General features: G+C 49.0%; 48 protein-coding genes and 3 pseudogenes (2 of these 51 running past the window's edge). 32 read left to right on the top strand and 19 right to left on the bottom strand.

The genetic code is table 11. The annotated features are described in order from the left end of the window. The 3 genes from GGC63_RS15770 to GGC63_RS15760 form a co-directional block, all read left to right on the top strand. A protein-coding gene (locus GGC63_RS15770) for a glycosyltransferase family 4 protein (RefSeq protein WP_192703117.1) crosses the window boundary here: on the top strand, positions 1 to 506 show its 3' portion. 610 nt of this gene lie to the left of the window's left edge; only the last 506 of its 1,116 coding nucleotides appear in the window; its start codon lies off the left edge, out of view; it ends in the stop codon at positions 504 to 506. Between the two features lie 17 nt (positions 507 to 523). Further along, a complete protein-coding gene (locus GGC63_RS15765) occupies positions 524 to 1,813 on the top strand; it encodes a protoporphyrinogen/coproporphyrinogen oxidase (protein ID WP_192703116.1) in 1,290 nt (429 codons plus the stop codon). Positions 1,814 to 2,070: 257 nt separating this feature from the next. Then, positions 2,071 to 3,492, top strand: coding sequence for a PQQ-dependent sugar dehydrogenase (locus GGC63_RS15760; RefSeq protein ID WP_192703115.1), 1,422 nt, complete (start codon positions 2,071 to 2,073; stop codon positions 3,490 to 3,492). A 65-nt stretch (positions 3,493 to 3,557) separates the two neighbouring features. On the opposite strand, the gene GGC63_RS15755 is transcribed toward GGC63_RS15760, so the two are convergent. Further along, positions 3,558 to 4,154 carry an NAD(P)H oxidoreductase gene (locus GGC63_RS15755; protein WP_192703114.1) on the bottom strand — a complete coding sequence of 199 codons (597 nt, stop codon included), beginning with the start codon at positions 4,152 to 4,154 and terminating at the stop codon, positions 3,558 to 3,560. A gap of 170 nt (positions 4,155 to 4,324) precedes the next feature. Here GGC63_RS15755 and GGC63_RS15750 point away from each other — a divergent pair, with 170 nt between their 5' ends. Continuing rightward, positions 4,325 to 4,681 carry a winged helix-turn-helix transcriptional regulator gene (locus GGC63_RS15750; RefSeq protein WP_079911309.1) on the top strand — a complete coding sequence of 119 codons (357 nt, stop codon included), beginning with the start codon at positions 4,325 to 4,327 and terminating at the stop codon, positions 4,679 to 4,681. 68 nt (positions 4,682 to 4,749) lie between these two features. On the opposite strand, the gene GGC63_RS15745 is transcribed toward GGC63_RS15750, so the two are convergent. Beyond that, a complete protein-coding gene (locus tag GGC63_RS15745) occupies positions 4,750 to 5,631 on the bottom strand; it encodes a LysR family transcriptional regulator (protein ID WP_192703113.1) in 882 nt (293 codons plus the stop codon). A gap of 169 nt (positions 5,632 to 5,800) precedes the next feature. Here GGC63_RS15745 and GGC63_RS15740 point away from each other — a divergent pair. The 3 genes and pseudogenes from GGC63_RS15740 to GGC63_RS15730 all read left to right on the top strand — a co-directional run bounded on the left by GGC63_RS15740 (position 5,801) and on the right by GGC63_RS15730 (position 8,034). Continuing rightward, positions 5,801 to 6,714: pseudogene (locus tag GGC63_RS15740) on the top strand (NADP-dependent oxidoreductase). Between the two features lie 176 nt (positions 6,715 to 6,890). Further along, entirely contained in the window at positions 6,891 to 7,586 is a 696-nt protein-coding gene (locus tag GGC63_RS15735; protein WP_192703112.1) for an MIP/aquaporin family protein, read from the top strand. 109 nt (positions 7,587 to 7,695) lie between these two features. Beyond that, on the top strand, positions 7,696 to 8,034 hold the full coding sequence (locus GGC63_RS15730; RefSeq protein WP_192703111.1) for a hypothetical protein: 339 nt from the start codon (positions 7,696 to 7,698) through the stop codon (positions 8,032 to 8,034). Positions 8,035 to 8,088: 54 nt separating this feature from the next. On the opposite strand, the gene GGC63_RS15725 is transcribed toward GGC63_RS15730, so the two are convergent. From GGC63_RS15725 to GGC63_RS15715, 3 genes are all read right to left on the bottom strand, one after another. Continuing rightward, positions 8,089 to 9,165, bottom strand: a complete 1,077-nt coding sequence (locus GGC63_RS15725) for a hypothetical protein (protein WP_192703110.1) — start codon at positions 9,163 to 9,165, stop codon at positions 8,089 to 8,091. 139 nt (positions 9,166 to 9,304) lie between these two features. Beyond that, the gene (locus GGC63_RS15720) at positions 9,305 to 11,596 is read right to left on the bottom strand and encodes a M56 family metallopeptidase (protein ID WP_192703109.1); all 2,292 of its coding nucleotides are present in this window, start codon (positions 11,594 to 11,596) and stop codon (positions 9,305 to 9,307) included. 51 nt (positions 11,597 to 11,647) lie between these two features. Continuing rightward, the gene (locus GGC63_RS15715) at positions 11,648 to 12,040 is read right to left on the bottom strand and encodes a BlaI/MecI/CopY family transcriptional regulator (RefSeq protein ID WP_318781060.1); all 393 of its coding nucleotides are present in this window, start codon (positions 12,038 to 12,040) and stop codon (positions 11,648 to 11,650) included. A 248-nt stretch (positions 12,041 to 12,288) separates the two neighbouring features. Here GGC63_RS15715 and GGC63_RS15710 point away from each other — a divergent pair, with 248 nt between their 5' ends. Then, positions 12,289 to 12,717 carry a hypothetical protein gene (locus GGC63_RS15710; protein ID WP_192703107.1) on the top strand — a complete coding sequence of 143 codons (429 nt, stop codon included), beginning with the start codon at positions 12,289 to 12,291 and terminating at the stop codon, positions 12,715 to 12,717. 55 nt (positions 12,718 to 12,772) lie between these two features. Here GGC63_RS15710 and GGC63_RS15705 read toward each other — a convergent pair whose 3' ends face one another. Further along, a complete protein-coding gene (locus GGC63_RS15705) occupies positions 12,773 to 13,219 on the bottom strand; it encodes an OsmC family protein (RefSeq protein WP_192703106.1) in 447 nt (148 codons plus the stop codon). Positions 13,220 to 13,663: 444 nt separating this feature from the next. On the opposite strand from GGC63_RS15705, the gene GGC63_RS15700 reads away from it, so the two are divergent. After that, positions 13,664 to 15,160, top strand: coding sequence for a malate:quinone oxidoreductase (locus GGC63_RS15700; protein ID WP_192703105.1), 1,497 nt, complete (start codon positions 13,664 to 13,666; stop codon positions 15,158 to 15,160). Positions 15,161 to 15,310: 150 nt separating this feature from the next. Here GGC63_RS15700 and GGC63_RS15695 read toward each other — a convergent pair whose 3' ends face one another. After that, positions 15,311 to 16,780, bottom strand: coding sequence for a stalk domain-containing protein (locus tag GGC63_RS15695; protein ID WP_192703104.1), 1,470 nt, complete (start codon positions 16,778 to 16,780; stop codon positions 15,311 to 15,313). A gap of 421 nt (positions 16,781 to 17,201) precedes the next feature. Here GGC63_RS15695 and GGC63_RS15690 point away from each other — a divergent pair, with 421 nt between their 5' ends. From GGC63_RS15690 to GGC63_RS15655, 8 genes are all read left to right on the top strand, one after another. Then, on the top strand, positions 17,202 to 17,708 hold the full coding sequence (locus GGC63_RS15690; protein WP_079911295.1) for a MerR family transcriptional regulator: 507 nt from the start codon (positions 17,202 to 17,204) through the stop codon (positions 17,706 to 17,708). Beyond that, positions 17,705 to 18,145, top strand: coding sequence for an SRPBCC family protein (locus GGC63_RS15685; RefSeq protein ID WP_192703103.1), 441 nt, complete (start codon positions 17,705 to 17,707; stop codon positions 18,143 to 18,145). The genes GGC63_RS15690 and GGC63_RS15685 overlap by 4 nt, the downstream gene beginning before the upstream one ends. A gap of 2 nt (positions 18,146 to 18,147) precedes the next feature. After that, on the top strand, positions 18,148 to 18,585 hold the full coding sequence (locus tag GGC63_RS15680) for an SRPBCC family protein (RefSeq protein ID WP_192703102.1): 438 nt from the start codon (positions 18,148 to 18,150) through the stop codon (positions 18,583 to 18,585). 156 nt (positions 18,586 to 18,741) lie between these two features. Beyond that, positions 18,742 to 19,122, top strand: a complete 381-nt coding sequence (gene blaI, locus GGC63_RS15675; RefSeq protein WP_079911292.1) for a penicillinase repressor BlaI — start codon at positions 18,742 to 18,744, stop codon at positions 19,120 to 19,122. A gap of 66 nt (positions 19,123 to 19,188) precedes the next feature. After that, the gene (locus GGC63_RS15670) at positions 19,189 to 20,628 is read left to right on the top strand and encodes a M56 family metallopeptidase (RefSeq protein ID WP_192703101.1); all 1,440 of its coding nucleotides are present in this window, start codon (positions 19,189 to 19,191) and stop codon (positions 20,626 to 20,628) included. Positions 20,629 to 20,879: 251 nt separating this feature from the next. Then, a complete protein-coding gene (locus tag GGC63_RS15665; RefSeq protein WP_192703100.1) occupies positions 20,880 to 21,461 on the top strand; it encodes a Crp/Fnr family transcriptional regulator in 582 nt (193 codons plus the stop codon). A 77-nt stretch (positions 21,462 to 21,538) separates the two neighbouring features. Beyond that, entirely contained in the window at positions 21,539 to 21,877 is a 339-nt protein-coding gene (locus tag GGC63_RS15660; protein WP_079911290.1) for a darcynin family protein, read from the top strand. A 122-nt stretch (positions 21,878 to 21,999) separates the two neighbouring features. Next, positions 22,000 to 22,737, top strand: a complete 738-nt coding sequence (locus tag GGC63_RS15655; RefSeq protein ID WP_192703099.1) for a hypothetical protein — start codon at positions 22,000 to 22,002, stop codon at positions 22,735 to 22,737. A gap of 20 nt (positions 22,738 to 22,757) precedes the next feature. Here the strand turns inward: GGC63_RS15655 and GGC63_RS15650 are convergent, their stop codons facing one another. Then, positions 22,758 to 23,459, bottom strand: a complete 702-nt coding sequence (locus GGC63_RS15650; protein WP_192703098.1) for a FlxA-like family protein — start codon at positions 23,457 to 23,459, stop codon at positions 22,758 to 22,760. 278 nt (positions 23,460 to 23,737) lie between these two features. Here GGC63_RS15650 and GGC63_RS15645 point away from each other — a divergent pair, with 278 nt between their 5' ends. The 8 genes and pseudogenes from GGC63_RS15645 to GGC63_RS15620 all read left to right on the top strand — a co-directional run bounded on the left by GGC63_RS15645 (position 23,738) and on the right by GGC63_RS15620 (position 40,859). Beyond that, on the top strand, positions 23,738 to 26,110 hold the full coding sequence (locus GGC63_RS15645; RefSeq protein WP_192703097.1) for a helix-turn-helix domain-containing protein: 2,373 nt from the start codon (positions 23,738 to 23,740) through the stop codon (positions 26,108 to 26,110). A 2-nt stretch (positions 26,111 to 26,112) separates the two neighbouring features. Then, a complete protein-coding gene (locus GGC63_RS15640) occupies positions 26,113 to 27,657 on the top strand; it encodes an extracellular solute-binding protein (RefSeq protein WP_192703096.1) in 1,545 nt (514 codons plus the stop codon). Between the two features lie 455 nt (positions 27,658 to 28,112). Then, positions 28,113 to 32,369 (top strand): annotated as a pseudogene (locus GGC63_RS35125) (pectinesterase family protein); the annotation flags it as partial. A gap of 15 nt (positions 32,370 to 32,384) precedes the next feature. Continuing rightward, a pseudogene (locus tag GGC63_RS34470) lies at positions 32,385 to 33,638 on the top strand (pectate lyase family protein); the annotation flags it as partial. Positions 33,639 to 34,592: 954 nt separating this feature from the next. Continuing rightward, positions 34,593 to 35,822 (top strand): S-layer homology domain-containing protein, encoded by a 1,230-nt coding sequence (locus GGC63_RS34465; RefSeq protein ID WP_225948259.1) that lies wholly within the window; start codon positions 34,593 to 34,595, stop codon positions 35,820 to 35,822. A gap of 193 nt (positions 35,823 to 36,015) precedes the next feature. Beyond that, a complete protein-coding gene (locus GGC63_RS15630) occupies positions 36,016 to 37,233 on the top strand; it encodes a chromate transporter (protein WP_192703094.1) in 1,218 nt (405 codons plus the stop codon). Positions 37,234 to 37,347: 114 nt separating this feature from the next. After that, complete coding sequence (locus tag GGC63_RS15625; protein WP_225948239.1) at positions 37,348 to 37,986, top strand: histidine phosphatase family protein; 639 nt, start codon at positions 37,348 to 37,350, stop codon at positions 37,984 to 37,986. A gap of 191 nt (positions 37,987 to 38,177) precedes the next feature. Further along, positions 38,178 to 40,859 carry a UvrD-helicase domain-containing protein gene (locus GGC63_RS15620; protein ID WP_192703093.1) on the top strand — a complete coding sequence of 894 codons (2,682 nt, stop codon included), beginning with the start codon at positions 38,178 to 38,180 and terminating at the stop codon, positions 40,857 to 40,859. A gap of 93 nt (positions 40,860 to 40,952) precedes the next feature. Here GGC63_RS15620 and GGC63_RS15615 read toward each other — a convergent pair whose 3' ends face one another. Genes GGC63_RS15615 through GGC63_RS15600 form a run of 4 tightly spaced genes read right to left on the bottom strand, consistent with a single transcriptional unit; the run spans position 40,953 to position 44,692 of the window. Beyond that, positions 40,953 to 41,960 (bottom strand): FecCD family ABC transporter permease, encoded by a 1,008-nt coding sequence (locus GGC63_RS15615; protein ID WP_192703092.1) that lies wholly within the window; start codon positions 41,958 to 41,960, stop codon positions 40,953 to 40,955. Beyond that, positions 41,957 to 42,967: a FecCD family ABC transporter permease gene (locus GGC63_RS15610; RefSeq protein WP_192703091.1), complete on the bottom strand. Its 1,011-nt coding sequence runs from the start codon at positions 42,965 to 42,967 to the stop codon at positions 41,957 to 41,959. Before GGC63_RS15610 ends, GGC63_RS15615 begins: the two co-directional genes overlap by 4 nt. A 6-nt stretch (positions 42,968 to 42,973) precedes the next feature. Next, on the bottom strand, positions 42,974 to 43,894 hold the full coding sequence (locus GGC63_RS15605; protein ID WP_192703090.1) for an iron-hydroxamate ABC transporter substrate-binding protein: 921 nt from the start codon (positions 43,892 to 43,894) through the stop codon (positions 42,974 to 42,976). A 6-nt stretch (positions 43,895 to 43,900) separates the two neighbouring features. Continuing rightward, a complete protein-coding gene (locus GGC63_RS15600) occupies positions 43,901 to 44,692 on the bottom strand; it encodes an ABC transporter ATP-binding protein (protein ID WP_192703089.1) in 792 nt (263 codons plus the stop codon). Between the two features lie 180 nt (positions 44,693 to 44,872). Between GGC63_RS15600 and GGC63_RS15595 the strand changes: the two genes are divergently transcribed. From GGC63_RS15595 to GGC63_RS15585, 3 genes are all read left to right on the top strand, one after another. Continuing rightward, entirely contained in the window at positions 44,873 to 45,922 is a 1,050-nt protein-coding gene (locus GGC63_RS15595; RefSeq protein WP_192703088.1) for an NAD(P)/FAD-dependent oxidoreductase, read from the top strand. Between the two features lie 554 nt (positions 45,923 to 46,476). Continuing rightward, positions 46,477 to 47,901: a D-alanyl-lipoteichoic acid biosynthesis protein DltD gene (locus GGC63_RS15590; protein ID WP_192703087.1), complete on the top strand. Its 1,425-nt coding sequence runs from the start codon at positions 46,477 to 46,479 to the stop codon at positions 47,899 to 47,901. Between the two features lie 95 nt (positions 47,902 to 47,996). After that, entirely contained in the window at positions 47,997 to 48,365 is a 369-nt protein-coding gene (locus GGC63_RS15585; RefSeq protein ID WP_192703086.1) for a DUF4180 domain-containing protein, read from the top strand. A gap of 115 nt (positions 48,366 to 48,480) precedes the next feature. Here GGC63_RS15585 and GGC63_RS15580 read toward each other — a convergent pair whose 3' ends face one another. The 7 genes from GGC63_RS15580 to GGC63_RS15550 form a co-directional block, all read right to left on the bottom strand. Beyond that, complete coding sequence (locus GGC63_RS15580) at positions 48,481 to 49,458, bottom strand: FecCD family ABC transporter permease (protein WP_192703085.1); 978 nt, start codon at positions 49,456 to 49,458, stop codon at positions 48,481 to 48,483. Further along, a complete protein-coding gene (locus tag GGC63_RS15575; RefSeq protein ID WP_192703084.1) occupies positions 49,455 to 50,477 on the bottom strand; it encodes a FecCD family ABC transporter permease in 1,023 nt (340 codons plus the stop codon). Before GGC63_RS15575 ends, GGC63_RS15580 begins: the two co-directional genes overlap by 4 nt. Before the next feature lie 5 nt (positions 50,478 to 50,482). Continuing rightward, on the bottom strand, positions 50,483 to 51,454 hold the full coding sequence (locus tag GGC63_RS15570; protein WP_192703083.1) for an ABC transporter substrate-binding protein: 972 nt from the start codon (positions 51,452 to 51,454) through the stop codon (positions 50,483 to 50,485). Between the two features lie 98 nt (positions 51,455 to 51,552). Further along, positions 51,553 to 52,356, bottom strand: a complete 804-nt coding sequence (locus GGC63_RS15565; protein WP_192703082.1) for a helix-turn-helix domain-containing protein — start codon at positions 52,354 to 52,356, stop codon at positions 51,553 to 51,555. Between the two features lie 133 nt (positions 52,357 to 52,489). Continuing rightward, entirely contained in the window at positions 52,490 to 53,140 is a 651-nt protein-coding gene (locus GGC63_RS15560) for an ABC-2 transporter permease (RefSeq protein ID WP_192703081.1), read from the bottom strand. A gap of 5 nt (positions 53,141 to 53,145) precedes the next feature. Continuing rightward, a complete protein-coding gene (locus tag GGC63_RS15555; RefSeq protein ID WP_192703080.1) occupies positions 53,146 to 53,997 on the bottom strand; it encodes an ABC transporter ATP-binding protein in 852 nt (283 codons plus the stop codon). Beyond that, positions 53,994 to 54,383, bottom strand: coding sequence for a GntR family transcriptional regulator (locus GGC63_RS15550; protein ID WP_192703217.1), 390 nt, complete (start codon positions 54,381 to 54,383; stop codon positions 53,994 to 53,996). The genes GGC63_RS15555 and GGC63_RS15550 overlap by 4 nt, the downstream gene beginning before the upstream one ends. 234 nt (positions 54,384 to 54,617) lie before the next feature. Between GGC63_RS15550 and GGC63_RS15545 the strand changes: the two genes are divergently transcribed. The 4 genes from GGC63_RS15545 to rlmN all read left to right on the top strand — a co-directional run. Next, positions 54,618 to 55,751 (top strand): SPFH domain-containing protein, encoded by a 1,134-nt coding sequence (locus GGC63_RS15545; RefSeq protein ID WP_192703079.1) that lies wholly within the window; start codon positions 54,618 to 54,620, stop codon positions 55,749 to 55,751. A 2-nt stretch (positions 55,752 to 55,753) separates the two neighbouring features. Continuing rightward, a complete protein-coding gene (locus GGC63_RS15540; protein ID WP_192703078.1) occupies positions 55,754 to 56,497 on the top strand; it encodes a hypothetical protein in 744 nt (247 codons plus the stop codon). A gap of 21 nt (positions 56,498 to 56,518) precedes the next feature. Continuing rightward, a complete protein-coding gene (locus GGC63_RS35350) occupies positions 56,519 to 56,938 on the top strand; it encodes an NINE protein (RefSeq protein WP_192703077.1) in 420 nt (139 codons plus the stop codon). A gap of 660 nt (positions 56,939 to 57,598) precedes the next feature. Beyond that, on the top strand, positions 57,599 to 57,671 hold the 5' portion of the coding sequence (rlmN, locus tag GGC63_RS15530; protein WP_079911269.1) for a 23S rRNA (adenine(2503)-C(2))-methyltransferase RlmN. 992 nt of this gene lie beyond the right edge of the window; only the first 73 of its 1,065 coding nucleotides appear in the window; it begins with the start codon at positions 57,599 to 57,601; its stop codon lies beyond the right edge, outside the window.

The following is a 57,671-nucleotide window of genomic DNA, read 5'->3' as shown; positions in this document are numbered from 1 at the left end:
TTAAGGCCAAGGGAATTTACGAATACATCGAAGCTGCGAGGATTTTAAAAAAGAAGTATCCGGATATAGGCATCAAGCTGTTAGGTCCCTTTGATGTTAACCCGACGGCGATCCGTGAGGACCAAATGACCGAATGGATAAATGAGCAGGTGGTTGATTATCTTGGAGAAACCAGGGATGTTCGACCGCATCTAAACAGCTCGGATGTTTTCGTCCTGCCCTCCTATTATCGTGAAGGAACTCCTAAATCTATATTGGAAGCGATGTCAATGGGGATGCCTGTTATTACTACGAATACACCTGGATGCAAGGAAACGGTTATTCCAGAATACAATGGTTTCCTGGTACCGGTTAAGAACGCCGCCGCGCTAGCTGAGGCGATGGAACGATTCATACTAGACCCTGGCTTGATAGAAAGAATGGGAGCATGCAGCCGCGAGATAGCAGAGCAAAAATATGACGTACATAAGGTCAATTCACGAATTAGAAGCGTCATGCAGATCTAGAAGAAAAAAGGGGGAGCATGGTGTCCATATATGTTATCGGAGCGGGCGTAACCGGCTTATCTTTTGCAGCAAGCTTAGGCCATGCGAAGGTCCTGGAAGGAAGTTCCATAATTGGAGGGAAAGCCGCATCGTATGGAATCGATACTCCCGTTGGCAAGTTTACCTTCGATGTAGGTGGCCATTGGTTTCATTATCAAAATGTCCCGGAGGTTTTGCAGCTTTTGGAAGGACTTCCTCTGCAAAGGCACACACGGCAAGCCTTCGTATACCTGGAAGGAAAATGGTTCGACTTTCCGTTACAGCAGAGCTATAAAAAGCATGAAGACAGTCGATTTGTCAATCAGATTAATCGGGAGTTAATCGCCATAAAGGAAAAGGAAGCAGACAGAGGGGGCCTCTTCCATAACTATTTGGACATGCTGCTCCGATCGTACGGACCTACTTTGTTTGAATATTTTTTCAGAGATTATAACAGGAAGATGTTCGGGGTATCGGATCTGGCACAAATCCAAGTAAGCCAATACGAGCAAATCAGAAATGTTCGAACGGACAAGAATACTGCGGGATATAACAGTTATTTTTATTATCCGCAAAGCCCGTTAGGAGCCCAAGCGATTCCGGGACACCTGGCGAACCATGCATGCATTCAGTTCAATTCTCAAGTCCAATCGATTCATCTTCATAACCGAACTATCACCATCAATGAGCAAACGGTTCCTTGGGACATGGTTGTTTCCACGATGCCGCTACCCAAATTGATAAGTATGCTGAACGGTGCAGATAGTCAGATCACAAGCTTGTCCCGGCATTTGCAAGCAAGCAGGGGGTTCATCCTCAATTTAGGAGTAAAGAAGAATCCGCTGCATGCCAACAAAAGCTGGATTTATGTATCGGAGATGAAGTACTGCTGCTACCGCATCGGTTTCTATAGCAATGTTCAACCTAGTATGGCCCCGGAAGGATATAGCTCCATTTATGTAGAGTGCTCCCCTTTGTATTTTAAGGATGAAGAGGAAGCATTAAGCTTATGGCCACGGGTCATTAAGGACCTTATAAGCATTGGGATCATTGAGGATGAACGGGATATTGTGACTATGAAACCAATCTATCTGGAGCACAACTATTGCTTGCCGGACGATCGAATCACATCTAGGCTCCGAGGCTACTTGCAGCAGCATAACATCTACAGCATTGGCAGGTACGGGAGCTGGCATTGGTCCAGCCAACATGAGGATATGAAGCAGGCTATTGATCTAGCTAAGGAATTGAAATTAACGAAGCGCTCCTTTAAAGCTGTCTCTAATTAAAATATTCTGAACGGATTAGCTGCAATCTTGGCCTAAGGCACCGCAGGAGGATTTTTTTACAATTCGTGGGAGCCGATGGTCAAATAAAGGATATGGAATATCCCGCGGCATTCATCCGACCGGAGCAGCGCTTATATGGCGTTTGCTCCGTTTTTTTTCGTGAAGAAATAAGGCTCTGTAGAAAACCTCCTGGTACTAAAGGAACCGCTCTAATCATATTTCTAAAAAAGGAAACAAGAGGAGGGGGGCTACAATAGTTGATAAAAGTTAAGGTTCGTTTGCGGCCCATTGTAAGCAGAATCAATATGCCCACTGTTTTGAAAACCGCTATGCTTCCGGGTGATTCATCCGAAACCTTATTTATTGCGACCCAGGTAGGAGAGGTCTTTTACATACGAGGCGGTGTTATAAGGACGTTGTTAAATATTAGCCCCCGCATCCTAAAACTAGGCGGCTCTGGAGGATATGATGAACGGGGGTTGCTCGGGCTTGCGTTTCATCCCGAATTTTATTATAACGGTCTTTTCTATCTTCATTTTTCAGCAGCGGGAACACAAGGTCCCGGCGCGCTTTCAGGTGAATTTGAATCCTTTAAGCCTAACCCGTGTGATCCCAAAACGTTAAACCTGCAGTGGATACATAGAGAAACGCAATATGATCATATCGATACAGTGGAAGAATGGATATTACAACCGAATGGCCAGCCTCAAAAGCGGCGAACATTACTGAATATAAGAAGACCATTTTTAAACCATAATGGTGTTAATAGCTTGAATTTTTCGCCTGAAACAGGAAGGCTTGTTTTGACAACCGGAGATGGCGGATCCGGCTACGACCCGTTTAATTTAAGCCAGAACGATATGGAAATCGCAGGGAAAATTATTGAAATTGACGTTGCCAAGAATACATTTATGTACAACCCGCCTGTAGTCACACGTTTTGATGAGCTTCCCGTACCTATCCAGGAAACGCTTACGGTAATAGCCAAAGGGGTCCGTAATATTCCGGGCATTTCATTTCAAAGAGTCTATAATCAGTATATCAAATATGTGGGAATCGTCGGGCAGGATCTGGTAGAGTCGATTTTTACATTCGTTCATTATAAACCAATACCGGTTACCCAGCTTGTTCAAGCTTCTGTAATGAATTCTGAACTTGACCAGCAAGGGTTTATTAACTTTGGATGGAGAGGGTGGGAAGGCGCTTTTCCTACTTCGATCATTAGGCGCTGCTCTGGGAATCCGACTGGGGATGAGAAAACCATTGCCTATTACAATGAAACTGTAATGACCTCAGCGAAACGTCTTCAGCCTTTGGTGAGTTATTTTCATCAAGACCCCCGGCCCGACAAATTCGGAGGAACCGCACTAACAGGAGTCCAGCCCTATAGAGGGAACGGAATCCCCGCTTTAACGGGAAGTGTTGTATTTATCGATCTTGCCCGCAGTGAAGGCTCTCGCCCTCCGGTTAGAGGGGTTTTAGCTTATTCCAGGGCACAAACGGACTGTAGACCTAGTGATTTTAGTGTTATTGAAACGGATGATCCGTTCGGTTCTCAGTCAGCTTATTACGTTAGTTTGGGAACGAATCTGGATCAAACCCGACTTTATTTAGGGGTCTATGGGTCTATGAAAGTAGCGGATTTTAACCAGGGCTCCGTTTTTGAAATAGTTCCATAATTCATTCCGTACAAACAAGAAGGCCCCTCTCGAACGAAAGGGGTCTTTGGTATGTCAATGTTTTATCAAGCTTCCTTAGCGGCTTTTATATCGCTGTCGTATTCCAATCCCAGATGGTAGGCGCGTGACAGGAGATTCTCGAAGGTTTCCGGCCTTGAATCCAAGGTGTCGTATAATATCTCGACCTTGCTATTAGAGATTCCGCAGTAATCGGCTATTCCGATGTTGAGATGTCGGGAGAGCATCTTATCGTATTCTCTCTTCTCGAAATGTTCTTTCGGAGCTGCTGCCAGACCAAGCCACAGTACTTTTTTATGATGCAATGTAGTAGAGCCGTACGCAAAACCATTATTCCATACCCGATCGATATATCCTTTGAGCATAGCGGGCAGGTTGAACCACCATATCGGGAAAATAAAGGCGAGCGCGTCATGATGTTTCATTCGTTCCATTTCGGCCTCCACCTCAGGTGAATAGATCTTGTGATCAGATGACCAATCCGGTTCATCCGCTTCCCACATTACGGGATTAAAGCCGCTGCGATGCAAGTCCAGCACCTCCGTCTCATGTCCTGCATCAGTGAGTCCTTGGACGAATCTGCCTGTTACGGAAAAGGTTAAAGAGTTCTCCCGCGGGTGTGATACAACGGTTAAAATTTTCATAAATGGCAACCTCCCTATTTCTCTTTTGACTTCGAATGAAGTACGATAAAATTATCATGTATTCTGAGAAATATAGGAAGTACTTACTTTCTTGTGCCATAAACACTTCAAAGTGACATAGGCACTAAAAAGTAACCGTACATTCTAAGGAACGAGAGGATGGTGATCCCATGGAAGAACAGATAACTCGGTCTTTTAACATCCCTGCAGAAGCGACATTGGAAGTGATCGGGGGGAAGTGGAAATTATTGATTTTATGCCATTTGAACTGCGGACCCGGGCCCAAAAGAACGAGCGAATTAAAAAAAGCTATTCCCGATATAACGCAGAAAATGCTGATTCAACAGCTTCGGGAATTGGAGGAAGACGGTATCATCACGAGAACGGTATATAATCAGGTGCCGCCGAAGGTTGTCTATGAAATGAGTGAGCTTGGAAATTCATTGCAATTCATATTAGACCAACTGGGTGAATGGGGCGAGCAATATATCCGTCGCCGCGAATGGAAGTCTTCCTGTTCCGAATAAGGGAAGCAATATCTCATCTTCAGGACACTCTTGTAGTTTATATTGGATGCAGCCAGCCTCATTCCCATTCAACCTGCTTCCTCTGATTCGGCAAAATACCCGATGAGAAAGTCGCGAAACTTGCGCGCAGCGAGGGATAGGTACCGCTTCTCATACCATACGATTTGGAAATTACGCTGGCAAACGGGGAACTCAATACGGAGCAGGTTCAGAGGGGAGTTCGGGCCGCCGCAATTTCCTACAAGTGCAACGCCTAATCCGGCTCGGACAAGACTAGCGATGGCGGCAGGCTCGTCGACCCGGCAGACGAAGTTAGGTGTAATCCCAGCTTCCTGAAAGAACAAATCGTTCATCCGCTGAAAAGGAAGCCCCTCCTTATACCCGATAAACGAGTCCTCCGCCAGCTCACTCAAACGGATGCTCTTTCTCCCGGCAAAGCGGTGTCCCTGGGGAACAGCCAAATAAACATCTTCCTTCAAAACGGACACGGCGCTTATATCGGGCCGATCGATCGGCAGGGCCGTAAAACACATGTCGACCTCACCTGCTTCCACCAAATGCGTCATTTCTTCCATCGAAGCCTGTGTAATCCGAAAGTTGACTTCCGGATGAAGCGTGAGAAACTCGCCGAGCGCCTCCGATAATCGGTCCAGCGTTGATGTGGCGAGATGAATACTCCCTTGTTCGAGTCCCGCCAGCTCAGACACTTCTTTCCTCCCTTCGTCCAGCAGGGTGAGTGCCTTCTCTACTTTGTCCAGAAATGCCTTGCCGAAGGTATTAAGGCGAATCCTTCCCCCATGTCTATCGAACAAAGGGACCCCAACGCTTTCCTCCAGTCTGGAGATCGTCTTGCTCAGCGCAGGCTGCGCGATGCACAGCTCCTGTGCCGCCTTCGTCATGTGCTCCAATCGAGCCACCGTTCGAAAATACTGCAGCTGCAGCAGCTCCATCCACTTTTCCCTCCCATATACTTGAGTATATAATCCCTATGGTTTGAGATATATTTTTGTTTATTTACAAGTGATTGTAAAATAAAGCATGCAAGGAAAGCAATGTGCCTTTATATAAAAAAAACCATTTTTGGGGAAGCGGACATTATGGACAGGGGAGGATTGTTCTATGAAAGCAGCAGCATTTCGTTCGGTTGGTGGACCAGAGGTTATGGAGGTGATGTCGTTTCCCGATCCGCAGGCTGGCCCGGGGCAGGTCAGGGTTCGGGTGAAGACGGCGGGGGTGCAGCATTATGATTGCGGCGTGCGGAGCGGCTGGACTCCGCAGGGCGTAGCCATTCAACTTCCGCAAATTCCGGGCAATGAGTTTGCAGGCATCATCGATCAAGTAGGGGAGGGTGTAACCGGCTTTCACATCGGCAGCGAGGTGCTGGGCTTTGCGTTATTGAATTGTTATGCTGAATACGTGGTCGTTGTGCAGACCAAATTGTAAGCAAGCCCAGCAGCATGACCTGGGAAGAGGCAGGCGGACTGACTGGCAATGGTCAGGGCGCGTATATCGCTTTGAAAGCCATCGGCGTTGGACCGGGCGATACGGTATTGATCAATGGTGCGGCCGGCTCACTTGGCGCTTTTGCCGTACAGCTTGCGAGAGAGTGGGGGGCGAAGACCATCATCGGCACCGCCAGCGAGCGTAACCATGACTATCTTCGTTCGTTGGGCGCGATTCCAGTGACGTATGAGGAAGAGCTGGTCGAGCGGTTACGGGCGATTGCGCCGGAAGGCGTCGACGCCGCATTCGATACGGCAGGAGGGGAGGGGCTTCGGGCTGCGGTGAACTTAGTGAAGGATAAGAATCGTATATGCACGTTCTTCGCCTATGACCTCGTTGAGGAGCTCGGCCTTCGTGTCGTCCGCGCTGAACGCTCGGCAGCCCGCCTTGCAGAACTGGTAGAGCTGCATTCAAAAGGCAAGCTGCACATCCATATCCGGCAGACGTTCCCGCTCGAACTCGCTGCGGATGCCCACCGGCTGATAGAAACCAGGCACGGCCGCGGTAAGATTATTCTTACCATCGATTAATTTTCGTGGTCACTTATGATGCTCTCCTGCATATCATCTAAAGGGCAAACGCTCTTGTACAAAAATTCACTAATAGGATTTTACATCTATTTCACTACATCCCACCCTTTGTACAGTTTTTGTCTATTTGCATCATTTATGATGGATAAGGTTGATTATTCATTAGGAGGGATGTTATGAACTCGTCTTTCAAAAAGTATGCTGCCGAATTCATTGGAACTATGGTGCTTGTTCTATTCGGTTGCGGCAGCGCTGCTACGGCGGGTGGTGAGCTCGGGTATTTGGGAATCGCATTGGCATTCGGGCTTTCTATTGTGGCGATGGCCTACGTTATCGGTCCGATTTCGGGGTGTCATATCAATCCGGCGGTTTCACTGGCTATGCTTCTTAGCCGTAAACTGACGAGCACCGACTTTATCGGGTATGTTCTTTCACAAATTGCCGGCGCTATTGCGGGCTCCGCCATTCTGTACGCCATTATCGTCTCTGCGGGCATGCCCACGACGGGACTCGGGCAGAACGGTTTCGGCCCCGGCTATGGAATCGGGATTTCGGCGCTGATGGCGGTCGTTGTCGAAATCATTTTAACCTTCGTTTTTATTTATACGATCCTGGGCGTGACCTCCTCGGTGAACAATGGAAACGTAACCGGCCTGGTCATCGGGCTGACGCTCGCTTTCGTCCATATTCTGGGTATTGCCTTAACAGGGACGTCCGTCAACCCTGCAAGAAGCCTGGGTCCGGCACTTCTGCTTGGCGGGCAAGCCTTGTCTCAATTATGGGTGTTCCTTATCGCCCCGCTTGTCGGCTCGGTATTAGCCGTTGCTATTTTCCAGTGGCTGAACAGCGGAACTAAAGGGAAGCAAGCATAAGATTGTCAGTGGGTTAAAGAAGCTATGAAAAAGTGATGGGTATCCCGTTGGGGTACCCCCTTTCGTTTTATGGTGATTTTCAGATAATCTAAGAGGGGAGGCGAAAAAAATGGCTGGAAATGCAGATGAATACCGTCTCATTGCGAGTGAAGAGCTGACGGAGGCCGATGTACCGGAAAAGATGGCGGGCTGGATGGGTATCACTAAGTTCGCGATGACATTCGACGAGTTCGATTCTTTCGAAGAATGCTTCGACGCTGCGGACCGGGTGGAACAAGCGTACGAACGCGCCCCCCAATTCGCCGGTTGTTCGCTATGGGATTTGCGGGCGTTTCTGCTCATGGAAGAAAGGGGCTGCCAGCATCGCGGCGATTGGCCGTCACCGGAGCGGATGGAGCTCATTTACGATGCTATCGAAGCGATACGTGATAAAGTCAGATTATCTTAAATCTGACCGCTCGCCGAAAAGGCCGCCCCAGCAAGGATTAACAATACATTTGGATCATAGATAGATCCTGCGAGCTTCTTCGTCGAAGATTTCGATTATATTCTCATACTCGGCGATATCGATACGGTTTTGCCTCATTATCTTTTGAATAAAGATAGCATCCGTAAAGATTTTATTGATAGCCGATTTGCACCCTGGCGGAGTGTCTTTAAAGTAATCGACCAAGTCATGAATGTCTTCGAATTGAAAATAAAGGATATAAGTGACGTAATTCTGAAGCAGTGTACGGAAGCAGTGATCGTGATAGGGGGTAGAGCGGTTGCTAGAAAGAAAGTCTCTCATGATACCGAACAGCTTTGTTTTATCCTCGGAATGCATCTGCAGGAAAGCATTGACGTCATTGATCAGCTGCAGCACATCCTCTAATCCTTCCTCCGGGGGCATGGTCAGCTTGGGGGATTTGCCTTCTATCGAATGTAACAGCTCCAGAGTAAGCTTCTTGCAAGCATTGATTTCTTGCGGGGCTATGAATAAGCTATCCTTATACTTATCGAAATGATCGCGGTAATAATCGTGATAGGCAGTAAAATAATGCTCCATCCAGATATTGGTTTTCGTATGAACCAGATCATGCCCGAGGAATGAAAAGGAGTAAAGGGTCTCTTCATTAACCGGGTGAGCGTAAAGGTAGAAAAAGAAGAAAAAGTCTCTTAACGAATCCTTCTGCTCCTTATTCAATCTGGTTATGTGCGTCAACTGAGATAGCTGAAAAAAGCAATAGTTCTTCATAAAATCATTCATGGCATTGTACGGATTGATCTTGATAATGGACATCGTCCGGTTAATAGTAAACAGCAGATAATATAAAATCTGTTCATCATATACATCCAGCTGCTTATAAAAAGCCGAGAGCACGGGCTCCCAGTCCGGGTTCGCTGTGTAATTAGGATCCCTCGACTGTAATTCACCCGCCCACTCGCTAAACGACTCCTCCTCATGACCGACAAAGAACAACTCCGCGCTACCGTCTTCGCACAGACTATATTCGAATCCATCTGTCGGAGCAGCAGATGGTAATCCCCGGTTGAATTTGATATTCAGATACTCATTATACAGTGATTGCAGCTTCATCCGTCGGTTCCCCCGTTTCCTTAAGGATGCATTTGTGTTAAATATTTCGTACAGCAAGGCCGTAACGACATTATAGCCCGAGCTTCCGGCAAAAGGAAAGGAGGGGAACATCACGTACCCCTCCTGGATCAGCTCGCTCTCAGCCTCTCTGAGGGGCGAGAAGGAAAGCTTTGATAAGCTTTTCGTGGTCTTCTTCCTTCATATCGCGATCGTCTAGGTTGGCAGCATAATAAATGCCGTTCTGCTCCCATAAGTAATAGCTTTCGGTTATGATTTCCGTCTTGTCGGCATCGCGGTAATATGGTCCGCCGTAAACGTGACGGTCGTCTTTATAGACAGAAACGCTCAGCCCGTTCGCATCCATAGTGCGAACCTGTGTCAACTGCGAACCGTTGATTAGCGGGGATTTGCTTTGATAGACCGTGAGGCTTCCTTTTTTGGGATCGTCTAGTGAAAGATATGAATTTCTAACCGCATTCACGGTGTGACGGAAGGAGTACCCGGTGTTCTGATCTCCTGCCTGAAGCATTACCAAATCCACAAGCTTGAGTTCGTTATTCAAAATAGCGAACGGATATTTCACTTTAAAGCCCAGCAGCTGTTCCGCTTGCTGCAAATCTTGTTCACCATAGATCGGAAATGAATTTCCCTTCCCGTCGTAGCGGACATGCTGGATCTGCTGCGGGTACTGAAACGATTGTAAAATGGTTTCCAGTTCGGTTTGCGAAATCGTTCTCCGATTCCGGGGCAGTCCTTCCTCTAAGGTATGATCTTCGCTGTAAAATCGTATGGCATAGTATATTGTGTCATCTCGCCAGAAAAAGGCCTTTTCGATCTCCGGCTCATGATTCTCGTATTTTTGCACGGTGGTTACCAAAATCCCGCGGATATTGGCATACGTAACCTCATCCTGGATATAGGTTTGCGGTTGTGCCGCCCCCCATGTAGGGCCCGGGATTTTCCTTGTTTCGCTCCCCTGCAGTAATTGAGAGAGGGCCCCGTTCAGTAAGTTTCCCGTAGAGGCGATCACTTCGAATTGCTTCTCGTCCTCTTGACCGTGATTGGATACAAAGTTGATGGTGACTTGATTATCCGTACGATTCACATAGTTCTCATCAACGTAGATACTTGACAATTGATACCCGTCCGGAAGGAAATCGGGAACTTTGAACGAGAAGCCGGCAAATTCATTCGCCCTCTCCAGATTGTTGAACCATTTAGCCCAGTCATTCAATCTCTGAAACTGAAAGGTAGAAGGGCTCCCTTGCTTGGAAGCTATGCCTGAAGCTGCTTCCGCTTCCGCACTTTTGGCGTTCTCCGAAGCATTCGTGAGCATAACGGCGCTTAGGGCTAGAACGAGAATGATAGCGGCCGCGGACAGCTTGTACGTGCCCTTTTTGAATTTGGTGATCATCGTAATTCTCCGTTTCATTTCTTTATGGTTTTCAAAAAAAGGCGAAAGATTGACCTGGGGCGAAGCGCTTCGGGCAAATAACCGCGACAGCATAAGAAGCGTCCTGCCGTAGGATGAGGCTTCCTGCTCGCCCAGCACCTCGAGTACGCCCGCGTCGCATGCGACTTCCCGGTCGGCCTTCATTTTTTTTATGGAGAGCCAGACAAAGGGATTGTACCAGTGAAGCACAGCGGTCCATGTCCATACGAAATGGAACCATAGGTCCCTGCGTTTATAATGGGTCAGCTCATGCAAAAGAATGTGAGTCAGCTGACGGGAATCGGCGATCGTTACGATATCCGCGGGCAAGTAAATTCTCGGCTTCGTCAAGCCGTAGATGCATGGGCTATGGAGGCGATCGGTTTCGTAGATGGGAATCGCTGCAGTGATGCCGAGCTTCTCCTTGCACGCCTCCAGAATGGAGAGAACCTCGTGATTATCGAGCATGCGGGATGCTCTAACTTGTCTATTGAATCTTAGGGTAACGAACAGGTAGTACATATTCAAAGACAAAAGCCCCGCAACCCATACGAGTGAGCCGATCGTAAGCGCCTTATACGGCTCGTATCGCTTGTCTGCATAGGTATCCGTTTGAGGCGACGGCTTTGCTGGGACACTCGGCTGTTCCGTCAGCTTCGGCGCAGGAGCGGGAGTGAAATTGTCTGCTGCAGTGCTCATTAATGCCGGGCTGGCTTCATAGCCAGTTTGTGAAGAAAGGGGATGCTCCTCCGCATTCCCTTTAGGCCCAATCGATAACTCCTGCAAGTCGTGCGGGACCAGATTGAAGACGCTGACAGGACTTTGTGGGGCTATGGGAACAAGCAGCTTGATCAATACAAGAAACCACAGGACATGAAAAATGCGTGGGCTGAGCCGCTTGTACAGCAGCTTCCGAATGACGAGCAGCAGCAATATGATGACAGTGGATGCCAGAGATGCAGTCAACATGAGATAAAATAGGGTTTCGATCATTTTCATGAATATACGTTCTCCTTCCGGCAGCCTCACGGCAGAAGCAGCCAGCGGCTCTTAGCTGCCGTCTCTTTTCTTTTTCTCCAATAGCTGCTGGAGCTGCTCAATTTCACTGTCGGAGAGCTTCTCCTCTTCCAGGAACTTGGCGAACAGTATCCCGACGGCCCCGTTATACATCCGGTCCAGGAAGGAGCGGTTCGCTGCTTTAACATATTCGTCGTATGTAACCATCGGATAATAGAGGTAGTTTCTGCCGGACTTTTCAAACCGGATGGCCTTTTTTTTGTGGAGCCTGTTGAGGAAGGTTTTGATAGTTTGGTCCGACCAATCCATCGAATCCTTCAGCTGGGAGATGATCTCGATAGCCGTCAGAGGCTCCTTCTGCCATAGAAGCTTCATCACTTCACTCTCGGCCTCGGTAATGTGAGGGGGATTGTTCAATAGCTTCACCTTTTTCTGAGGTTATTGTTTACGCGTGTAAACGATGATTAAAGTTTACGTCTGTAAACGTAAAAAGTCAAGGGGCGATTAAAGAGGGATAATTCTACTTTTAGTTGAGGGGGTTCAGCTTCGTCCTCGAGCGGTTGTCCAACATAAGACTGCAAAGTATAAGGATGATATAATTAAAAGATGAAATGAGCGTGAGAGAAGCAAAGGAAATCTTTTTTATTCATCCCGCGAAGAAAGGAAACTATTCTATGTCTGAGCAATCAAATTATCGGCTTGGGCCGGCTTATCTCGAAGAGGTAACCATCGCTGATAAACCGGAGACTTGGGTTGAAGAGGAATGGACAGGCAAGTTGCAGACGAAGGAAGGTCGCACACAGTTTCGCCTTTATTATTACGGAGAACGGATGGACGGGTTGATCGCAACGACTGACTTTGCCCCTCAGCTGATCTTGGCCGAGGACCCGATCACCGAAGAACGGTTCATTCTGTTTGACGGCTGCAAGCATGGCTATAACGCAATGCTATGCGATACTTATTCGAAGGAGCAGCATACCGACCGGTTGCCGCTGCAGCCTTACGTGGATCAGGACGGCGAAGATACTTTCGAGATGTATATTACGGCCTATTACAATGTCGATTGGGATGAAGAATTTTCCGACGATGTTGATATATGTTGAACCTTCATTACATCTCACTTTCTGGTTCAGCAACGCCTAGAGGCTAAAAGCTTAACTAATCGTTCTCGATGACGATACCGCTTAACTTCAGGTTTACTTTGTTCGCGATCGTATCTCCAACGGGGCAAGTTTCTTCCAAGAAAGCTATAAATTGCTCCACCCGTTCTTTGGGAGCATCAGTCTTGATATGGAACGTGTACCGAATATCCGAATAGCCTGGGCGGACATCCGATCGCTTGAAGAATCCGTCTAAATCAAGATCGCCTTCCACTTCTACCCGGAAGTCTTTTAGATTGACATCAAATTTAGGAGCATACACTCTAGCGACGATAGACTGGCAAGCACCCAGTGCGCCGAGTACAACTTCAACGGGATTGGGACCTGTATCCGTACCGCCCAAACTTTTTGGTTCATCGATCGTGAACTCGAACTGTCTTGATTGAACTTTGACTGCAACGCCTTGCTGCAAGTGCGCGGATGCTTTAAATGTCGTAATCGCCATAGTATCTCTCCCCAGCTAATGAATTTAATTCATATAATAACATATAATTCCTATCAGTTAAATAGGGTATTGAGGAAAATCTCATCTTTTTATGTCCAATGCCTCACTCTAAGCAGCCGCCCCAAGCCACAACCCTTGCAGGTAGCAGGGGCAAAGCCTTGGTTTTTTGTGTATTTCTAGGGTTTTGTGGACGGTTTCCCATTTCTTACTGCATTAGGTTGCGATCCATGAAATTTACCGGATTTTAAAGGCTTTTAAATAGTATATAACTATCATATAATAGTAGATATATTAATCTATTATGAAGTGATAAGTAATACAGCAGGATCAGATGATATTTGATCCAGAACTAGGGTGTGACCAGGGTCCCACCCTGACTTGCTGTGCAGGCTGAGGAGCGCCTGCATCTTTTCTTCCAATATTAGCATGTAAGGGACGGTAAAAATGAGCAGCAGACAAACGACAACAGACGTTATCTTAATTGGTGCCGGAATCATGAGTGCGACTTTAGGGTCATTGTTGAAAGAATTAGTACCGGATTGGAAAATTACCGTGTTTGAGAGACTCGCAAGCGCGGGAGAGGAAAGCTCGAACGAATGGAATAACGCAGGAACAGGGCATTCTTCGTTGTGCGAGCTTAACTACACGGTGGAGAAACCGGATGGTTCCGTCGATATCAGCAAAGCGATTAAAGTCAATGAAGAGTTCCAGGTTTCCAAGCAATTTTGGTCTTATCTGGTAAAAAGCAATCTGATTCGGAATCCGCGGGATTTTATCGTGCCCGTACCTCATATGAGCTTTGTCCAAGGGGAAAAAGACGTAACCTTTTTGAAAAAACGGTTTGAAGCCTTGTCCAAAAACCCTCTGTTTGACGGAATGGAATTTTCTGATGATCCGTCCAAGCTGGCCGAATGGATTCCGCTAATGATGAAAGACCGGCAGTTGAACACCCCTATTGCGGCAACAAGAAGTGAAGCCGGAACGGATGTCAACTTTGGTGCTTTAACGCGGTTATTGTTTGATCACCTAAAGAAGAAAAATGTAGACATAAAATACAAGCAACAAGTAGATGATATTAAACGTACGAGCGATGGCTCGTGGGAATTGAAGGTACGGAATCTGGATAGCGGTAATGTCGAACGCCATACGGCCAAATTCGTCTTTATCGGCGGCGGCGGCGGAAGCCTTCATTTGCTGCAAAAATCCGGTATCCCTGAAGGAAAAGGTATAGGGGGCTTCCCGGTAAGCGGACTCTTTATGGTATGCCAGAAGCCGGAAATCGTGGCGCAGCATCGTGCCAAAGTATACGGACAAGCTCCGGTGGGCGCTCCTCCGATGTCTGTTCCGCATTTGGATACCCGGGTTATCGATCGCAAAGAGTCACTGTTATTCGGACCGTTTGCCGGCTTCTCGCCGAAGTTCTTAAAAACCGGTTCAATGATGGATTTGATCACTTCCGTCAAACCGCATAATCTCGTAACGATGATGGCGGCAGGCGTGAAGAACGCTTCCTTGACCACCTACTTGATCAAACAAGTGATGTTATCCAAAGAACAGCGTATGGATGATTTGCGCCAATTTATCCCGAACGCCAAGAGCGAGGATTGGGATTTGCTGATAGCAGGCCAGCGCGTACAAATTATTAAAGATACGGCTGCAGGCAAAGGTACGCTCCAGTTTGGTACAGAAGTCATTAATGCCGCTGACGGCTCGATAGCCGCATTGCTCGGCGCATCTCCTGGCGCTTCCACCGCGGTTTCCGTCATGCTGGAAGTTATCAATAAATGCTTCCCGCAGCATGTTAAAGAGTGGGAGCCTAAAATTAAAGAAATGATTCCTTCATATGGTGTGACCCTATTGAAGAATCCGGAGCTGATTCGCGAAATTCATACCTCAACGTCACGGACGCTGGGTCTGTCCGGCGAACTGCAAACCGTATAGAAATAAATACTAAGCGGCCTTCGTCCTTACTTTATTGGGGATAAGGCCGTTTTTTGATTTGGGTCAAAAAAATGCACCCCCACTGCTGTTCGATACAGCTAACGTTGGGAGTGCATGTTCAAGTTAAAGGATGATTTTATAAACAATCAATTAGGGGTTTTGAATGGAATCCAGGATATTGCCGGAAAAATATAAATATTGGGCTTTGAAGCTCGAGCCATAACGATAAACCCACTGTTCCATTTTTCCGCCATACGCATTGACATTATCCGGTTTTCCCCACGACACCAGGACTTGCTCCCGTGTCATGCCAATGGCCACCTTTTCCCGGCGGATCAAATCTTTGGTCTCGCTGGACCAGTCGAACTCAGCCAGAGGATCTTTGGTGTAGAAGGCCGCGCCCAGAGAGCTAAGAGAGGAAAACTTAAAGTCGATCGATTGATTGCCGTCGCTTAAGGTTGCGTTTAATCCGCTGTAGCTGATTACGGTCAGCTTTTCATATTGATTAAACTTCTGCCCGGCGGGATATGGGAGATCGCGGCTGCTCCACAAGGAATCGCCGTATTTCTTCCAAATGCTTTCGGCGGCGATATCGGTCTGCAGCTGCTCGGCAGCCTTGTTAATTTTGTTATCAACGCCCCAAGAAGTATTCTTGGTCAGGTCTCCCGCCGTAAGATTAATTCGACGGCCTTCTCCCCATGCAACCTGGACGTCCAAATACTCCGGCAAAAAGGTAATCGGCACATACAGGACGGATTGCTCGGAAATAACCGGATATTCCATGCGGTTGGAATGCTGATCCATGCTGCTGCCGAAATAGGTGATCAAATTGCTGTCGGAGCCAATCAACAGGACCCGGTTCGGATGATTGATTCGAAGGACGTCGCCCACCGGCTTAGCCGACATTTTCAAGGTACCGAGAAGCGCCCAAAGCGGCAGATAGACCACATCGTTGCGAACGATCGGCGGGTAGTCGGAAGTAAGGTAATTACCGTTGACATAGATTTTATAGTCGTTCGATAGCAGCTCTACAGGCTTTCCTTGATCCCAAGTCCCCTTATACCACACGTCATTATAAATGGAAGTGCCCTTTACGGCTGTACCTTGCCCTTGCGGAAGCCCATTCACCAGATCTCCGGAATAAACAAAATGATTGCCTTCCCACTCAAAATAAGGATAACCCATTATGTACAGGCTCTTATCCGCGGTTTGAACCGTCGCTTGCTGCTTTTCTCCATTCCATTCCACTTTAGCGCCGAACGCTTCGCTGATGAGACGCAGCGGTACAAAAGTTTTGTCACCCTCTATTCTTGGGGCAACCTCCAGTGTCTTTGCTTGTCCGTTGACTTGAACCTGAGGATCGTCAATTTTCATAAATACCGAGGAGCCTGCTCTGTCCAGAGTAATGGACTTTTGCTCATCATTCCAAGTTAGCTTGGCATTCAGCTCATCCGTAATATCACGGAGCGGAACGAGCATACTGCCGTTAACTAAAATTCCGATGTCCAGGTTTGCTTCCTGTTTGGCGGCCTGCTCATCCGCAAAAACCGGCAAAGACGATGCCGTCAGCATGGCAAACGACATGGTAGTGATGAGAGAACGATGAAGCCATGTTTTCATAAACCAAACCTTCTTTCAACAATGAGATGAATCTATGATGAAACCTCCAAAAATGGGTTTTGGAAGTGGAAAGCCTTCATGGTTTCTTCGCTATGTACGGGGCTCCTGCAAAGTGACGGAATCAGCTTTGAAGCCAAGGACCCATTTCGTGGGTCTGGGTAATATTGTATTGGGTAAATTTTACTATAATCTAGCCATTATAACCCATAACGCCTGCTAAAACATTATAAATGTTCCGATACATGGAAACTATTTGGGGAATTTTGCGAGATTTGTCGAATTTATGCGGATAGAGATTGATTTCTATGGAGCATCTACCTCTGAAACATTAACTTTTCAATTTCTCTTGCACCTTACGTAACGTAAGGTTTTATAATAAAGCTACCGGTAGACAGCTAGCGATCAGGAGTGGAGATGATAGATGAGGAAGCATTGGAAGGTCGGCGAGCTCGCCCGGATGACGGGGCTTACCGTAAGAACGTTACGTTACTACGATCAAATTGGCTTGTTCTCACCGTCAGACCAGACGGATTCCGGTCACAGGCTGTATAGTGAAAAGGATTTGTCGCGCCTGCAGCAAATTTTATCGCTTAAGGAGCTGGGCCTGTCTCTCGAAGAGGTGAAGTCGGCTTTAACGGGCGGGCACCTTAGTCCTCTTGAGATCGTCACCCTGCAGATCACAAGAATTAAGGAGCAGATTCGGCTGCAGCAGAAGCTGTTGGAGCAGCTGGGACACGTATCCAAGCTGATGCAGGGGAATGCGGAATTAACCTTGGAGGATTTCACAGGACTCCTGCAAGCGATGAAAATGCAGTTCGAGAAGCCTGTCCTGGAGCGGCAAAGGAGCTGGGAGCGACACCTGGACCAACTGGAGGAATTCCTTGCCGGGGAGAACGGAACGCCGAAACCTAAGGAGGAAAATCAATGAGCGAACGATTTGTCAAACATGCGACATTTGTTATCGAGAAAACCTATGCTGCCTCGCCTGAACGGGTATATCACGCGTGGTCCAACCCTGCGGCCAAGGCCAAATGGTTCTCCAAGCCGGATATCTTCGATTTTCAGGTTGGAGGACGAGAATACAGCAGCGGCGGACCGCCGGAGGGGCCGGTCTTTACCTTCGACGCCATCTACCAGGAGCTCGTGCCGGAGCAGCGCATTGTATATACGTACACTCTGGATTCGGACGGCAAGCGCTTCTCCGTTTCTACCACAACGGTTGAGCTTATCCAGACAAGTGACGGCACCAAGCTGATTTTTACCGAGCAGGGCGCATTCTTTGATGGTCATGATACGCCAGAGATTCGGGAGCATGGGACGACCATTATGCTGGATGCGCTGGGCAAGGCGTTGGAGGAGGAATGAGGATGCTGGCAGGCAAAAATGAACTCATCACCTCACGAGTGTTCGATGTCCCGCCGGAGCACGTGTTTCGAGCCTGGACAACCCCGGAGCTGTTAGCCCGGTGGTGGGGGCCGGAGGGCTTCACAAATACGTTTCACGAATGGGATCCAAGACCGGGCGGCGATTGGAAATTCACTATGCATGGACCGAACGGCATCGATTATCCTAACTATAACGTCTTTGTTGAGATCGTACCGGCGGAACGGATCGTGCTGGATCATCTGTCGGGACACGAATTTCGAATCACGGCAACGTTCGAGGATCTGGGGGAACGAACCCGGCTTACGTTTCGCCAGCATTTCAAGGTAACAGAAGAATTTGAGGAAGCCAAGTCTTACTGTAAAGAGGCGAATGAACAGAACCTTGACCGGCTGGGTAAGGTGCTGGAGGGGCTGGCCTAGGTTATCGAAAAAACGCACTGTCTATGGACAATGCGTTTTTTTGGCATTATAGCAGCAGGTCATGGATACAGAGATGCATTTGACATTCCGAGATTACGCTTGTAATATTGTTATTGTATTACATATGTAATCAATCTGGTCAGGAGGGTAAAAGCAATGAATGAGATTCCCCAAATTTCGGACGCGGAATGGGAAGTGATGAAGGTGCTCTGGGCTAAGTCGCCAAGTACAGCCAACGAAGTGATTGAAGCTCTGGAAGACCGGACGGATTGGAAGCCAAAGACCATAAGAACGCTGTTGAACAGACTTGTCCATAAAAAAGCCGTCTCTTACTCGCAAGAGAGCAAGGTATACGCTTATTTTCCGTTGGTTTCCGAGGACGAATGCGTGAGGTCGGAAACGGCTTCCTTTCTAAAAAGAATTTACGGCGGGGCCTTCAAGCCTCTTTTGGTAAACTTTTTGAAGGAAGAAAAGCTCTCTCCGCAGGAGATAAAGGAATTGAAGAATATATTGGACGACAAGTCCAAGGGGAACTAAATACTTATGGTTACCGCCTTACGGGCTCTTGCCCTATGGATCGATTAACGAAAGGGTAGGGTGAATGTGAATCGGTTACTAGACTATCTGGTGAATCTCTTCGATTGGATTTGCTCTGTCTCTGTCATGGCCGTTGTGCTGGTAATTCTGATTATTCTCTTCCAGCGCATGCTGCGGCATCGGCTTAAGCCAAGATGGCAATACTTGATGTGGCTGTTGGTCATTGTACGGCTGGCATTGCCATGGGGTCCGGAGAGTGAATTCAGTATTTATAACTGGATCGGCTATCCAGGCTCCGTTTCTTCGGATTCGTCAATGAATGCGGAAGAAGCGGCGTCGAGAACGGATGCATCGGAACCGCCGTCCTCGCCGGTTTACCGGCAAATAGGAGTTATGATATGGCTGCTTGGCGTAGGCTTGTTCGGAATATATACCGTTCAGGTAAACAGAAGATTTGCCCGGAGGATGAGGCAGGGGATGATTCCCGTAACGGATGAAAGGGTGCTGGAGATATTCCGGCAATGCAAGCAAAGGATGTCCGTCCATCAAGCCATTGCTCTTGTTGAATCCAGGCATGTGGGTTCGCCGACCCTTTACGGATTTATTCGGCCTCAATTGATTATGCCTCAGCAGCTTACCGATACTTTGACTGACGATCAACTGAGGCATGTATTCCTGCATGAGCTGGCACACAGCAAACGAAACGACATCAGAGTCAACGGGATCATGCATGCTTTGCTGATCCTTCACTGGTTTAATCCGGTTCTGTGGTACGCCTACCGCCGAATGAGAGAGGACCAGGAAATTGCCAGCGATGCTCTTGCGCTTAGCTTCCTCGCTCCGGATGAGCGTCAGAACTATGGGTATACACTTATCCAATTGCTGGAGAGCTTATCTCAGCCTGTCCGAGTAGCTGGAAATGTCCATCTTATGGGAAATAAAACTCAATTGCAGAGGAGAATCATAATGATCAAGAACTTTAAATCGAATTCATACCGCTGGTCATTCCTTGGCATTGCGACTGTGGTCTTTATAAGCGGATGCACCTTAACCAATCCCAAGGTCAATTCGGGGGCTGCGCAGACTGTGAATTCGCCGGTCTCCATCTCTGAAAAAACACCGACGGAGTCCGGCTCGGACGTGCAAAAGTCGCAGACAGCGGATGATACAACAAAGCAGCAAACTTCTGCAGAGCAGCCATCGACCACTCCGGAAGGCACATCGAAGCAGCAGGAACCTTCCGAACCGAAGCAGGTTCCTTTCGATAATGCTTCCAAAGCGTCATCCCCATCGGGAGGAGTGCCATCATCTTCTAATGATAAGCCGCAGCCGGCACCTGCTGTGAGAGTGCAGGTAGGAGAGCCGAGTGACGCATCAAGAAAGCCGGCGGCAGTAAGCCCGGCGCCAGCAGCTTCCAATGATACGTCCAACCGTCAACCATCGGCTGTGCCGAGTACAGAAGGTGCTGAACCGCGGCCAGTTCCTTCTGCACAAGCCGAACAGTAAGCTGAGGCCGGAGGAAGAGCCTCAGACCTCTTACCAAGTGAAACCGAGCGAATCCTATCGCTTAAAGCTGGACCCGCGTAACCCCCATATAGTTCAAGAAATGCTTACGCATAAAGCATCTTCCAGGGCTGGTGTATCCTTTGGATGACACACAGCCGTTGCTGGAGGTGCTTTTTCGTCGCCCTAATGACGCGCCGCCGGTTTTGAAGTAAGCTGGTAGGGATATACGCATCATGATGGAGGAGGAGCCTATGTACTCATATTATCGTGCACTGGAAAACCGGGTCCGGCAGGCAGCGATCTCTGAGGAAGAATGGAGGCTATTCGTTGAACGGACAAGGGTGCGACATGTGAAGCAAGGAGTCCGTCTTATAGAGTCCGGACAGCATGTACAGCATGCGTATTTTTGCTCGGAAGGCTTGTTCCGGTTATTTTACACTTTGGCTGATGGAAGGGAATATAATGTCGCTTTTACGCTGGAGCAGGACTATGCGACCTCCTACGCGGCTATGGTAACAGGTGAACCGTCGCCTTATACAATCGAGGCTATGGAGGATTCGGTTGTCATTGAAATATCGTATGATGTGATGAATGAGCTTATGGATACTAGCCATAGGTGGGAACGGTTCGTGCGAAAGAGTGTAGAGAGGCTGTACATCCGGAAGGAAGAGCGCGAACGCCAATTATTATATTTGTCTGCAAAGGAACGCTATGATGCGTTTCTTCTCAAGTATCCCGGCTTGGAAAAGCGGATTGCGCAGTATCATATCGCCTCGTACATTGGCATATCTCCCGTCTCGCTAAGCCGCTTGCTTCACAACGAGCCCCATTAACCTATGTTAATGCGGACCATGGCGGGAGCGGGTTACAATAAGGGTATCAATCTACAGTAGCAAAGAGGGATGCGGATATGAGATATGTGTTGATTGTTTTGCTGGAATTTTACCCTTCGTGGCTGGCTTTGCCCCGGGAGGAGCGCAGAAGCCATGCCGGGAAGCTGCAGGAAATTATTCAGACCTACAGCGCTCACGTTAAGGTTCGTTTTTGCGACGCGGAGGCGCTGCCGGGAAAAGATTATACGGATTTCGTTATCTGCGAAACGGACGATATGGCCCAATATCACTATATGTGGGAAGAAATTCGGGACTCGGAGCCGTATACCAAAGGCTATATGAAAATTAAAGATGTCATTATGGGCATGGAGAACGCATTCCAAGCCTATGAATCGGAGATACTCAAGATGGATTAGCATGAGCTGGTCCATCTTGTTTGTCGAGAAGCCTATATAGCTTGAAGCATGCCTGAAGAAGAACCTTGCAAAAGACAATCTATCTTATGGTACAAAATATACAACTAAACGAGGAAAACCCCATGCCTTTTCCAACTCAACTGCAGCGTTACAAACAAGCGATATTATCTCTTCCCAAGGACACGGTACTTACCAAAGGGGAGCTTCTGACAGAGGAATTTCTAGTAGACCGGGATGGGAAGCTGGAAATGTACTATGCACCTCATAATGAATACAGGACTCCTTCGGCCGCAGTGGCCATTGTCGGGCTAACGCCTGGCTGGGCACAAATGCGAATCGCTATTCAAGAGGCTAGAATCGGCTTGGAGGAAGGGCTGCCGGATGCAGAAATATGCAAGAGAGCGAAGGATGCCGCAAGGTTCGCGGGCACTATGCGAAGTGAGCTCATCCGTATGCTGGATGCTCTTGAGCTGCATCATCATTTGCAAATCCCCTCTTGCGAATCCTTGTTCCAAGAGCATCAGGAGCTGCTTCATTCTACTGCTTTGCTGCGCTATCCGGTTTTCACAGATAAGAATAATTATAGCGGCACGCGCCCTGAACTGATGTCCAATGAATTTCTTAGAAATCACGCGCTATCCTCAATACGGGAGGAGATGGACATCATGAATCGTGCGCTCGTAATCCCATTGGGCAAACGGGTAGAGGAGGTGCTGCAGCTCCTCGTGAACGAAGGGAAGCTGAAGGGAGTGCAATGCTTATGGGGATTCCCGCATCCTTCAGGTGCCAACGGGCATAGGCACCAGCAGTTTGCTGAACATCAGGAAGCTATGCGCGGGAAAATAGAGGCTTACTTCTAGCCTAGCTGCTGCGGAACCGGTTATATTCTAATATCGATTCGCTTTCTCTGATCCTCTTTCTGATCCTTCAGCATCTCCTCTTCGCTTAGTCCAAAGCTGCCGTCAGCTTCTTGTTCCTGAGTTAAACCAGGCTCGGAAGAGAGTTTTTCTGTATCTTGTACCCGTTTATCGTTCTCATCCTCTTTGGAGGACAGAGCCTTGCTTTCCTGCAATCCCTCTTCTACCAGCTTGCTGCTCTGTAAAGCTTTTTGATATTCGGGCATCGCGTAGGATAAAGCTCTTTCCATTTTGTTAATATCGGGATGAATGACCTTGGCCGCTTCCTTCTTGTATACAGTGAAGGCGGCGTCGCCTTTCTTCATAGAGTTTGTCGCAGAGATGAGACCTGTCACGACTTTTTCGTTCAAGACCTGGACATCCTCTTCATCGTCTTGGTCATTGGATTGCGCTTCGGAAGCCTTTTGCTGTTCTTCCGTTCTTTTTTTGGCTATTGCATCTGCGATTTGCTTATCCAGCGCCTTGATCTGGTCATCAAGCTCTTTTATCTTATTTTGTTTCATTTCGGTGGACATCTTGCTTTGCTGGACTTGCTTCATCTGATCTTGAAGCTGTGTTTTTTGCTTTTGCAGAGCATTAATCAACGATTGGGTCGAGTTACTATTAGCAGCTGCAGCGGGTTGAGCATACTTCGTTGTACTGTTGGACAATCCGCTTATTTTCATTCGATTGATCCTCCTTTTGTCCTATTGTTATTTAAGTTATCGGCATAAGGTAAGAGAATCGTTAGACGTGCGTTGCTCGATCCATGCAGGCTATCGTATGTAGGATGGGGGCAAGGCTCGCACGGTATAGCGCGAAAATATATGCTCGACCACCATTTTGGTCTATATCTTGGCAAAATGCGTTCTTCTTGGCCCTTCAGCCTTATGTTACAATAGGGTCAACAAGCGTTAGAATGCGCTTCCAACGGTTGAACAAGACAAGGGTGAACGCACAAGAGATGAAGAAACAGCCGAACCGTTATTATGTGAGATGGGTATGGTTATGCTTTATTACCGCCACGCTGCCTGTTGTGCTGCTTGGTTTATTTTCCTATGCCAAATCCTCCGGCGTCGTGCTGGAGAAGACGAAGAAAGAAACGGCGCTCAGTCTGCAGCAAACGCAGATGAACGTGGAACACTCCTTGAAGGTAGCCGATCAGGCGACAACCCACTTTCTGGGCTCCAAAATTATTCAAACCGCGCTCAATGAACCGCTTAGCCCGGATCAATTCCAGCTCTATACCCAGGTGAAAACTGAGCTTAGCAGCCTCCAGCGCCTCGATACCGGGATAGACGATATTCAACTATGGAGTACCGCCGGCAATTGGCTTATTAAAAATGACGGTCTGTATCGGTTGGATGCATGGATTAAAGGAAATGCATCGGCAATGCCGGACCCGGCTGCACCTTCGGTTTGGGCCATTGGCGAGTCAAAAGCGGCAACGGGGGCCCAGGAAGCTAATATGCCGTCCGGCAGTCAAAATGAAAGCGTTGCCCAACCAACCTCTGCAAATCGTTGTCAGACATATGTCAGCCTGCTGAAGAAGCTCCCGCTCACGGCTTATCGGAGCCTCGGAACCGCTATGATTCAAATTCCGGCCTGCAGCATAAGCCAGCTGATTTCGGTGAATGCGGAGCATGAGGCCGTGCTGCTGTTTGATCAGGATGGGCAGTTGTTTGTCCATAAGGGCGTAACCTTGGACGGTTTGGACGAGATGCTTCATCAATCGGTCCGGCAGCTTCCGGGAGATCGTACCGGGCAGTATACCCTGAACATGGACCGCCAATCGTTTGCCGTTACCTACCGCAAATCGGACTATAACGGATGGACCTATGTATCCGTCGTGACGCTCGACCAATTAACCCGATCCTCCCGCGACATCGGGTGGTTTACTTTATCGATTTGCCTTATCCTGCTTTTGCTGTCTATTGCGGCCATTCTATTGTGGACGAAGCGGTTGTACCAGCCGATCGCTCAAATTTACAAGGAAGTGATGTCCCAGATGGGAATGTCCCCCTCCAGGAAGCCGTTGGATGAAATTCAAGTAATAGGAGAGCAGGTTCAGACCTTATTCGATACGAAAAAGCGGCTGGAGAGCAGGCTGGAGGGACAGACCGAGCTGCTGCGCACGTTTTTGATGGTCAAGCTGTTCTTGTTCGGCATGAAGGAAGGCGAGATTGTCGAACGGATGGAGAGCCTTGGGATGCGGCAGAACTTTTCACGATTTTGTGTGCTCGCGCTGCAGATCGGCAGTCTGGAGAATACCCGATTTGCCGAAAAAGATATCGATTTGCTGTTATTTGCCGTCAATAACATGGTCGGTGAGCTCCTTGCCGCAGACCGCAGACTGCATCCCATTGTGCTGGGCAGAACGCAAACGACGGTTCTGACCGGCGGCTCGGAAGCGAAGGAATCGATGATATCCGAGGCTTATGCGGCTGCGAGACTTATACAGCAAACCGCGGCCCGGGTGCTCGACTTGAAGGTTCATATCGGAATCAGTGTTCCGTACCAGCGGCTGCCGGAGCTTCCTCGGGCCTATGAAGAAGCGGTTGAGGCCTCTAAGAGACATGCATTCTTAGGCGATGAAGGCATCGGCTACTTCGGTGATTTAGGCGAAGACCATGTCCTCCATTATTCTTATCCTTTTGCGCTGCAATCGGAGCTGTTTGATGCGGTCAAGCTTGTGGATAGGGAGCGGGCCGGTACGCTCTTACGACAGCTGCTTTACGAAATTAGCCAAAATAACCCCAATATTTACGATATGCAGTTTAATGCCGTGCGCTTGCTGATGAATACACTCGGTCTTGCCAACGGCGTAACGGGTCAAGCGATTCCGATGCAGCGGCAGCAGGCGCTGTTCGACGAATTGTTTCACTTGAACCTAACGGAGTCCGGCGCGGCATGGTTTATGGATCACATCATCGACCCCGTCATGAACGGAATTGAGGGACAGACGGAAGCAAGGCATCTTTCCTTATCCAAACAGATGGTGCAAATGGTCCATGAGGAATTCGATACAGATATTACGATTGATACCTGCGCGGACCGCCTGCACTATAATGCAAGCTATTTGGCAGCTATTTTCCGTAAAAGCATGGAGGTATCGTTCAGCGCTTATTTGGCACAGTACCGCCATCAAATGGCGCTCAAATGGCTTATGGAGACCGACATGCCGATCAAAGAAATCGCCGAGCGGCTGCGCTACAACAATTCTCAGAACTTCATTCGCTCGTTCCGTAAAACAGAGGGCTGCAGCCCGGGGAAATTCCGGGAACTGGGACGCCAGGATAACGGCAAGGCGAGTAGTTCAGCATCGATGGAGGGATAGCCATGTGGAACAAACGGGGGAGCACAACCTTTTGGAAGCTTGGCATGATTTTGATGCTTGCCATCTCTACAACGGGCTGTTCATTGCAGGCATCGCCCAAGGTCGATAGCCAGAAGGCAAGCGGGAACAGAACCGCCAATGCAGATATCAGCTTCATGCTAATACTGAACCAGGATGATCCTCCACAGGATACGATCCTTCGTGGGCTTGAATCCATGACGAATACGAAGCTGGCGATATCCTGGGTGCCGGATACGATTTACTCCGACAAAATGGTGGCTGCCATCGCTACCGGAACGCTTCCTAAGGTGGTGCAGATCAAGGCGGTCGACGTGAAGCAGCCTTCTGTCGTCAACGGAATCCGATCGGGCCAGTTTTGGGAGATCGGCCCTTATTTGAAGGATTATCCGCTGATAAGCAGGTATATCAATCCGACGATTATGAGCAATGCGTCTTTTTTCGGAAAAACCTACGGTATATATTGGGAACGGCCGCAATCGAGGCAGGGAATTCAATTCCGCAAGGATTGGCTGAACCGGCTGGGCCTACAGGAGCCAAGGAGCATCGAGGACTTATATGAGGTGCTTCAGGCCTTCACTTACCGCGATCCGGACGGCAACGGCAAACAGGATACCTATGGCTTGATCGACCGCAATGATCTTGTGTATGGCGCCTTCAAAAACATCGCTTCCTACTTCGGCGCACCTAACAGCTGGGGGCTTGTGGACGGCAAGCTGACCCCGGATTTTATGACACCGGAATATACGGCGGCGATGAAATTTATGAAGAGATTGTATGATGAGAAGCTGATGAACCCCGACTTCACCGTGACGAGCAAGGTGCAGCAGGAGGATCGCTTTATCAAGGGCGAAGCAGGGATGATGATCAGCAATGTGCTGGCTTCCTCCGTGCAATACCGGATTCAACGGGTAACTAAGGACGCCGAGGTCGATATCGTGAACCGGATCAAAGGGCCTCAAGGAGAGCGGATATGGGGAGGAAGCGGCTTCGGCGGTCTGTTCCTGTTCCCCAAATCGAGCATCAAGAACGAGGCGGAGCTTCGCGAGGTCCTCGCCTTTTTCAACAGCCTGTTGTCCGAAGAGGTGAACAATCTGCTCACCTACGGCATAGAGGGACGTCACTACAAGCTTAATGAGGACCGGAAGACGATCAAAATTTTCCCGGATACACAAGCCTTGCGGGAGCAGGAAGTGGAGCCTTACGCGAATGCGCTGCGGACCTTCGATATCCGGTACCTGAAGCTGGAGGAAACCAGCGAAATGCAGGACAAGATTCAGCGCATGATTGACGACAACGCCAAGATGGCGGTTAATGACCCGACGACTGCTTTATTCTCACAGACACAGGCGGAAAAAGGAGCCGAGCTGCAGACGATCATTTCGGACGCGACCTACCAATTTATTTTGGGAAAAATCGATGAGCGCGGATTCGCTGCCGAAGTCGGCAGATGGCGCCAGAGCGGCGGGGATCAAATGATCGACGAGCTGAATAGAGAATATGCTGAAATGAAACCCATAAAGCCCTGAAGGTTAAATGAATACGATTGCTCCTTGAAGGCGCCGAGCCTTTGAGGGGCTTTTTTTCTTGACAAAAGTTTATGAATTTCCAGGCTTCCCGCAAAGTACATGAGTCACTTCAAAGCCACGGTTTCGCTATGTTGGGTCATTTTGTTTCAGTAAGATTGTCGTTTGCAAGGCAATCTGCCTTCGAGAGCATTGTTTTGCAAAAGGGTTAAAACCAGCATATACGTGTAATTCGGGCTCATCTGAATAATCACCCATCTTCAGACAAGATGATTATAGCCGGTGAATGCCTGGAGAGGCATAATGGGGGAGCGGTGGACAAGGCTGTGTCTTTACGCGGAAAGCAGCGGGAGATGAGAGCCGTGCCGCGGGATTCAGATAGGGTAAAGGAGTGAAAGGTCAGGCTATTCGTCAATGTATGCAGCAAGAAAAATGGGCTAAGGAGGTTCGCCAATAACATGAAGAAAGGCAATATCATGATCTGTTTGCGCATCATGCTGTGTTTTATATTGCTGGCGTCGTATATCCCGGTCTTGGGAATACCGGACGTTCAGGCGGCGCCGCTCCCTACGGGCTGGAGCAGCTTGAGCTACAATAGTTCCACGGGGAACACGACCTATGATAAGACGGAAGGTGTGCTTACCGTTACAAGTACTTCATCTGCCGGCATTACGAATCAGAATGCAGCTACGGAGCAGTTTCAATATGCGTATACTCCGGTAAGCGGAGACTTCACCCTGATCGCTAAACTGACCAGCTATCCGTATGTCAGCGGAGCTCAGGCAGGGATTTTGCTTCGCAGTACATTGGATCAAGGCAGCTCATTTGTGTACAGCTACTATTACGGCATGGGAAATAAGTATCAGCCATACGTTACAACGAAAGCGGTTACCGGGGGTTCGGCAAGCAATTCAGGATACAAAGTATCAGGGACTGATATGACGTACGATACGCCTCCAAGCTACATGCGTGTCCGCAAGCAATGGAACGCCGCCTCATCCAGAGCGGATGTCTATTTTGATATCGGCACATCGGATGGGACTACGATCACTTGGACGAATATCAACGGGAAAAATATTACGGATGTGACATCCAACCAATCTATGTATGTCGGCTTTGCTGTAGGGAAAGCGGCTGCCGCATCCTTCGGCAGCATAACGCTTCAAAATGCGTATAATGCCGCTTCAACGACAGCAGTTTCCAGCTTAACGGCGACCATGCCGGTATCCCTGGAAGCCCCGGCCCTTAACGGTACGGCAGGCGATCGTCAAGTGACGCTCAGCTGGGACGCGGTCACGGACGCGGTTTACTATGATGTGGGACGGAGCACCGTTAAAGGCGGACCCTATAGCAAGCTAAACAGCGGTCCGATTCATGGACTCAGCTACACAGATACGGCAGTAACCAATGGACAAACGTATAACTACGTGGTCACAGCTGCCAACGCGGTATCCGCCAGCGTCTATTCCAATGAGGTAGCTCTTACGCCGGCAGCGCTAACTGCAGCAGTACCGGCTGCACCAGCGAATGCTGCGGCAGCCGCAGGGAACCAGCAAGTCACTCTTTCCTGGAGCAGCGTATCCGGAGCAACGTCCTATAACGTGAAGCAAAGCGCAGCGGCCGGAGGGCCCTATACCGTTGTAGCGAATGTAGCTAACGGCACCAGCTTTACTCACACCGGGCTAGCTAACGGTACTGCTTATTATTATGTGATAAGCGCGGTTAATGGCGTCGGTGAAAGCTCCAACTCTAGCGAGGTTTCGGACAAACCAGGTCTCTACTTCATCAATGATAATTTCGAAACCAGCGTATTGGGAGATACTCCTGCAGGCTATGTTTCCATTGCCAATGCAGCAGATGACAAGATCAACAACGTGACTGTCATCAACAACGATCATTTGACCAACAAATATTACTCGCCGACGGAAGCCGCACCGGCCAATAACAAATCGGCGGCGATTAAGGACAATTCGACCAATGTATTATGGATCAACGATAATGCCGATTCGGGCCGCAGAGGGGGCTTTACGAATTCCTTCTCCCCGGTATCCGGCAAAAACGGTCTGACGGCAGAATTAAGCTTCATGGAACCCAAGGTCATCGGGGATTCCTATCCTTTGGAGCTTATCGACAGCTCGGGTAAAACGGTGCTTTCCTTCAGCGTCACGAACCTGAATACATTCGAGACCATTAACTCCAACAATACGGTGAGATGGTATACGCTGAGGTTTGTCGCCGATACCGGAATGAATACGGCCGATGTTTATTTCAACGGAGTGTACAGAGGTAATTACAAATTCAGTACACAGGATACTAACATCGCCAAAATTCAAGCGAGAACAGCGGGTTCCTCCACAGGAAGCCTGTATGTAGACAATGTGAAGGTTTATAAACACACGGCGGTGACCCCACAAAATCTGACTTCAGCAGGAGCCGACCAGAAGGTCGTGCTGAACTGGAACGCAGCAAGCGGCGTGGATTCCTATAATGTCTACCGGAGCACCGTAATCGGGGGACCTTACACTCGTGTAGCGACTCAGGTTACAGCCCCTATGTATACTGATACGGGCCTTCAAAATAAGAAGGATTATTACTATGTCGTTACAGGTGTTAATGCGAACGGCGAGAGCGATCCGTCGAATGAGGCACACGGCTATCCGAACAATGTTCAGCCGCCGGATACCGCACCCGTATTTGGTCCTATCGATATTCGGGACAGTCAAATCACTTTGAATTGGAGCTCCGTCCAAGTTAAAGATGAGGAAGGAAAACCAGTACAGTCCACTTACACACTTCTGCGGAGCACTCATCCGGACGGCCCGTTCATTACCGCAGTGCAGAAGCTTGCCGGAACGACGTATCTAGATAAAAATCTGACGAATGGGACCTCGTACTACTACCAGGTTACAGCAGCCAATATGGGCGGCTCAAGTCCAAGCTCCGCGCTTCTGAAGGCTACACCTTCCGCACCTTTAGCTGCACCGACGCTGGTAAGCGCCGTGCCTGGAAATAACAAGGTCGAGCTCAGCTGGACCTCGGTTACAGACGCAACCTATTACATGGTTCAGAGAAGCACCGTGAACGGAGGACCCTACACAACGGTAGCCCAAGAGGTGAGGGATGCCAGCTTTACCGACACCGGTGTCACTAACGGCACGACCTATTACTATACTGTGGTTGCAAGTCGTCTAGCAGACGATCAATTAGCTCAGGAGAGCATGATCTCCAACCAGCTGAAGGCGGTTCCTTATGCAGCGAAGGCCGGTGCTCCTGCCGCTCCGACAGGGCTTAGAGCGATTGCTGCCGAAGGCAGTGCAAGCCTTTCCTGGGACAAGATGGCCGGGGCGGCCGGGTATACTGTGAAAAGATCAGTAACAAGCGGAGGGCCTTATACAACGCTTGCTACAACGGATCAAACCTCCTACAACGATGCGAGCGTAGTCAACGGCACGACATACTATTACGTAATTACCGCTTCGAATGCTGATGGAGAAGGACCTGTAACGGACGAAATCGCCGTACTGCCTGCAAAGGTGCTTACCGTAGATCAGGCGGCCACAACAAGCAGTGCGAATTTTGGCACGACACTATTCCATACGATTCAAAGTGCTGTGAACTCGATATCTACAACGAATACGGAACGAACCGTCATTCATATTAAAGCAGGAACCTACACCGAGAAGCTTACGATAGATCGGCCCTATGTAAGCCTTGTAGGGGATGGCATGGACCAAACCGTGATCGTTTATGGCGATTATGCCGGAACCTCATCGACAACCGGGAAGCAGGGCCATACGGGCAACACCTTCTTGAGCCAAACGGTGAAGGTAACGGCAGATAACTTTACCGCTGCCCACTTGACCATCGAGAACAGCTCGGGTCCGCGCTCGGCCGTCGCCCAAGCTGTGGCTCTGTCCTTGTACAGCGATAAGGCTTCGTTGGAATCGGTCAAGCTGAAGGGCTATCAGGACACGCTGTATAACGGTCTAAATCCAAGCGGTAAAGGGCGTCATTATTTCCACAACAGCATCATTCAGGGCGATGTCGACTTTATCTTCGGCGAAGCCCCGGCGGTTGTCATGGATAATGTAAAAATGGTCCTCGTCAGCAACTCCGGCGGCGGCGGACATATCACCGCAGGAGCACAAAAGAATGTAACGGATAAAGGCTATGTGTTCTTCAATTCACAAATCGTGGACGATGCCTCTGCCTCCGGTACTTACGATTTAGGGCGAGGCTGGAAGGATTACGCGAGAGTCAGCTTTATCAACACATTGATCGACTCCAGGAAATTTCTAAATGAAGGGTGGGGCGCTTCTTGCGCGGGAAGCTGCATTACGAACTACTTTTCCGAGTATAACAGCTATGGTGTGGGAGCCAACCCGTCCGCCCGTAAAATTTCGACGCAGCTGACAGGACCGGAAGCTAGCTTGACGATCCCGCAAATTTTTACTGATTGGGATCCTTCCATTCCGGTGATTATGCCTAATGTGACTTACCTGCCTACGGTGTCGGTGACAACGTCCAATTTTGACAAAAATACAGCGAATCAAGCAGACATTCATGCGACTCTCCAGCTCAATGGGGATGCTCTTAAGAGTATTACGAATGGCTCTGCAGCTCTAACGGCATCCGATTATTCGGTGAACGGCAATGTAGTGACGTTGAACAAGGCTTATCTGGCAAGTCTGCCCGAAGGAACGACGACACTCAGTTTCAACTTTGGCACGATTTCCGTTCCGGTCACTATTAACGTGATCAATACGGATGCTTCGTCGGATATTGGAAAGCAGGTGCTGGCCGTCAACGACGGGTGGGGTTCCTTCACGACGGGAACGACCGGGGGCTCCAAAGCTTCTGCGGCAAATATTTTCACCGTAACCAAACGCAGCGAGCTCATTAAAGCACTCGGAGGCAATAACAGCTCGAATGCGACGAATTCGACGCCGAAGATCATCTACGTCAAGGGCACCATCGACATGAATGTGGATGACAACGATAATCCGGTAGGTATGGATTATTATAAAGACCCGGCATACGACCTCCAGGCTTATCTGGCAGCATACGATCCGGCGGTTTGGGGAACCCGGGTTCCATCTGGGCCATTAGAGACGGCACGTGCCGTTTCGGAAGCGAACCAGGGGAACAAAATCAAAATCAATGTGGGCTCCAATACGACCATTGTCGGCTTACCGGGCTCCAACGCCAAGATTACAGGCGGTAACCTGATGATTCAGAACGTGGATAATGTCATTATCCGCAACATCGAATTCGAGAACGCGTTCGACTATTTCCCTCAATGGGACCCGACAGATGGAGATGCAGGCAACTGGAACTCCGCGTTTGACAGTATCACCGTGAAGAACGCCCAGCATGTTTGGATTGATCACAATACGTTCAGTGATGGAAATAACCGCGATGATTACAACATCAAATATTTCGGGCGGCAATACCAGCAGCATGACGGTGCATTGGATATTTCTAACTCTTCCGATTTGATTACAGTCTCTTATAACTACTTCCATGATCATGATAAAAACACCCTGGTTGGCGGAAGCGACAGTTATACGGACGATCGCGGCAAAGAGAGGATTACGTTCCACCATAATTTTTATCAAAATGTGACGCAGCGCGCACCGCGTGTGCGGTTCGGGCAAGTGCATCTGTATAACAACTATTATGAAGGTACCTTTAATAACGAGAGCTATCCTTTCCTGTACGCTATAGGCGTAGGATTCGAGTCGCATATCGTTGCGCAAAACAACTATTTTGTGCAGGATGAGGGGACATCAGCCGCTTCGCTGATTCAAGTATCACCTGGCGGGACGGAGTTTACAGATACAGGCTCCATACTCAACGGAGTAGAAGTAAATATAGCGCAAAGTAAAGGCGGATTGAGTCCGGCCAACTGGACACCGACGCTGTTCAATCAAATGGACGCAACCGTGGATGTGCCTGCTATTGTCAAATCACAAGCAGGAGCAGAGCATGCACGGTCAGGCGATAAAGCGCCGGGGACACCGGCTGATCTGACAGCAACAGCGGGTGATGCCCAGGTCAGCCTGCAGTGGAGCAGTGTAACAGGAGCAGCCTCGTACAACGTGAAACGCAGCACGACCAAAGGCGGCGTGTATACGACGATTGCAACGAATGTAACGGGAACCAGTTACACAGATAAAGAGCTGACGAACGGAACGACGTACTATTATGTAGTAAGTGCGGTTAATGCCGGGGGAGAAAGCGCGAATTCGGCGGAAGTGAGTGCAGCGCCGACAGCTCCAGTCACTCCGATAGAGCCACCGGCTTCACCGACAGGACTCGTCGCGACAGCAGCGATCAGCCAGGTCAGCCTGCAGTGGAGCAGTGTAACAGGAGCAGCCTCTTACAACGTGAAACGCAGCACGACCAAAGGCGGCGTGTATACGACGATTGCGACGAATGTAACAGGAACCAGTTACACAGATAAAGAGCTGACGAACGGAACGACGTACTATTACGTAGTAAGTGCGGTTAATGCCGGAGGAGAAAGCGCGAATTCGTCGGAAGTGAGTGCAACGCCGACAGCTCCAGTGACTCCGGTAGAGCCACCAGCCGCACCGACAGGACTCGTCGCGACGGCTGTTGTCAGCCAGGTCAGCCTGCAGTGGAGCAGTGTAACAGGAGCAGCCTCGTACAATGTGAAACGCAGCACGACCAAAGGCGGCGCGTATACGACGATTGCGACGAATGTAACAGGAACCAGTTACACGGATGCCGACTTAACGAATTTTGTGACCTACTACTATGTCGTTTCGGCTGTTAATACAGGAGGGGAAAGCGCCAACTCCTCAGAAGTCAGCGCGACTCCTTATTACTCGCGTGGAGGTTCGGGAAGCAGAGGCGGCTCGTCAACGACAACGCCACCCGTAACCACAGAGTCTGCCCAAGACGGCTCGCTTATGTTGAACCTGCCGTCAGTGAGTGGGAAGACCGCAGATGGAAAAGCGGCGGCAAGAGCCACTCTGGAGGGTGCGGCATTAACTCAAGCATTGGAAATCCTTAAAGGCGCAGCGGGGCAGCGCATCTCCATCGAAGTTAAAGGAAATAACGAGCCTGTCGGCCTATTGGAGCTTCCATCCGCCTCAGTAGCGGAGCTTGTCTCCAAAGCACCGAATGCGGTGATTTCCTTGAAGTACGGAGGAGCTTCGTATGATCTGCCATTGAAAGCCATCGATATCGATGCCCTTGCAAGCAAGCTTGGCGCGGCATCCAAGGATGTCAAAATCGTCATTTCGATTGAAAAGGTCAGCGGTGCAGCTCTATCTGCTATCGAAGCGAAGGCCAAGCAGCAGGGCCTGAATCCTTTGGTACCGGCAGTGGACTTTACCGTAACGGCAGAGGATAACAGCGGCAAAGCAATTCAAATCAGCGATTTTGGAGCTCTGTATGTCACTCGCACCTTAGATCTGACTAAGGCTCCGGATTCGAAGACAACGACTGCCGTGCTGTACAACCCGGCGGCAGGCACGTTCAGCTTCGTACCGGCCCTGTTCACTACGGAAGGCGGGGCATCCAAGGCTGTAATAAGACGTCCGGGCAACAGTATTTATACGGTTGTCGAATACTCCAGAACATTTGACGATATCAAAGGACACTGGGCCCAGGCCGATGTGGAGCTGCTAGCCTCCAAGCTTGTGGTCAATGGAGTGACCGACAGCAGCTTTGCACCACAGCATGAGATTACTCGTGCGGAATTCGCAGCGCTTCTGGTTCGAGTTCTAGGCTTGAACGAGACGGCTGCAACGAAATTCCGGGACGTTAAGGCAAACGACTGGTTTGCAGGAGCTATCGGCGCGGCTAGTCAGGCCGGCTTGGTGGACGGCTTTGAGAACGGAACCTTCCAGCCGGAGGCTGCCATTACGCGTGAACAAATGGCGGTAATGATCACTCGCGCCATGAGCGCAGCCGGGAAAAAGGCGGACGTAAGCCCACAAGGCTTGTCCAAGTTCTCGGATTCCGGCCTGGTTAGCGGCTGGGCTAAGGATGCAGTGGCTCAAGCTGTTAATGCGGGAATTATTAACGGTGTGACCAGCGATACGTTCGTGCCTGGCGCCAAGGCCAGCCGTGCGGAAGCGGCCATCATGCTGAAACGATTGCTGCAGTACGAACAGCTTATGAATGAAGAATGAATGACATAGAGGCAACCTGATGTAATACCGGATGCTCCCCTTTAGGCCGAGAGGTTCAATGACCTGCCGCCTTTAGGGGAGTATTTCTATGATTATTAATTTTCTCATAAACCAAAAATCAGCATGACAGGATATGGTATAATGGCCTCGTTGAGAAAAGCTGACGGACATTGGAGAAGGGGCCGGTGGGTTTATGGAACCGAATGAGCAGCATATCGCAGCGGGGGAGCGCAAAGGGAAGGCGGCTGCTCTGCTGGAAGTACTCGGCGTATCTGCCAAATTGGGGCTCACCTCTTTTGGGGGGCCGATTGCGCATCTCGGTTATTTTCATAACGAATACGTAAGCCGAAGAAAATGGATCGATGAACGAAGCTATGCCGATCTGGTAGCGCTGTGTCAATTCCTCCCCGGACCGGCGAGCAGCCAGGTTGGCATTGGCATCGGCATGATAAGAGCCGGGCTGCTTGGAGGCCTGGTCGCTTGGCTGGGTTTCACCCTTCCGTCGGTTATAGCGCTAGCTGCGTTTGCATTCCTGCTCCAAGGCTATGACGTGGGGGATGCCGGGTGGATTCACGGCTTGAAAATCGTCGCCGTAGCGATCGTTGCCCAAGCTGTTCTGGGCATGGGACAAAAGCTTACCCCGGACCGGGAGCGGATCACCATTGCGGTGATAGCTGCTGTCGTGACATTAGCGTGGCCATCGGCCATCAGCCAAATTATTATCCTTACGGCAGCCGGCCTGATAGGCTTGTGGCTGTATCGAAGGAAGCCGGAGAGCGCGGCACCGCACCTTCCTATTACGATTAGCCGATCTCTGGCGGTGGTCTGTCTAAGCTTGTTTTTCATTCTTCTGGTGGTGCTGCCTCTTGTCAGACCGTGGGGAAGCCTGGAATGGGTCGCCCTGTTCGACAGCTTCTACCGCTCGGGCTCGCTGGTATTTGGCGGAGGCCATGTCGTCTTACCCCTGCTGGAACGGGAGGTTGTTCCTATGGGGTGGGTTAGCGAGCATGATTTCCTTGCAGGCTACGGAGCCGCGCAAGCGGTGCCCGGACCGTTGTTCACCTTTGGAGCCTATCTGGGGGCAATGGCAGGAGGTTTATCTGGAGCAATCGTGGCTACTATCGCCATTTTCCTTCCGGCATTTTTGCTCGTTGTCGGGGCGCTTCCGTTTTGGAACGGGCTAAGAAGCCATCCAGGGGTTCAAGGTGCTTTGGCAGGCATTAATGCGGCTGTAGTGGGGCTGTTATTAGCCGCTTTATACAATCCGCTATGGACTTCTGCCATTATCAAGCCGATGGATTTTGCCTTGGCTGTTGTTTTATTCATCCTGCTGGTCTTTTGGAAGCTGCCTCCATGGGTTATCGTACTGGCCGGTGCCGCGGGCGGCGTGCTGCTGAACTTCATAGGATAGATTCGTATAACGGATAATGGACCATAAGCGGTCCTTATCCGTTTTTAATTTTTACCAGTTGGAGGCAAACTACAGGGGAGACACCCACACTATTTGAAAGAAGTGACCCCCACTATGAAAAAGATCGTTTGCAAAGGGCTGCTGGCCCTCCTTCTGCTGTTTCCGTTATTAATGGGCCTGTCGATAGAAAATGCAGCCAAAGCAGCACCGATCGGTCCGGACTTGCTGAACTCGCTCCGTCAAGGCGGGTACATATTGTATGTCCGGCACGGAGAAGCGAATGTCGGACAAGATCAGCCAGGGCTTGCGTTCAGTGACTGCTCCACCCAAAGGAATTTATCGGAGACAGGGAAGCGGCAGGCTGTTGATTTCGGGAACACGATTCGCCGTTTAAGGATACCTGTGCAGTACCCTGTACTGGCGAGTCCGTTTTGCCGGACCAGAGAGACGGCGCAGCTGGCCTTTGGCACTGACCCTGTTCGAGTCGACCCCTTCTGGATTAACATTTACAATCTGGGCGGACATCTGAGCCTCGCGGAACAAGACCGTATCTTGAATGAAACGGCGGCGGTGTTAGAGAAACAACCCGCTGCCGGGGCCAATCAGGTCATTGTTTCCCACAGCTTCCCTCAAGGTGTCGGGTTGGGGGATATCCCCAACTTGGGGACTGTGATCATAAAACCGTTAGGAACAGGCAGAGGCTATGAGATTGTAGGGAGATACACATTAGATGAATTAATGAATGTGAGGTAATAAATTCGGAATTGATCATTTCTGAGGCATTCTGAAGGGAAGCAGGCCCTTAGGAGTGTCTTTTTTTATTGCCACATGACACAAAATAGTAAAATGGAACTAGATTTGATCCGAAAATATAAGAAAGGCTTTCTTTTGCTACATAGACAATTAAGCTGCTCTACTAAGAGAAGAAAAGGAGAGAGCAAGTATTGAGTTTTTTATTGAAGCTGCTTGGTCTCGATAAGACCGACGCCTCCAAGACTGAGAGGAGCACACACGAAACGGTTGAAGCAAAGAAGAATGGCCCTGCGAATCCTTCTGCAAGCGTATCATCTGCAGCATCCTCCGTTCGTCAGGTTGATAATGAAGTGAAGGAACCCCGCGGCTCTAATGCAGACACCTCTATTCCTGGACATACGGTGCGTTCAAAAGAAAGCATAAAAGCTGATCTAGAAAGGGCAAAGCACCTTCGTTCCAGGCATTTGATTGATGCTATAAAATCCGGGCAGGTCAATGAGTCGGAACGGATCCTGTCGGAGGGGATCGACCCTAACGTGTTTGACGATAGCGGCTATAATCCGTTGATGTATTGCGTTCAAAAAGGTTGGGTCTATTTGGCCAAGCTTTTAATACAAGCGGGAGCTGATCCTTATTTAACGAATGAAGTGGGCATATCGGCAATAAAAATGGCGGAAGACAGCAAGCGTCAGCCGATGCTGGGCTTGTTTTCCACGGTGCAAGCCCCAGTTCCCGAGGATAGGAAATGCACGGCAAGCAGCGGCACCAGCCGTTCCTCGGCGGTCCATCCGGCATATGAAGAGGAAAATGCCTATTTGAAAAAGACCCAATCCACTATTGCCCAAGTCATTCAATCTCATAAACGATCTTCTCACAATGGGTTTGGTGCAGGGGACGCCTACGCAGAATCCATATTGCGCAATCGGTATGCAGGAACGATCAAGAGGCTGGAAGAGGCCTATGACAGTCCGTTTTTTGGACGGTATGACTTTCATTCGGATGCAGGGCAGGGCTCCAAAATCTACATCGGCCGCATGGGGATCGAGAGCTATGTAACGAATTGGGAGGCGCCCGCAGCCAATGTATTTTATAAAAAAGAGCTGGGTCCCGTGACTTGTTCGCTTGGAACCGGTGTTGTCACTCTCATAAGGCAAATGACCATTCATAGCGGTACGCTCGTTCGAATTCATGACAGCAATTGGGTAGAACATCAGAAGCAAGACTATTTTGACCCTATTCTCTATGAGAGGCTGCAGCAAAATACGGGTGACTCCTTAAAGGATATTGTTGAAACGATTCAGCCGGAGCAAAATGAAATCATTCGGGCCGACAAAAAAGTCCCTCTCATCATTCAAGGCTCGGCAGGCAGCGGCAAAACGACTATCGCCATACACCGCCTGGCCTATCTGCTGCGAATGCATCCTCATATGACCCCGCAAAGGGTTATCATTTTTGGGCCTAACAAAATGTTTCTGCAATATATTCAAAACGTTTTACCTGACCTCGGCGTAACGGATGTTCAGCAAACGACTTTCGAGGAATGGGCACTAGACTTATTGAAGCTTAAGGGGCATCCCATACAGTATCGAAGCTTCTATGACTCGATACATCCGACGAATAGGTCCGATAATCAACGGCTGGAGCGGATAGCCAAGCTGAAGGGATCATTTGAATACGGCGGGTGGGTCCTTGCTGGGCTGAAATCCTGGATAGACCGTAAGTTCCGGCCGCCTTGCACCTTCGAGGCCCATACCTCGTTCGGAACATTCCGAATCCCTCAGACGGAGATGTCCAAGTGGTTTCAAGAGGATTACCGGTATTCCCCTTACGCCAAAAGACGAGAACAAATCATAAGGCGTATTGAGAATCGCTACGACTCATTCATGAAAGCGTTAGAAGAAGAAACCGGCGAGCATGCGGCAAGGGACCAATCGTTCACGGAGGCGCTGTCCGAGTTCAAGACATTGTGGAGAGCGGTAACGGCATATGACGTTTATTGCGACATTTTGTCCGGACCGGATGCGGCATATGACTTGGCCCAATTGTTTCAATTGAACGGGGAGGAGGCCTCATTCTTTACCCTCAGAGCCGAAGAAATGGCGGGAAAACGGGAAGTCGAGTTTGACGATCTTGCCGTGCTGCTGCAGATTCATAAAGTGCTGTATGGCGATCCGGCTAAATACCAATATGTTATTGTGGATGAAGCTCAAGATTTCAGTGCTATGCAGATCCGGTGTGTGGAGGAAACGGCGGAAGAGGGTTCATTGATGCTGCTGGGGGATTTGGGGCAAAGCATATTTTCCTTCCGGGGCATAGAGCGGTGGGACGAATTGAAGCTGCAAATCAAGCCGGAGTATTATGAATTAAGTACGAGCTACCGCTCTACGATTCCAATTACCCGGTTGGCCAATCGCATTATAGAGCCTTGGAGCAGGGGGCGGTACACGACCTCACTGCCAGTTTTGAGAAATGGGGAAGAACCCGTCATCCGTAGATTTACAGATGATGCGGGCATTGCAGAAGCTATTTTTTCCTTGAAAGACAAATGGATAGAGCGCAAGAGAGTGAATATTGCTATCATCGCCCGCCATTTGGATACCTTAGTGCGTCTCAGGGAAATAATGCCCCCGAACGCCAGAGGAGAAGTGATATCGGATCCGTCGGCAACGTATGAAGGTGGTATGGTATGGATTCCAACCTATCTGGCCAAAGGGCTGGAATTCGATGCGGTGGTCGTTGTTGACGCTTCGTCCTCTCAATATGAGAGTGAGGATGATCTGGCACAGAGATTCTTGTATGTGGCGGCTACCCGAGCGCTCCATGAACTCTTTCTGTTCTACAAGGGTTCTCCCTATCCGGCCCTCATTTCATGACCAAAAAACCAGTCCAACACTTCGGTGTAACGGACTGGTTTGTTTTTTAGCACAATCGAAGCCAAGGCTCCCCCTCAGAGGGCTCTCTTGCAGCTACTTTTTCAGCAGCAAGTACATAAAATAGGGCGCTCCGATCAAAGCAACCATAATGCCCGCTGGAATCCCATCGGGGTCGACGAACTGCCGCCCGATCGTATCGGCGATTAGGAGCAGCCAGGCGCCCAGCAGGATGGCAAGAGGCATAAATAATTGATGCCTTGGACCAACCAGGGCTTTGGCAATATGAGGGGCCATCAGCCCGACGAAAGCTATTCCCCCTGTAACGGAAACGGCTGAGGCGGCTAAGGCCACGGCGGTTAACAGCAAGACGAGTCGTTCCTTCTGGATCGATACCCCGATTCCTACAGCTACAGGCTCATGGAGAGAAAGCAGATTCAATCGTTGGGCCTTGTACAGTACGAAAGGGATAAGGATAATCAGCCAAGGCAGGAGAGCCCCTATAAAAGGCCAATCCACTCCCCATATACTGCCGGCCAGCCACTTGGATATAAAATCGACTTTGGTGCGCTCGGCCGACGATATCAACACAATCATCAGCCCGGAGAGGGCCATGGAAAATCCGACTCCCGTCAGCACCAATTTGATAGGCTGCAGGCCGGTGTGCCGGTTATACGAAAATACATAAATAAGACAAGCCGTAAGACAAGCCCCGGCAAAAGCGACAAGCGGCAGTAAATAAACGAAGGAGCCGGCCTGTACAGGAAAGAACAAAAAGAAAACAGCAATGGCTGCACCTGCCCCGGAGTTAATGCCTATGATGCCGGGATCGGCCAGGTCGTTCCGGGTAATACCTTGAAGAATGGCACCCGAAAGCGCCAAAGCCATACCGGCTAACAGGGTAATCACTATTCTCGGAAGCCGAACGGAGAAGAACACGAACTCTTCCTTGAAGGTGCCTTGACCAAGCAGGGTCGGGATCAGCCGATGATAAGGCAGCTTGGAATATCCCATGCCCATCCCGATAACGATGGTAATGACGATAAGCGCCAGCAGGATGATCAGAATCAGGCGTTGCTTTTTGATTAGGGCCGGATGGATCATGAGTACGCTTTGCCTCCTTTATGCACGATGAACAGAAAGAACGGCAGGCCCATGATAGCGACTACGGCCGCCACCGGGGTCTCATAAGGCGCATTCATCGTACGGCCAAGCGTATCCGCAAGCAGCATGAAGGAGGCTCCTGCCAATGCGGACATGGGAAGGGTGAACCGATAATCCTTGCCCGCGAACGCACGTACGATATGCGGAATCATGAGGCCGATGAAGGTCATGTTTCCGACCAGGGCGACGGAAGCGCCGGCAAGCAGGATCGTGACGACAAACAGGATGGTCTTCACTCTCCAGGTGTTCTGGCCTAAGCCGACAGCCACTTCTTCACTCAGGCTGAGGATTGTCAGCTGCCGGGATAGTACAATGGCAATGAAAATCCCCGTTACGATAAACGGGACGATGATTTGAAGCTGGCTCCACGAGGTCCCGCTGATGCCTCCGGATGTCCACATGGATACATCCTTGGAGATCTTAAAGGCGAGCCCAATCCCTTCCGCAATGGCGTACAAGAAGGTGGAGACAGCAGCCCCGGCCAAAACGAGGCGAAGGGGGGAGAAGCCGCCTTTTCTCATCGCCCCGATCCCGTACACCATCCCGGAGCCGACAGCTGCTCCGACAAAGCAGGCCGCCATAATAGAAACATAATTAGCCGAAGGCAGGAGTGCCATGGTTGCCGCAAGCGCAGCGTTGGCCCCGGCGGTGAGTCCGAGCAGACCGGGGTCGGCAAGGGGATTGCGCGTCATGCCCTGCATGATCGCACCGGATACGGCCAATGCCGCGCCGACGAACATAGCCGCAATTTCACGGGGCAGGCGAATCTCGCGCAGCAGCGAGAGCTTCTCCCCAGCAGCCTGGGAGGTTAGCGCGAGCCAGACGTCTTTGAGCGTCGTATCGGCTGCGCCGAACACCATAGACACCACGAACATAGCAACCAAGCAGACAGCTCCGGCTATCCATTTGTATACGAAAGCGGAGGGACGTTCAGTCTCTTTCTTCATGAGTGATCACCCTAGAAAGCTTTTGATAATGAAATTGAGCTGGTAATCCAATGTTATAGGATCATTGAAGTAGAATGCTTTGGCATCGGCTTCGAAGACGTGATGGTTCTTAACGGCCGGAATATTTTTATACGTGTCAGTTTGCTGAAAGGCATTGTCGGCCTCATTGTTTTTACTGAAAATCACGTAATCGCCGGCATAAGCGGGCAAGACCTCCACAGACAGCGCATAGTAGCCTGCCTTGAGAGCCGTTTCCTTCACTTTATCCGGCATGTTCAGCTTCATGGTTTGGTACAAAATTTCGGTTCCGCGCCCAAAGTTATCTCCATACACATAGAGCTGCTTGTTAAAATTCTCGATAACGGAGACAGTGGCATTTTCGCCGATCTTGGCTTTGATGTCATTTCCGGCTTTTTCGGCGCGCTGTTTAAAGTCGTCTACCCAAGCCTTGGCTTCCTTCTCCTTATTCAACAGCTTGCCGATCTCCAGAAACTGGGTCAAATAATCGACCTTGCCGTAGGTATAAGTGACCGTTGGCGCGATTTGTTTCAGCTTATCGATGTTTTTGATACTGGACAAGCCGATAATCAGATCGGGATCCAGCTCGATGATTTTTTCCAGATTTTCGTCGGATACTTCCTGAACGTTTTTTAATTTGGCATCGAAGTTCGGGTTCATCTTGGACCAGGAGTCGACACCGACCAGATTGACGCCCAGCGACATCACGCTGCCTGCGAAGGAAGAAAGCACAACAACGCGTTTAGGATCGGCGGGGACCTGAATAGGACCGGACTCCGACTGGTAGGTAATGGTTCCGGATGAAGCGGAGTTCTTGGAGGCAGAGCTCCCGGATGGTTGGGCGGCCGGGCTGCCGCAAGCGCTTATGAAGAGCATCAAGGTCAGAAGCGGGATCAGCATTTTATTCATGGGTGGTTACAATCCTTTCATCAAGTTATAGGTCACGCACATAGGCTTGCCGGTTCGAGGATCTCGTCCGATTTCGGCATCGATCTGAAACACCTGCTGGAGCACCTCATGCCGGATGACTTCCTCGCAGCTTCCTGCTTTGACGATCTGTCCGTCCTTGAGCGCGATGATATAGTCAGCAAAACGGGCCGCTTGGTTCAAATCATGGAGCACCATGACAATCGTACGCTCCTGCTCGGCATTCAGCTTCTGCAAAAGCTCCAGCACCTCAAGCTGATGGGCCATGTCCAAATACGTCGTCGGTTCATCCAAAAAGATGATGTCGGTTTCTTGCGCCAGCGCCATGGCGATCCATACACGCTGCCGCTGACCGCCGGATAAGGCATCGACGGGCCGGTACTTAAATGCCTCGATTCCCGTTGCCTGCAGTGCCCAGTGAATCACTTCCATGTCCTTGGGGGTCAGCCGGCCAAGGCCTTTTTGATACGGGAACCGCCCGTACGATACGAGCTCGCCGACCGTTAAGCCGTTTGCTCCTTCGGGCGTTTGCGGCAAAATGGCCATCTTTTGGGCGAGCATTTTCGTATTTTCTTGTGCGATATTGGCACCATCGAGGATAACAGCACCGGACTGATGGGGGACGATCCGTGTGATGGCTTTGAGCAGCGTAGATTTTCCGCATCCGTTCGAGCCGATGATGGCCGTAATTTGCTTATCCGGAATCTTCACGCTCAGATCTTTCACAATCACGCGCTCACCGTAGCCAATGCTCAAATGGTCTGTGTAGAGGCGTACCATGAAGGACCTCCTTTCTTCGTAGCTTACGAAATTATTATTGATAACGATTATCAATATCACTAATCTAATACGATAAAAGGATTTCCTCTTCTTGTCAACCCGTTCTTGAAAAAGTGTCAAATACCGTGTAAAGTTAATTGATAATGATTATCATTTTTATTTAGGTGGAAGGTGACCAATTTGTACGGTGAGGAATTATTTGACGTAACGGTAATAGGAGGAGGCCCGGCGGGGCTTTATTCCACTTTTTATAGCGGTCTGAGAGAGATGAAGACCAAGCTGATCGAATACCAGCCGCAGCTGGGAGGAAAGGTTCATGTATACCCGGAGAAGATGATCTGGGATATCGGGGGCCTCACACCTATTCCCGGCGCTAAGCTCATAGAACAGCTTGTCCAGCAGGGGCTGACGTTTCAGCCTGAGGTGGTGCTGAATGAAAAGGTGCAGTCGATGACACGCAACGACGATGGGATCTTCGTGCTTCATACCGCGTCCGGACGGAAACATTACTCGAAAACGGTCATTGTCGCCGTAGGAAGCGGTATCCTGAAGCCTACCAGGCTGGAGATCGAAGGAGCGGAGCGGTATGAGGTCAGCAATCTGCACTATACGGTGAAATCCTTGAAGCAGTTTAAGGATAAAACCGTTATTATTTCCGGAGGCGGTAATTCCGCCATTGATTGGGCCAATGAGCTGGAGCCGATTGCCCGGCAAGTGTACCTTACTTACCGCAAGGACGCCTTATCCGGCCATGAGTCCCAAGTAACGCAGCTGAAGAACAGCTCGGTTCACTGCTATTTTCAAACGACCATTACCCGATTAATAGCAGCAGCCGATCATGAATCGATTGAATCGGTTGAGCTGACGCATCATGACACAGGCCAGGTCACGTGCCTGCCCGTCGATGAAGTAGTCATCAATCATGGCTATGAACGGGATACGAATCTGCTCGTAAACAGCGGTCTGAATATCGACATGATAAACAGTGACTATATTGCGGGAAACGCCAGCAGCGAAACCTCGGTACCCGGGCTTTATGCAGCCGGAGATATTTTGATGCATGACGGCAAGCTGCATTTGATAGCCGGCGCCTTTCAAGACGCAGCCAATGCCGTGAACAAGGCCAAGCAATTCATTCAGCCTGATGCCAGCAAGAGCGCTATGGTATCGTCGCATAACGAGGTATTTAAAACCCGCAATCGGGAGCTGGTAAAACAGATGATGGAGTAGCCTGATTTTGGTGGGTGGGAATATATGGTACAATGGAGGATGCAGGAGCGGATAGGTCAGGCTCAGCTGCCGATTTTAGGAGCTCGATTGGTCGTTTGCGACAACATTGGGGCTTAAATATTTTCAAGTTTCGTCTTTTTGGATTAACATTTACAACCTAGCTGATATCTGAGTCCTAGAGAAAAAGAGCGGATCAAAATGCAATGACAACAGTGTTATAAAGGTCCCTACTGAAAAAATCAGGTCATTGTTTCCTATGGTTCTCTCAAGGCTTTGATTCAGGAGATATCCCATACTTACTTAGGTGTGTTGATCATCGAATTACAAATGTTGGGTAGAAGCTATAAGAAAAGAAAATCACATTAGCTGCGCTTATGAATGTAAGTTGAAAGGAAAAACAAAAATAATTAAAGGCACTCTGAAGCATCAAGATGCTTTAAGAGCTTCTTTTTATCGTCAGTCAGTAATTAATATGGTAAAATTGCTATGGTAAATATTATGGGTCGGGAAAAATTGATTTTAGAAAGAAAGGGCATGGGATGGTACAGTATACATTGGAGAAACACATTCGAAACCTCGAATTAATAAATCAAATGAGGATTATTTCCGATCAAGAAGCAACTGAGAGTGAAATGTTTTCTTTTATAAATATTTTAGCAGATTTCATTGAGGAAAATCAGCAATACTCGTGGATAACAAACTTTAATGTGGTAGCTGACATACTAGTTGATGCTATTACTTTTTGTAATAGTTCAAATTATGAGTTGAGTAGTTTTAAAGTATTGTTCAACAAGATTCCATCACTCTTAACAAAGTTAATAGATGATATTGAAAAAAATTATTGTATTAATGTTTATTTTGAAGGAAAGGACAAATATGGAGCAATTAAAACTATTTTAAGCGATAGGATTAATTATTTAGGCGATTTTAGGACAAATATAAACTCCATTGATAGGAATACCCCTGAGTTCAACGTTCTTATTATAAGTGAAGAGACGTCTCGGCCTGATGAAATAGATACTATCTTTGATAAAGTCATAAATTATGATAAATGGATGAATGATCTATATATACTGGCTGAGCATTTATACGAATTAAATTATGATTATCATTACCTTTGTAATGCAATAGATGAAGCAAAAAAGCCATCAACAGAAGCCATTATAGTTGGTTCTTCATATGCCATGTTCGGAGTAGACGAGGCCGCTTTAAATAAAAATTCTGTCAACCTATCCCTACCATCCCAGGATTTGTATTATTCTTTTAAGATTGCTAAGGAAGTTATTAATGCCAACAGAAATGTTAAGGAATGTTACATTGGGACTGGTTACTGGACATTCCATTTTGACCTATCCAAATCATTGAAATCTGAAGTTTCTAGAATTGAGAACGTGTACTACCCTATTTTTAATGATAGTAACCATTATGTCTACTCAGGTAAGAAAAAGTTGCAAGATTTCAATGATTATACCGATAGTTTAATCAAAAAAATTTTTAATATAGAATCCATGTTTCAATGGTTTAGCAAAGTCATTTTTCATGATAATAAGACTTACTTCAATAATAAAATTACTAGACAAAAGTATAGCTTATTGGGAAGTTGTCAATTAGGATCTATTAATGAGGAATCCAAGTTTATTATTGGACAGAAGAGAGCGGAGACTCATAATAAATTAATTAAGTACTCAACGACGAGAGTGGAACATGAGAATACAATGTATGAGTTTTTACTGTATTTAGTTAAAAGAAAGATAGAGCCGATCGTAATTAACTTTCCGACTACTCCTTATTATAACAAATATTTAAACCAGGATTTTATAACAGAGTACTATAGTGTAATAAATAATCTCAAATCCAAACTGACCTTTACCTTTTTAGACTTGAATAATAAAGAATTTACTGAAGAAGACTTCACTGATATGGATCATATGAGTGAACTTGGTGCATGGAAAGTTAGTCATTTACTAAAACATAGATAATCGTTCAATAAGAGGTATTACAGTTTGGTGTGTGGGAATATATGGTACAATATAGGACACAGGCTGGCTCTGATTAGCTGGAGGGGAGAGAGGAAATGAACATTGTCATAGATCAAAGGGGCGACTCCAAGGTCGCCGTAATAGAAAGCTCCGACATCGTAATAGGCGACGTTCAAGATGCTTTGGATTTGATGGCAACGGTAAATTACACCGAGGAATGCCATAAAATCCTGCTGAATAAGGCGAATATAACAGAGGACTTCTTCGAGCTGAGAACGAAGCTTGCGGGAGAAATCCTGCAGAAATATACCAACTATCAAGTCAAGCTGGCCGTAGTCGGAGACTTTGAAGGATATAACAGCAAGAGCCTCAGAGATTTTATTTATGAGTGCAACCATGGCAAGCAGTTCTTTTTTGTAAAAGATAACGAAGCCGGTCTTGAGGCGCTTCATAGCGTCAGGTAACAGGGAATGAAGTGCAGAGGGAATGTATCCAGACAAAAAACAATCGGACCAAGCCCTGGGGCTCGAACCGATTGTTTTTTTGTTTTGGGTTCTAGTACAGCAGGCAGCAGCTTGCCTAGCGTCTTAACCTTTCCCGGCGCAGCAAATAGATGAAGTAGGGTGCGCCGATAACGGCGGTCATGATGCCGACGGGAACTTCGCGCGGGATGATGATAACACGGCCCAGGCAGTCGCCAAGCAGCATGAGGTCTGCGCCCAAGACCGCCGCCAGCGGAAGAAGCCATTGATTGAGGCTTCCGACAAGGCTTCTTGCCATATGGGGAGCCAGAAGTCCGATGAAGCCGATGGCGCCGACAGCCGATACGGAAATACCGGATAGGGCTACCGCCAATAAAAACAGCCAGAAGCGCTCGCGCACAATAGGCAGGCCTAGCGAGACGCTGATTTCGTCGCCAAGCTGAAAGACGTTCAGCTTCCTGAAGCTTCCGTAAGCAAAGGCGAGCAGCACGATCATAGCAGGCAGGAGGTACTGCACCTGGCTCCAGCCGCGTCCCCATAAGCTGCCGGACATCCACAGCAGCGCCATATTGACGTTGGTCGGATTCGTTACGATCAAATATTGAATTCCCGCTTGAAACACGGCTCCGATCGCTACACCCACAAGAGCCAGCGAAGCCGGCGTTAAGGTGAGCTTCCTGCTTAGGGCCAGCAGGATGAGAAAGGCGGCAACCGCCCCGGCAAATGCGGCTAGAGGCAGCACATAAATCGGCGATTGGGGGAACAGGAAAATAACGGCTGCCGCCATGAAGCCTGCGCCTTTCGTAATGCCTATCACATCGGGACTGGCTAATGGATTGCGGACCAGACTTTGCAGAATGCCCCCGGCAACAGCTAGCCCGAATCCAGCCAAAATCGCGACGAGGACACGCGGCAGCCGCAATTCATGAACGATGAAGTAGGAGGAACTGTCCTGATAGAACAAGCCGCTGCCGATATCGGACAACGGAATCGAAACGGCACCCACACTGAACGAAATGACACTTAAGATAACCATCGCCAGGCAAGCCAGAAGGAGAATCAGCGTATTTTTCATTTCCTCGAGCCTCCTTGCCGCCGTGATAAATAAATAAAGAACGGCGCTCCAATGGCGGACGTTACGATGCCTACGGGCGATTCAAACGGAAAAGCAATAAAGCGGCTGAATAAATCCGCATAGACGAGCATCAAGCCGCCGAGCAGTCCGGTCAACGGCACGAGAACGTTCAGGCTCGGGCCCGCCAGCGATCGGGCGATATGAGGAACGATGAGACATATAAAACCGATCGGGCCGCATACGGCGACGGCTGAACCGGCAAATACGATGACCAACAGCATTCCGGTTCCGCGAACGAGCGCAACCCTTTGGCCCAATCCTGATGCAATATCGTCATCAAGCGGCAGCAGGCGGAAGGCAGGCACCATGAAGCCGAGCAGCAGAAGCCCGCCGGCCAAAAAAGGGAGGAGCGCCGCCACCTCATGCCAGCCTGCGCGATTCACCGAGCCGACCAGCCAGAAGATCATGCTCTCTGTAGAGTATTGGTTCAAGATCATAGCCCCTTCAGTCAGGGATGACAGCAGGAAGTGGACGGTGATGCCCGCAAGGGCCATTCGGACCACCTGCTTGTGTCCGATGCCTGCTAACGACCAGACGAGGAGAGCTCCGGCGACAGCTCCCAAGAAGGCAAGCGCCATCGATGCCATCAATCCCAGTCCGGCGGACAGCACCAATCCAAGCACCACCGCTAAAGAAGCTCCGGCATTAATGCCGAATATATGCGGTGAGGCAAGCGGGTTCTTGGTCGTAAGCTGCGTCAATAGGCCCGCGAGGGCGAGCATAATGCCCACCATGCAGGCTGTCAAAGTGCGCGGCAGCCGCAGCGTCTGGATATACAGATGAAGCTTATCATGGCCCCGATAGGTAAGAGCCTCGAATAACGTGCCCCAGGACAGCTGCGCTTGCCCCCACTTGAGGCTCAGCAGCATGCCGCCGATTAACAGGAGTGAGCCCATACAAAAAAGGGAGAGCAGAAACCAAGAGCGGCTCTGCTTCTCCAATTGCGCGGAAGTTTCCATTTTGGTTATTCTCCCAGCTGTTTTAAAATATCTTCGGCGATTTTCTCCGATCCGAGCATGCCCCGGGATAGCGACCAATCACGGCGTTCCACCGTGTACACTTTATTTTTGGCGACAGCATCGATCTTTTTCCATAAAGGATTCGTTTCCCACTGGTTCACGATGGTTACTTTATCCGTTGGCATGAGGAACAACGCTTGCGGGTTGGTCTCGACCAGCTGCTCCAAAGTCAGCTGAGGATAAGCCGTATCGCTTTTTAAAGGATCGGTGAAGCCCAGCATTTTCAACATGGAGCCGGAATAAGAATGGTCGGAATGACCGAAGAAGCCGGTTGGATTGACTACGGCCGGAAGAACGGCCAGGTTAGCATCTTTAATCTTTTTCTTAGCCGCTTCCATTTTGGCTTGGTGCTCTTCGAGACGTTTCTTTCCTTCGGCTTCCTTGCCGACGGCTTTGGATGTAATGATGTAGTTTTTGAGCATTTGTTCGTAATCCGCCTGGAAGTCGTTCAACACAAGAATCGGTGCGATGGCTTTCAGCTGAGGCAGCGCATTCTTATGCTTATTGATATCGACGATAATGAGATCGGGCTTGAGAGAGCTGATCAGCTCAATGTTCGGCTCATAGCGGGAGCCAACGGATGTATAGGATTTTAACTGGTTTTTCACAACATCCATGAATAAGTCCTTATTGCTATCGTCGGCGATTCCTACGGGTTGAACGCTTAACGTTACCAGCATGTCGGTAAAGCTGAAGTCCATAGTCACGATGCGTTCCGGTTTCTTAGGAAGCGTGACCGTTCCCTGGGCGTCTTCGACGGTAATTTTGCCTTCGGCCGGGGCTGCAGAGGGAGAGCTGCCTTGGCCCGCTTGCCTGCTCTGCCCGGAATTGCCTGCGGTTTGACCGCAAGCGGCGAGGCTTATGGCAAGAACCAACGATAAAGTAAAGGTAAAGATGCGGCTAAATCGATGCTGCATGAATGTTCCTCCTGATAATAATAATTATTCTCAATTGATTTTAGCCGCATATAGAGGGTTCGACCATATCTAATTTGAAGATCGAGCATGTTATATTATTAGATTTTATCCAAGCTCTTGAGGTACTCCGTAGGAGAAAGGCCCGTTTCCTGTTTAAAGGTCCGGCTAAAATGGAAATAGTCCATGAAGCCGACGCGCTGGGCGATTTCTTTGGCGGGGAGCTGCGTTTGCTGGAACATTTGCTTCGCTTTTCGAATCCGCAGTCTGCGTAAGTAAAGGCTCATGGTGGTTCCCGTGAGGTTTTTGAACAAAACCGTGTAATGACCTACGCTCATTCCGGCACGTTCCGCCAGCATAGGGAGGGTGAGCTTCAGCATGTAATGCTCGTTTATATAGTTAAGGGATTCTTCCATGCTGACCGCAGAAGACTTGTCCTCCTGGGTCCATTGGGTCTCATATAAATAGATGAACAGGATGCGTTCCAGGAGCAGACGCTTGCGGACCTGCTGCACGAGTTGCTCCTCGTCGGAAGGAGTTTGGAGATCCTCCGTCATCCGGATCATCTCGTCCAGCATATACTTGATTTTTACTTCACTGTAAGTACGAAGCGGGCCATGCAGGGTCCAGGCACTGCTCTCGGGGAAGATGCGATATGAAATGACGAGGTATTCGGCCGATTTGGTTTTGGGAACCTGGATGGTGAAAGGGCTGTACTGCGGGTGGCAGGCGAAGCCTTGAGCAACCATAGCGGGCTCTTGATTGCAGCCTGAGATTAAGAGATGTCCGCGCAGTACGACAAGGATAAGGTGGCGGTCGGGAGGGCTGACGATGGTTTGAGCCGTAGTGAAGGTCTCTACTTGTTCGAACACCGGTATGATGGAAACGAGCTGTTGAAAACTCATCGTGGTCAGTCCCTCTCTTCCTGTCGTAATCCTTTGTTCATCATACAATGAAGGTGAAACGGCAGGCAACAAAAGAAAGGAGGTGCGGCAGACCGGATGGCCCGTCACACCCCCTTGTTTGGCAGGAGCGGTTCTAAAGATTTTGTTTTTCATAAATACGGATGGTAGCGGTCATAGAAATCATGCCTATCGCGAGCGCCAAGACAATAGGCAGCAGCCCCTGAACGATGGCCGGAACCGGAAGCGTCCAACGGAAGCTGATGTCGTTAGCTTGCATATATTTCAACAAAACCGGAACGATAAACGGCACGACGAAAATACTAATCGAGAACATATATCTCGCTTTTTCGAAGCCAAGGCGATACTGCACCGGAATCATGATCGAGAAGACCACTGTTAGAATAAGAAAGCAGTACGCAAATTCGGCCAAGCTTAACATCCCCATTTGCTGCGGAACCAGCCAGGAGGTTACGGTATATAGGATGGAGCAGCCGATAAATAGAAGCAGTAAAAACAAATATTTCGATTGAATGATCGCGGCCCTGCCATAAGGAGTGGCACACAGCAGGGCGGAGCCTTTGTGCTTGAACTCTGACATGGAGACGGAGCTGAACGTCAGGAACAGAATGTACAGCGTGCTTATAAAAAAGGCCAGGAAGCCGCCGGACGCAAGAAATTCCATTTTCATTTTGATAAACACAGGAAGGATAATGGCGGCGATAAACATGAGAATCATATACTTTTTGACGAGAAGGGAGTCTTTCTTCACCAGATTCAGCAGCATAGTCATTACCTCCTTATATAGCCGAGCATGATATCCTCGATGGTGGGCTTCTCCATAAGAACGCCAGCCATATTTTCCAGTACAGCCGGTTTGTTGTGGGTCAAGCCTTCAAAGCCATATGCGGTTTCGCGCAGTGTCAGAAACAGGTCCCGGGTATGCTCGTTAAGCTCTTTCTTGTCTCCTTTGACGAAGCCGTGGGTATCCAGCAGCAGGTCCTTATCCTCGTTAAAGATGATACTGCCTCTATCGATTAGAACCAGCGCATCCGCAATTTTATCAAGGTCGGAGGTAATATGCGTGGAGAAAAAGACGCTCTTGCCGTCCTGCTCCATAAACTCCAACAGGATTTCCATAATCTCGCTTCGTATTAAAGGATCCAGTCCGCTTGTCGGCTCATCCATGATCAGCAGATCCGCGTGGTGGGATAGGGCCAGTGCAATGGCATATTTCATTCGCATCCCTTTGGATAAAGTAGATATTTTCTGGCCGGGATTCAGCCCGAAGCGATCCATGTACTTGTGAAAAGCGGCATTATCCCAGCTAGAGTAGGCGGGCGCAAGAACACTTTTCATTTCTCCCATAGTTAAATCCTCATAGAAATAGCCTTCATCGAACACGATGCCGATCCGGTTTTTTAATTCCCGTCCATGCTTATCCATATCCTTGCCGAATACATGGATTTTCCCGGAATCCTTTAATGCTAATCCCAGAATGGATTTGATGGTTGTCGTTTTGCCGGCGCCGTTAACCCCGATAAAACCGGTGATGCAGCCTTCAGGCAGAGAGAAGCTGACATCGCGCAATTCGAAGGAGCCCCTATTGATGCGTAAGCCTTCGACTTCCAATACCGAACTCATGATTCACTATCTCCTTCCTCGAACAGCAGGTCCATCATTTGGTACAATTCGCTTTTACTGATGCCGAGCGAGCGGGCCGCATTCCATGCTTCGGTGAGCTTTTCTTCAACCATACGCCGCTTGGATTCCCGTAAAAGCTCCAGGTTACCTTGAGCCACATAGGATCCCTTGCCAGCCTTGGTCGTAATAAAGCCTTCCGCTTCCAGCTCGTCATATACTCTACGGGTCGTCAGCACGCTCACGCGCAGGTCATTAGCCAGTGCCCGAATGGAAGGAAGAAGCTCGCCTTCGGTTAATTCTCCGCGCAAAATGGCATCCTTAATTTGTCCTTTTATTTGCTGATAGATCGGGGGATCCGATACGTTTGAAATAATAATTTTCGTAATCCTTCACTCGCTCTCAACTGTGTATATCATACATATACAGAATATACAGATATCACAGGAATGTCAACAACCCGTCATGTTACGAAATCATTCTTTTCTTCCAGCAGCTTCATTAGCCGCGGCTCCGCTTTGTGGGGTGTTTATATCAAAATATCAAATAGGATTTGATAAAAAGAGACAAGGTGTATACAATTAAGACAATGTTTGGAAACGGCGAATGAAAGAGGGATTGATTTGGCTATCATTGATGTTATCAAATTTAATGGCATAGCGAATCGAGATTGGCTGGTTTATCGTTATCCTGGAGATAGCTTTGTGTATGGTTCGCAGCTTATCGTAGGGGAAGGGCAGATGGCGGTTTTTGTAAAGGGAGGAAGGGCACTGGACTTCTTCTCGCCCGGCACTTACACGCTTCGCTCCCAAAACATTCCGCTGCTTCAGTCGTTTATCAACCTCCCCTTTGGCGGCAGAACCCCGTTCTCGGCAGAAGTGTTCTTTATCAATAACACCGCCAAGCTGGACGTGCTATGGGGTACGAGCGACCCGATCAGTCTGATCGATCCTAAATACGGAGTTCGGATAAGAGTTCGGGCCTTCGGTCAAATGGGCATGAGAATTACCAATTTCCGCGTGTTTTTAACGGAGCTGATCGGTGCTGTCGGCGACGCGCAGGTCGTGAAATATGACACGGTGATGGGCTATTTCAAAGGCGTTACGGTCACGAAGGTCAAGACGATGATAGCGGATTTGATTATTAACCAGAAAATATCGGTCATGGAAATAGCGCCGAAGCTGGAGGAACTATCCGAGAAGGTTCATGAGAGCCTCGCCGGGGAATTCGAACGGTTCGGCATCGAAATGATAGACTTCAACCTATCGTCTATTAATTTCCCGGACGAAGATTTTGAGACTATTAACAAGCTGCTGGGCGAAAGAGCGGCCTTCGATATTATGGGAGATTCCCGCTATAACGCGAAGCGTTCATTTGACGTGATGGAGGCCGCGGCAGGCAATGAGATCGGGGGCGGGATGGCTGCCGCCGGTATGAGCTTCGGCTTTGGGGCAGGCAGCGGGCTTATGAGCAGCAGCTTCTCCCAGACATTAGCCCACTCTTCTGTGTACAGCACTTCCTGTCAAGCCTGCGGACATATGAACGAGCCGGGGGATAAGTTTTGCGGCAACTGCGGCGGCAAGTTAAGCAAGGAACAAATCGAATGCTATTCCTGCCATATGCTGATAGATGAGAATGCCAAATTCTGCTCGAATTGCGGAAGCTCAATGCTTTCCAAGCCATGCCCCAGCTGCCAGAAGGTGAATAAACCCGGGACCAAGTTCTGTGCCGAATGCGGCACGAAGCTGGGGGGCTGAATGTGAGCAGGACGGATGTTCGCAGCTACCGCATGCTGCGTTGGCTGGCGGCGGCAGCCTTTGATATTGCAGTTATTTTCGGTGCGATGACCTTGCTCTCTGAGGCGTTCTTGTTGGAACCAGAGAAGCAGGCGATAGCTGGTATGGTTCTGGCAGCGGGGCTGATTGCGGTCAATGGGATTCTCGTGAGGCCGCAGCTGTTTTTTAGAAACAGCAGCTTCCCTTATTGTGTATCGATGATTATGCTGACCGTCGCCTATTTCCTGATCTCCAATCTGATCTCAGTATTGTTTATTTTCGGCAGTATGCTCGGGTATATAGGCTGGGAGCTGTTCCTATTCGCTCTGTATGCGGCTCTCTATGCGATTCTATTGTTTTTTGCCGGACAGGATTCGGATGATAGACTTAGGACCAAGCTCGAGCGGGATGTCAGGCATACGATTCAGGCGCAGCTCAGTACAATTGAAGAAGCCTTGCGGGACAAGGAACCGAATCCTGCCGCCGTCTCTATTTGGAAGGCCTTCCAATTGCTGAAGGAACGCCTCCAGGCTTCAACTCCGTTTGGAAGAATAGCGGGCAGCAGTCAGATCATGGAGCTGGAGCATAGGGTGCAGGTGAATCTGGATTTCCTGCAGCTGCATATGAAATCCAGCCTTCATGAAGGCAACCTGAACGACATTTTAAAGCTGATTGAGGAAACTCATACGCTGCTTAATTATAGGGAAGCATTGAATATCCAATCATAATACAGAGAGGAGCTCAGACCTATGAGCACAAAAAACTGCCCTTCCTGCGGCGCACCGGTTGCATTGAATACGACCGAATGTAAATATTGCGGCGAAGAATTCTCCTTTGCTCCGCCGCCTAACCCGCAAATGCACCAAAATGTTCCTCGTGAAACACAGCAGCCTTTTGTCAACAACAACATTTACGTCAATTCGGCGCCTCCACCACAACAGGTCTGGGTCCGTCCTGCCAAAAGTAAAATCGTTGCAGGGATACTGGCTATTTTACTGGGAGGCTTCGGCATTCATAAATTTTATTTGGGCAGGGTCGGCTGGGGCATCGTGTATTTGCTCTTCTGCTGGACGTATATCCCGACCTTGATCAGCCTGGTTGAAGGCATTATTTACTTTGCCTCAAGCGATGAAAGCTTCAATATGAAATATGGAACCAAAACATTTTAAGAGTAACCGGCGAACGTAAACAAGAAAGACGCCCATTCTTTCATCTGGAAAGGAAGGACGTCTTCTTTTTGTGATTCTCAAGGCATTGATAGCGACTTAAACGAGCCGCAGAACGAAAGCTTATTCTTCTTCATCCCATTTGCGCGAGTATGCTTTCTTGGTGATCCAGAACGTCAAGCCAAGAACGATAACCAAGCAAACAACCGACCAAAAGATGATGACACCCATGACTAACACGATCCTTTATTATATATTGTAGTGCTGGCAGTTCGTATGCCCCGCTATCTGTAATCTGTGCCTAAACTGGTTGTAGGATGGAGACATGGTTGCCTGATTTATGGTATCTATATTGTAACACGCCGTTTCTTCAGTCTGTCCGGGGAATATGGCGATATTATAAAATAAAAGCGCAGGAAAATCCAATCGGATCACATCATAAGCTTTGGACGGAGATATTTTTAGGTGAAGACATGGTTATTAAAGCGCGGGCTGCTATCGACTGGAAGTATTCAAGCGAGTATGCCTGAAGCGGCGTTGACGGAGCTTAAGGATGCTAGGCAATATTGGATAACAAATAACTGCCCTGACCCCCTTGTTTTAGCAAACTAATTTTGGGACAATAATAGGACTGAATTTATAGAGTTGAAAAGAGGATATCATATGAATAAAGAATCCATCTACGGATTGACGCAGGAGCAGCTGATAGCATGGCTGCAAGAGCATGGTCATAAAA

Source organism: Paenibacillus sp. OAS669 (genome assembly GCF_014873645.1).
Taxonomy (GTDB): domain Bacteria; phylum Bacillota; class Bacilli; order Paenibacillales; family NBRC-103111; genus Paenibacillus_S; species Paenibacillus_S vulneris.
This window is presented reverse-complemented; position numbering and strand designations above follow the sequence as displayed.

Excerpts from the sequence above, each read along its gene's own strand:
- GGC63_RS15605 (WP_192703090.1), bottom strand. The coding sequence starts at position 43,894 with ATGAATAAAATGCTGATCCCGCTTCTGACCTTGATGCTCTTCATAAGC.
- GGC63_RS15625 (WP_225948239.1), top strand. The coding sequence starts at position 37,348 with ATGAAAAAGATCGTTTGCAAAGGGCTGCTGGCCCTCCTTCTGCTGTTT.
- GGC63_RS15655 (WP_192703099.1), top strand. The coding sequence starts at position 22,000 with ATGCCTTTTCCAACTCAACTGCAGCGTTACAAACAAGCGATATTATCT.
- GGC63_RS15580 (WP_192703085.1), bottom strand. The coding sequence starts at position 49,458 with ATGAAAAATACGCTGATTCTCCTTCTGGCTTGCCTGGCGATGGTTATC.
- GGC63_RS15765 (WP_192703116.1), top strand. The coding sequence starts at position 524 with ATGGTGTCCATATATGTTATCGGAGCGGGCGTAACCGGCTTATCTTTT.
- GGC63_RS15630 (WP_192703094.1), top strand. The coding sequence starts at position 36,016 with ATGGAACCGAATGAGCAGCATATCGCAGCGGGGGAGCGCAAAGGGAAG.
- GGC63_RS15555 (WP_192703080.1), bottom strand. The coding sequence starts at position 53,997 with ATGAGTTCGGTATTGGAAGTCGAAGGCTTACGCATCAATAGGGGCTCC.
- GGC63_RS15755 (WP_192703114.1), bottom strand. The coding sequence starts at position 4,154 with ATGAAAATTTTAACCGTTGTATCACACCCGCGGGAGAACTCTTTAACC.
- GGC63_RS15710 (WP_192703107.1), top strand. The coding sequence starts at position 12,289 with ATGTCTGAGCAATCAAATTATCGGCTTGGGCCGGCTTATCTCGAAGAG.
- GGC63_RS15600 (WP_192703089.1), bottom strand. The coding sequence starts at position 44,692 with ATGGTACGCCTCTACACAGACCATTTGAGCATTGGCTACGGTGAGCGC.
- GGC63_RS15695 (WP_192703104.1), bottom strand. The coding sequence starts at position 16,780 with ATGAAAACATGGCTTCATCGTTCTCTCATCACTACCATGTCGTTTGCC.
- GGC63_RS15665 (WP_192703100.1), top strand. The coding sequence starts at position 20,880 with ATGTACTCATATTATCGTGCACTGGAAAACCGGGTCCGGCAGGCAGCG.
- GGC63_RS15585 (WP_192703086.1), top strand. The coding sequence starts at position 47,997 with ATGAACATTGTCATAGATCAAAGGGGCGACTCCAAGGTCGCCGTAATA.
- GGC63_RS15575 (WP_192703084.1), bottom strand. The coding sequence starts at position 50,477 with ATGGAAACTTCCGCGCAATTGGAGAAGCAGAGCCGCTCTTGGTTTCTG.
- GGC63_RS35350 (WP_192703077.1), top strand. The coding sequence starts at position 56,519 with ATGAGCACAAAAAACTGCCCTTCCTGCGGCGCACCGGTTGCATTGAAT.
- GGC63_RS15680 (WP_192703102.1), top strand. The coding sequence starts at position 18,148 with ATGCTGGCAGGCAAAAATGAACTCATCACCTCACGAGTGTTCGATGTC.
- GGC63_RS15565 (WP_192703082.1), bottom strand. The coding sequence starts at position 52,356 with ATGAGTTTTCAACAGCTCGTTTCCATCATACCGGTGTTCGAACAAGTA.
- GGC63_RS15685 (WP_192703103.1), top strand. The coding sequence starts at position 17,705 with ATGAGCGAACGATTTGTCAAACATGCGACATTTGTTATCGAGAAAACC.
- GGC63_RS15725 (WP_192703110.1), bottom strand. The coding sequence starts at position 9,165 with ATGAAGCTGCAATCACTGTATAATGAGTATCTGAATATCAAATTCAAC.
- GGC63_RS15690 (WP_079911295.1), top strand. The coding sequence starts at position 17,202 with ATGAGGAAGCATTGGAAGGTCGGCGAGCTCGCCCGGATGACGGGGCTT.
- GGC63_RS34465 (WP_225948259.1), top strand. The coding sequence starts at position 34,593 with ATGTTGAACCTGCCGTCAGTGAGTGGGAAGACCGCAGATGGAAAAGCG.
- GGC63_RS15645 (WP_192703097.1), top strand. The coding sequence starts at position 23,738 with ATGAAGAAACAGCCGAACCGTTATTATGTGAGATGGGTATGGTTATGC.
- GGC63_RS15570 (WP_192703083.1), bottom strand. The coding sequence starts at position 51,454 with ATGCAGCATCGATTTAGCCGCATCTTTACCTTTACTTTATCGTTGGTT.
- GGC63_RS15720 (WP_192703109.1), bottom strand. The coding sequence starts at position 11,596 with ATGAAAATGATCGAAACCCTATTTTATCTCATGTTGACTGCATCTCTG.
- GGC63_RS15705 (WP_192703106.1), bottom strand. The coding sequence starts at position 13,219 with ATGGCGATTACGACATTTAAAGCATCCGCGCACTTGCAGCAAGGCGTT.
- GGC63_RS15560 (WP_192703081.1), bottom strand. The coding sequence starts at position 53,140 with ATGCTGCTGAATCTGGTGAAGAAAGACTCCCTTCTCGTCAAAAAGTAT.
- GGC63_RS15730 (WP_192703111.1), top strand. The coding sequence starts at position 7,696 with ATGGCTGGAAATGCAGATGAATACCGTCTCATTGCGAGTGAAGAGCTG.
- blaI (WP_079911292.1), top strand. The coding sequence starts at position 18,742 with ATGAATGAGATTCCCCAAATTTCGGACGCGGAATGGGAAGTGATGAAG.
- GGC63_RS15615 (WP_192703092.1), bottom strand. The coding sequence starts at position 41,960 with ATGATCCATCCGGCCCTAATCAAAAAGCAACGCCTGATTCTGATCATC.
- GGC63_RS15750 (WP_079911309.1), top strand. The coding sequence starts at position 4,325 with ATGGAAGAACAGATAACTCGGTCTTTTAACATCCCTGCAGAAGCGACA.
- GGC63_RS15735 (WP_192703112.1), top strand. The coding sequence starts at position 6,891 with ATGAACTCGTCTTTCAAAAAGTATGCTGCCGAATTCATTGGAACTATG.
- GGC63_RS15610 (WP_192703091.1), bottom strand. The coding sequence starts at position 42,967 with ATGAAGAAAGAGACTGAACGTCCCTCCGCTTTCGTATACAAATGGATA.
- GGC63_RS15700 (WP_192703105.1), top strand. The coding sequence starts at position 13,664 with ATGAGCAGCAGACAAACGACAACAGACGTTATCTTAATTGGTGCCGGA.
- GGC63_RS15640 (WP_192703096.1), top strand. The coding sequence starts at position 26,113 with ATGTGGAACAAACGGGGGAGCACAACCTTTTGGAAGCTTGGCATGATT.
- GGC63_RS15650 (WP_192703098.1), bottom strand. The coding sequence starts at position 23,459 with ATGAAAATAAGCGGATTGTCCAACAGTACAACGAAGTATGCTCAACCC.
- GGC63_RS15745 (WP_192703113.1), bottom strand. The coding sequence starts at position 5,631 with ATGGAGCTGCTGCAGCTGCAGTATTTTCGAACGGTGGCTCGATTGGAG.
- GGC63_RS15660 (WP_079911290.1), top strand. The coding sequence starts at position 21,539 with ATGAGATATGTGTTGATTGTTTTGCTGGAATTTTACCCTTCGTGGCTG.